Below are 47,158 nucleotides of genomic sequence, written 5' to 3' on the forward strand. Positions count from 1 at the left end.
TAAATACCTTTTACTACTTATCATTTTTTTGATACTAAATATGAAAAATTCAGGCAATCTATATCCAAAGAATTCAAAGCAAGCAGAACTTAACCGAAAGAAACAAACTCTCTTTGATCAAGGATGGAACGAATCTCCAGACATCTACATTGATAGGTTAAAGAAAATGTTGCAAGACAGTCAAAGATACATTGACAAATTACACAAAACAGTGTATGATAAGAATCAGAAAATGGAGGATATGCAAAATCACATCTATTTTCTTGAAGATGAACTGTATCATTTAACGAACCAACCTCAAGAAAACTTTGAAGGTCAAGAAGATCAAAATCAAATGTTCGAAATGCACAAGAATGATAACTATTCTGATGAACAGGGTAATTATGATATGATGCATAAAGAGGATTCACAAGATATTAAAAGAGACTTGGCTTATTAGTCATAAAATATATTTAGCAAGAAGAGGTTATTTCATTGTTATGGAATAACCTCTTTTTTTTATGTGGTGATTTTACTTAATTAGGGGAAATTTAAACTTTCAAAGAATCATCAATTTTACTGGAATGAAGAAAACTACCTTATTAATAGGTTTTCTGATGTCACTTTTTTGTCTAAGTGCATTTGCTCAAACCAAAAACATCACCCTCGAAAACATATGGTCTGAATACAAATTCTACCCTCGTTCTGTAAGTTCTGTACGTTGGATGAACGATGGCGGATTTTACTCTAGCTTAGAGAAGAATCAGATTGTGAAAAATAATGTTGCTACTGGGGAGGCGGTGGAAACTATCTTAAATGGTAATGATCTAAATATTGCTATCGCTGGCTATTCTTTTTCTGCAGATGAGTCTCAGATGTTATTAATGACGGACAGAGAAGCTATCTATAGAAGATCATTTAAGGCGGAATATTATATCTACGATTTTTCATCAAAGAAACTTTCGAAGCTTTCTGATAATGGAAAACAATCGTATGCTACCTTATCACCTGATGGTAAAAAAGTAGCTTTCGTAAGAGAAAACAACCTTTTTGTTGTGGAATTGGCCGATATGAAAGAAACGCAATTAACGAAAGATGGAAAATTCAATCATATCATCAACGGTTCTGCCGATTGGGTATATGAGGAGGAATTCTCTATGGCAAAAGCGTTTACTTGGTCGCCTGACAGTAAGAAAATTGCTTACCAAACATTTGATGAAACGGAAGTACCTGAATACAATATGCAATATTGGGGACAGTTATATCCTCAAGATTACAGATTTAAATACCCTAAAGCGGGAGAGAAAAACTCTATCGTTTCAGTATCTGTGGTGGATTTAACTTCGGGTAAGCATCAAAAAATGGATATTGGTAAAGAAACTGATATTTACATTCCTAGAATTCAGTGGACACAAGATTCAGGTATCTTATCGATGATCAGAATGAATCGTCTTCAGAATAAATTGGAAATTCTTCATGCAAGTGCTTTAACTGGTAGCAGTGAAGTCGTGCTTTCAGAAGAATCGAAAACTTACGTAGATCTTGATTACAATGATGATTTAACGTACTTAAAAGACGGTAAGCATTTTATCTACACTTCTGAGCAAAGTGGTTATAAGCATATTTACTTGTATGATATCAACGGTAAGTTGGTACGTCAGATTACAAATGGGGAGTGGGAAGTAACTTCTCTAGTAGGTATTAATGAGAATGTAAAAAAGCCGGTTATTTACTATATCTCTAACGAGGAAAATGACTTGGACCGTGACTTCTACTCTATCGACTTGTACGGTAAGAAAAAAGTAAAGCTTTCTACAAAAGCAGGTCAAACTCGAGTGAATATGAGTCATGACTTCAGTTACTATATCGCTGTTCATTCATCGGCTAATGAAGTATCTACTACTTCTCTTTTCAAAACGAAAAAGAATGAGTTGGTGAAAGTATTGGTAGACAATGCTCAGTTTAAAGGTACTATTGAAGAATATGGTTTCGTAAACAAGGAATTGTTCACTTTCAAAACAGAAGATGATGTTGAGCTTTATGGTTATATGCTAAAGCCTGCTGATTTTGATGCGGACAAGAAATATCCAGTGTTGATGTTCCAATACTCAGGTCCGGGATCTAATCAAGTAGCGAATTCTTGGGGTGGAAGTAACTATGCATGGCATCAGATGTTGACGCAAAAAGGATATATCGTTGCAGTGGTCGATCCAAGAGGAACAGGTTCAAGAGGTAGAGACTTCAAACATGTTACCTACAAACAATTGGGTAAATACGAGGCGATCGATCAAATTGCTACAGCAAAATGGTTAGGTGAGCAAAACTATGTGGATGCTTCTAGAATTGGAATCTGGGGATGGAGTTTCGGTGGATATATGTCATCGTTATGTTTATTTACTGGAGCTGATCATTTCAAAATGGCCATTGCCGTTGCACCGGTAACGAACTGGAGATATTATGACACTATTTATACGGAGCGTTTCCAAGCATTACCTCAAAACAATGCAAGTGGTTATGACGATAACTCACCTATTCATCACGTAGATAAATTGAAAGGGAAGTTCTTCTTAATCCACGGTACTGGCGATGACAACGTTCACGTACAAAACTCATTTGATTTATCAACAGCATTAATCAAAGCAAATAAGCAGTTTAGAGAATTCTATTATCCAAATAAAAACCATGGCATCTATGGAGGTAATACAAGATTGCACTTGTACACTCAGATGACAGAGTTTGTGGAGAATAATTTATAATGATAATGTCTTGCCTTAAACATCATCAATAAATTAGGGCGAGCATGAAATAAAAAACACCACTTTTAAGGTCTAAACAGACTTTGAAAGTGGTGTTTTTTTTGAAGAAAAATCGATTCAAATAGGGCGTTTGAAAAGGTAGTAAAGAGAAAATCCCTTTACTACCTCAGATGTTTTCATCAATTAAAAGTAGTTATTATCAACATCATAAATTATATACACGAGTTTACACTCAAACTATAAGTAGTCTCCACCTAATGCCATATAAAGGTTTATCCTTTGTGAAATCTTCTCATATTTTAAATTCAATTGGTTGGTTGATTCGTCAATCAATTGAAGTTGCTTCTGTAATAGGGTAAACATATTCTCGTTACCTACTTGGTATTGCTTTTCAGACAATTCGTAGGTTCTTTGCAGCTTTTCTAACGCTACATTCGATTGTTCGAAACGACCTTCTACTGCTGCTACTCCATTCAAACTTGTTTCTACTTCGCTTAAAGCATTTAAATATGATTTAGCATAGTATAAAACCGCTTGTTTTTGTTGCTCGTTTTGGATAGCAATATTGGTTTTAATGGCTCCTCCTGTAAAGATTGGAGTAACCAAACCACCACCAATACTTAAGATTGGATTCGACAAATTCCACATTCCTTGTAATGTTTTATTTGCCCCTCCAAATGTAGTATTTAGTGTAAGTGATGGCCATCTTGAAGCTTCGGCCACCTCTTTGCTGTAGAATGCTTGAGCCACTGCGAACTGAGAAATCATAATCTCAGGTCTGTTTTCCAACATACTTAATGGTAGTTCCGCCGGAATATTTGATGACAACATCATAAGGTCTTCCTCTACGGCTAACTCACCTTTAGGATAACGTCCCATCAGTAGTTCAATCGCTCTTTTTGTGTCTTGTTCTACCTGATCAAGAATCACCAAAGTTTCCTTGTATTTGGCAATTTGTGCTTCCATTTGAAGAACATCAGATTCTTTAGCCATACCTACTTTTAATCGAACTTGATTAAACTCAGACATCGACTCTGTTGTCTCAATAGCCTCTTTGATTAACTTCTTTTGCTCAGTAATATATACCGAAGTATAATATGCTCTTGCAATAGAAGCTGCCAATACTTGTTTTAACTTTTTCTGTACGTACTCCGCAGAATAGATCATTGTTTCTGCTGCCTTATTTCCATAACGCAACTTTCCCCAAAGGTCCATTTCCCAAGAAGCATTCACGATACCGTAGGAAGGACCTGCTGCATTTTGCACTGGCAAATAAGCAGCTGAAGCTCCAATTCCTACTTGCGGTTTCATTCTTGATTCAGCTAATCGAAGGCCTAAATTTGCTTGTTCAATTCTGGATGACGCGATCTGAACATCAGCATTATATTTATATGCCTCTCTAATTAGTGTATCAATATTTTCAGTCTCCCATTCTTTTACCCAATCCATTTCCATTTTTTGGGTAGAATCCATCTCTTTAAATACCCAATCATTAGGGATAGACATGTTTTCTAGGGCAGTATTGTCCTGTTTGATAGCTTCCTTAGTGGGTGCCTCTTTTAAGTTTAAACAACTACTAAGAGTAACTGATCCCACAAAGAAGAACATCAATGATTTTAATAATTTCATGATGATTGGTGGATTTTAGTGCGCTTTTAAGATCAAGTAATTTACTTTCGCAGAAATACGAATCATTACTTTACGAATGATGTAGAACGGTTGTGTCTGTGATGTATACACAGCAACTGAACCATTCGCACCCATTGGGATGTCTGCTTCCTCTGAAACAAGCTTCACTAAATACTTTCCTCTTTTCTGAACACCTTGATCGATCGTTGGCAACATACCAGAAGGAAGTAATTGACCTCTACTCGATGCCCATACAATAGATTCTACTTTTCCATTGTAGATTACACCTGGCTTAGAAGCAAACGTTAAGTCTACTTCGTTACCTTCTTCCATCTTATGCAACTCGTTCTGATCGAAAGAAGCAATGATATTCTGACGTCCTTCTACCAAAGTCATAAGGTCTGCCAATGGCAATGCCATAGCACCTTTTCTTAGCTGAAGGTTAACCACTGTAGCATCAATTGGTGCTTTTACCACTGTCTGCTCTAAATCCCATTCTGCTCTTTCCAAACGTGCAACAAGTTCTGCAACAGATACTTGCTCACCATTGTATTCCGCTTTAATTGTTGCTAAAATAGAAGCTTCCTGTGCTTTTAATTGCATTAATTGTGCTTCTAATTGCTTCACGTTGTTTTGTGCTTGTTCCAAGTCAAAACGGTTACCAGCATTCGCATCAACTAGTTCCTGGAATTGTGCTTGACGAGTTCTTGCTAATTCCAATTGCGCCTCTACTGCTTTTCTATTGGCTCTAATGGCATCAACATTTCTATATTGTACACTTACTGAAGCTCTTGCTTTCTCGATAGAAGCTTTGATACCTTCAATTTGTGCTTTAAAAGGAGCTTGTTCGATGGTGAATAAAGTATCGCCTTTAGCAATTCTGCTATTTTCTTTAACGAAAACTTCATCTACACGACCTCTAACATTCGCCTTAATTTGTACTGTTTTATTATATACCCTAACATCATCTGATGATGGCATGATGGCGTTCATCGTTAAGATTACACCTGTTACACCGATAACCGGGATTAAAAATACAATAATCTTAGATGTAGTATTCCAAGCTAAAAGTTTGAACTTGATAAAAACCAACCAAACGATTAGACCATAAACGATTAATATTAAATCTAACATGAGAAAATAAATTTAAATAGGTTTAAGTTATGCGACTTCTTTGACTTCTTCCTTAGTGTTTTTCTCACCGAAAGAAGCTTCGTCAGCTTGGAAAAATTGTAAAGGATTTGAGTAGGCCCAAACTAAAGCTAATGGCCATAGCATTCCGCCCATCACTAATGACAATAAGCACATCATATGGATAGAATCTGCTTGAGGGTGATTACGTTTTTTTGCAATCTCTTCTGGAATAATATGTATTTTCCAAAAAATCCACGCACCTATTACAGGTACAACTGTAACTACTACCCAAGCCATAATGTCTGCGAAAGAATTTACTTTCTCTGGACTAATCATAGCCATTGCGTTATTAGGTAATGTAGACAGTATTGTGAATAAAATAAAGGATAAGGTAGTTATCTTTTTCATATCAAGTGGTGTTAATTAAGTTTTTGGTAAAGCGAAAACTCTGACATTTTTGTGCTTTACAATTTCATGTAATAATCATTCAATACTTAAATTGGATGAATTAGCAATTGATTCAATACAAACATAATTGATTACATAACAATCTAATTATTCAATAAATCATTAATAGTTATGCGATTGTTCACTTGATTTTTATTAGGTTTTAGTAATGAACATTTACAAATTAAACACAATTAGTTTATTAATAGCTACTTAGTTTTTGATATCGATTCAACATATTATGCGAACAGATAAATAAAAAAGAATATTCACATAAGTAACAAAATTACACTTGTTTTACATCAAACATAATTAATATAAGTTTCTTAAACCTTCAAACACTTCAGTATAACCTCCTTTTTTAAATTGTGTTGGTGTGAGTCCAGTTTCTTTTTTGAATAGATTTGTAAAATGTGTTACAGAGTTATATCCTACTTTATTGGCAATTTCTGAGATTCCTAAATTAGTCCCTACAATTAAAGATTTTGCTTTTTGCATCCTTAAGAATTTTATATAATCGTACATAGAATATTTAAAGTAATCTTTAAACAAGTGATGCAATTTGGTTTTAGAAAACCCTATTCGCTTACATAAATCTTCTATAGATATTTCCTCTTCGAGATTGTCTTTGATGTACTGTTCCAATTCATCCAACTTCCCTTGGATCTCTTTTTTCATAGAATACTTAGCCTCTGCTCCATCAGTTAGCCTATAATAGACTTCTGACACAATCATTAAAACAACACCTTTATAAATAGGTTTTCGAAGCTCTAAAGGATAACTTCTAGACATCAACTGTTCTAAAGTTTTTTCAAAATGAACTCCATATTCCATTTTATTAAAAAATGTACGGTTTGTTTCGATGCCTATATCAAAATAAGAGTGGGATTTCAGAAAATCTTTAAAATTCCTTTTTAACCAATCAAAAGAAACATATAGTGTTAAGAAAGTGTGGTGCAAATTCGCAGGGAAATTTCCATAAATAGAGGAGTTATCAGAATAGATTAAAATATTTTTTTCATCTGATAAACTTTTATCGGGAAAATGACTCAACGTCATCCCTTCTGGATAGCCATGAAAAGCAAACTCAAAAACCATAAATTTGGCTTTCGATTTTCTTCCATGTTCTTTGAATAATACATTATGATTGAGGGTCACATCAGAATATCGAATAAATAAACCGTCTTCAATATTGATTAATTCAAACCTTGCCTTTCCCAGGTCATTATCCATGACGAGGTGTTTATCACTTTCCTCTATAAAAGGACCAATCTGAGGAGCTGCTTCTACTACCCAGTTTTCTCTATCAAATATTTCGACTATAATTTGGTCCTCTTTCATGTTTCTTAAATTGATTTCATTATCAATCTATTCAATTTAAATAAAAAAAACTCCTTTTATTAAAAAATAAAAGGAGTTTAAAATAGATGTGATAATACTATGCTAAACTGTCGCTGTTACTTCAGCCAACAAGTATTTTTTGAATTTTTTGAAATCGGCCTCTAATAAAGTCGCTTTTTTAGGACGATCGATGATCTCCTGTAACCTTTGAGGGATTTCTAGTTTTTTATTGATGACAGGCTCAACAATCTCAACAAATTTCACTGGGTGAGCTGTTGATAAGAATACACCTGCTGTTTTCTTTCCTATTTCTTCTTTATCCATATAATCCTTCAACGCTTGGTAGCCAATTGCTGAGTGAGGACAAAGAATATATTTCGTTTGATCATATACTTCTTTCATTGTATCACGAGTTTCCTCGTCAGTGAAATAAGTACCTGTTACCCTTTCTTTCAACGTTTCGAAATCGTTGTTATGCAACTCCAATAAACGTGGGAAGTTCGAAGGGTTACCTACATCCATAGCATTTGATATGGTAGCTAATGATGGACGAGGTTGGAAGATCTCAGTTCTTAAATAAACTGGAACAACTTTATTCGCATTAGTTGCCGCAATAAAGTGCTCTACCTTTAATCCCATTCTGTTGGCAATCATACCACCACACAAGTTACCGAAGTTACCTGATGGAGTACAGAAGATCACTTTTTTAAATCCTTCTCTCTTTAACTGAGCAAATGCGTTAAAGTAGTAGAATGATTGAGGAATTAAACGGCTAATATTAATAGAGTTCGCTGATGTTAAATTCAACGTCTCTGCAAGTTCTTTGTCTAGGAATGCTTCTTTTACCAATCGCTGACAGTCATCGAATGTACCTTCGATTTCTACCGCTTTGATGTTACCACCATTGGTTGTTAACTGTTGTTCTTGGATAGGACTTACTTTACCTTTAGGATAAAGAATAGTCACTTGAATTCCTTCCACCCCAAAGAAACCCTGTGCCACAGCACTACCTGTATCGCCAGAAGTGGCTACTAAAATATGTAACTTCTCACCTTTGTCTAAGAAATAAGACATTAGTCGAGCCATAAACCTTGCACCAAAATCTTTGAATGCTAGGGTTGGTCCGTGGAACAATTCAAGAGAATAAATCTGATCCACAACTTTTACGATAGGTGCATCAAAATTTACTGCATCGTCTACAATTTTACGAATTTCTTCAGACGGTACATCTTCGCTTAATAAAGCATTGGTCACTTCATAAGCAATATCTTGAAATGATAGTTTTTCGATGTTATCAAAAAACTCCTGAGGTAATTTTGCAATTTTCTCAGGCATATATAACCCGTTATCTTCAGGTAATCCTTTAAATAAGGCTTTCTTTAAGCTGGCCTCTTCGGCTTGTCGTTTAGTACTGTAATAGATCATCGTTCTCTCTTTTCGCACTCCTACAATTTTTGATTTTCAATAAGTATGTCCGGGTGTTTATTGAAAATATCTCAAGCAAAGATATGTATTTTCTAAAAAATTTCAATAAAACATGTAGTTTAATAATCATTTTACAATAAAATCACCCACATTCTTGTTATATTTTTTTTTATTTTAGTGGTTTGATACAATTTCAACATAAATTGTGATATTCCTCTAATGACTATGAAAAACATATCAACCCTAATATTTATAACTCTATTATCCTTTTTATCATTCCAAACCGAGGCAAAAAAGATTGCTTTAGTGATCGGAATAGATACTTACGTTCCTAAGGAACAGGTCAATCAAAAAATTACATGGAAGAATTTAAATGGTGCAGTGCGTGATGCAAATGCGATGGCAAATGTACTAAAGTGTAAATATCAATTTGATGAGATTCGTTTGCTAGATTCGCCTGATAAGACCACAATGCAGGAATTAAAATCATCTTTTCAATGGCTAGTGGATCAGACCAAGAACGGTGATATTGTATTCGTTTATTATGCAGGACATGGCTCACAGGTAGAAAACTCCATGCACTTTGAGGCCGATAAGATGCAAGAATGTATTGTTCCTTCGGATGCTTATAAAGGTGATCAAAATTATATTTTAGATATAGAACTTAATAAATACTTCTTGGGTATCACTAAAAAGAAAGGAAAATTAACCACCATTTTTGATAGCTGCCATAGTGGATCTGTTACTAGAGGTGCAAGTTCTGGAACATCTCCTGAACCTGTAACAAGAAGTTTGAATTATACTTTCCCCGACATCAAAACGACTGTGGAGAAAACGATTCCTCCTTCAACACAGGGTGCTTTAGTGATCTCGGCTGCACAAAATAACGAATTAGCTTCTGAGACGGTTAATCAAGAAGGTCTTCCACAAGGGGCTTTTACAGATGCTTTTCTAAAGGCGATCAATGCTTCACCTGCTCAGGAAGATGCGGCTACTTTAGAAAAAAGAATCCGTTCGCTTTTAAGGTTCAGTGGTAAAACACAGACGCCTACTTTTGAAGGTGATAAAGAACGTATGTCGAGCTCTCTTTTTGGAGAGGTAGTATCTTCTTCTGATTCTCCATTATTCTTTGTGGAGAAGATAAATGCAGCAAACGGTGAATTAAAAATATTGGGAGGAGCTGCCTTACAGTTAACCAAAGGTAGTATTTTAAGTGATGACAAAGGAAATGAAATTGAAATCACTTTACTCGATGGTATGACCAACTCTTATGGCAAAGTAGCCAAAGGCCAACTATCTGATATTAAAGAGGGTGACGCATTTGAAATTAAAACACTCATTCATAAAGGAACGGCCAACCTAAAGGTATATATTCCAGTTAGCTCTTTATCGGATGATCAATTAAAAGGTTTTTCCACTACAATTGCTTCTCTTTCTAGTGATTTTAATATGGTAAAACCATGGGATAGTCATCAGTTTACTGTGGCCTACCAAGAAAGTGAAAAGTTATGGGTCATGACTTCTCATGATGGCAACCAAAGATCGAACAAATCACTTGATAAAAAGAGCATTGAGTTAATGCTAAAAGAATTAGGAGGAACAAAAACAAGTACATTATCTGTTATTCTTCCATTATCAAAAGAGAAAAGTAATAAATTAAATGCAACATTAAAGGAGACGGCCACTCAGGTAACAAACAATGAGAATGAAGCTTTGTATAGTTTAGCCGGGATTTCACATCAAGGAAAATTGGCTTACTCCTGGGTCTTACTCTCTGCTGATGTTTCTCAGAATAATGAGTTAAGAACGCTGCCACTATATGCCGATCCTCAAATTTCAACATCATCCAACTTTATATTTAACCTAGAAAGCCAAGCACAAAAAATCGGTGCCGCTAAAAAGTGGATGACGTTAAGATCGCCAGTAAAGATGACATTCCCTTACGAACTCTGCTTGATCAATTTAGACAACAACGAAGTAATTAATGAGGGCAAAGTGTATGAAGGACAAAATATGCGTTTGGCTTTTAAAAAGGATCAAACACTTTTCCCTGCCTGGAAAAAACAAAACATGTTCCTGTATGTCTTCATCATCGATAATGCTGGAGGAATGCAGTTGGTTCTCCCTTATCAATTCTCGGACAATAAATCAGATAATATCTTAGAAGGATATGCTAAAGATGTAGTTCCTGTTAACTTAGAAGGAAACTATATCGATTTTACGGTATCCGGAACGGGAGTAGATAAAATGTTCTTACTCGCTTCCGAAGAAGCCATTCCAAATGCTGAAATGCTATTTAATGTTGACGGTGTGAGAAGTCAATCAAGAGGAGAAGCACCTAATGCACTTACTGATCTTCTTGGTAGTATCAACACCAACACAAGAGGTTTGAGTATGAAACCTAGACGTGTGGAGACGGTGTGGAGTATCAGCTCGAAGGTATTTGAGTCTTGTGAGGCACAGTAAATTTTAGGGAATAAGTAATAGGTAATAACTAATAAGAGAAGCCATTAAGTGATTTTTAGATTGCTTGATGGCTTTTTTATATGTAACAATTTTATGGTTGGTTACTTATGTTTTATTAATTAGTAACATTGTAACTTTTTTATTTAGTTTGCAGTTAAACAACTATCTATAACATTAAATAATCGAATACTATGCCTGTTTTCACAGCTACATTAAAACACTCCGGTACTACTAATGGAGTGAGATACGAAAAAGGAATGTCTGTTCAAGTGGTCTCTCAAACCACTTCCAATCCACTTACTGTAAATGGAGGAAAACCTGTCATCGACGCATTTATGCGTATGTATGGAATTGATATTAAAAAAGCGGGGTTGGTGAGCTCGGCGTATGTGGAGGTTAGATTAGGATAGTTTTCAATAACCTTTAAAAGATTAACATCATTTATTATGAATACAAAAGATACTATTTTATCAATTTCAGATAAATACGAATTAAAGAATATTACTGAAAAAATAAATAAATTTAAAGCAACAGAAGAGAATGTAAATGTTGCTTTTTTAGGTGAATTTTCATCAGGTAAAACCTCTTTAATCAACGCTTTACTTAAAAAGAAGTTTTTACCAATGTTTGACAAACCTACAACAGCTGTTATTACCGAAATTAAATCCGGAGATAAAAATAAGTTTGAAGTAGTAGCAACAGATATAGATGGTTCTGAAAATCGAAGAGAAATTTCTGTTTCAAATCTAGCAGAGGAAGTTCAAAAAGATTCAAATAACAATCGTATTGAAATTGAAATAAAAAATACAGAGTTATTAGATGAAAAAACAGTACTCATTGACACTCCTGGTGTTGCCTCTATTAATGATACACATTCAGATGTTACTTATGGGTATTTACCAACAGTTGATGTTGCTTTTGTGGTTGTGAATGTAAATATGGGCAGTATTTCAAAAGGGTTAGAGCAATTTATCAATCAATATCCTGATGATATTAAATCTAAAATCTATTTTGTGCTAACACATGTAGATACAAAATCTGAAGCACAAGTAGAAAAACTTGAAAATGAGTTTAAAACTGCTTTATCTCCAATTATTGCCAATCCTAAAATTTTCAAAGTATCTTCTAAAAAAGCAATTGAAGGGAATACAAATAATAACACCGAACTTTATCAAAGATCTGGTGTCGCTGAAATTGCAAATGTTATTTCTAATGAAATTCCACAATATAAATTAGAAGTACAAAGGAAAAAAGAAAATGAATTTTTAAAGCAATGTAATAAAGATCTGTTAGTACAACTTGAAACTATCAAAGATGGATTGTCATATAATTCCGAAGAGTATGATCAAGAAATTAAGACAATATCAGCAGAACTTGAAAAGTTACAAAGAGCGGAAAAAAGTCTAAAACAGGAATTGCAAAATACAAAAAATGATATTACTCTAAACGCTAGACGTATAGCTGCTAATATTACACCTGAAATACTCAGCCTAATGACTCAAAATGGTGATATTTCTGAAAGTATTGTCAAAATGGTGGACGGTATTCAAAGACAAATTGAATTAGGGCTAGATTCATTAGAAAAAGTGGAAAACCCTACACTTGATGAACAAATCAAGAATAGTGTATTGCAGAGTATTGAACAAGAATTTAGAGGTACTTTTGAGACTGCAAATAGTATTTCTGGTATTGCTAATATGGCATTAACAGCTTATATAGGTGGAGGTACAGGAGTTGCAGGAAATTTATTAGAAATGGGAATTGGTAAACTTTTAAATGACACTGCAGAAACGAGTAAATCTACTTCTACTACTAAATCCACGAACACCAATACTGCAAAAGGAAGTAGTTTTAAATCAATGGCAGGATCATTTATTAATCAATTAAATATAATTGGACGTGGAAAAGATTTTCTCCTAGAAAAAACGATGTCTGATAAGATTAATTTTTCTCTACAAAATAAAGCATCAGAACAAGTTAACATTGCTTTTAACTATGTTGAGAAGTCACTCTCAAAAGTATTGGATAGTGAGTATTTACAACCAATTAATGAAAAGCAAGAGGCTTTAAAAGCTATTCGAGGTCAAAGAAATAACTCTTTTGATCAAATTGATGCAAGTAAACAAGCGATTAAAAACGATATTCAACAACTTCAAGTTTTATCACTATAAACAATAGACATCATGAGTAAAAAAATAAATATAGATAAGTTTCAAAATATATTAGAAAGTTATAGTCGCTATATATTATATCCTCTACACACAAACTCTTACTACTTCATTAACAGTATTCTTCCTAATCCAGAAGAAAGGAAAGGTGAATTAGTAGAAAAAAATAATAATATAAGAGATCTTGAAAAAGAACTAACTAGCCTTGAGTCAGAAATTAAAAAAGGGAATGAACCTTTAAAACTAGGCATTGTTGGTGGTTTTTCTACTGGTAAATCGTCTTTTATTAATGCTCTTATTGGGGAAGAATTACTTGGCGTTAAATTACAGCCTGCAACAGCACAAGTAACATACCTCAAATATGGGGAAAAGTTAACCTATAAAAAAGTATTAAAGAGTGGAGAAGAAATTATAATATCTCCTGAGGTCTATCAAAATGCAAGTAATCATGCTGATAATAATGTGGCAAAAGCAGGTGATAGTGATCTTTCCCACTTTTTAATTACTTATCCTGCTCCATTTCTCAGTACCATTAATATCATTGACACTCCAGGTTTCTCTTCAGAAAGTAAAGCTGATGATGAAGTAACAAAAGGTTGGATTGATGAACTTGATGCTTTAGTGTGGCTATTTGATGCTAATAAAGTAGGAGATAAAGAAGAGGCTGATTTATTAAATCAATACCGTGATAAAAAAATCATTGGAATTATTAATAAAATTGATTCTAAACCTCCTAGTGTTCGAGAAAAAATTAAAGCTGAGGTTGAAAAAACATATGCATTTGATTCTGTATTCTTCTATTCTGCTAAAAAAACATTAGATGCTATTACAGGTGAAGTTGAACGAGATGTCCAATTAGAAGCTCTTATTGAAATTTTATTAGAAAATACCGCCTCAAAAGATGATTTACAAATAGATATTTCTGCAAAGGAAATAACTGTTCAAAAGAATGGTGATACTCTGTATAATGAAAAGAAAATTCGTGTAAAAGAAAATAAATTTAAAGAATTTGAAGATGCTTTTCAAAATAGACTTACAGATCTTAAACAAGAAGTACAAAGTATTCTTTTAGAGAACGTGGGTGAACATTACACAGAATTAAATGATTTCAAGTATGAGGTTATTGATGACCTTTCTAGAGAAGTAAATGCTTTACATAAGCAGTTTATTATTGAAGATAAGAAGTTAAGAAAAACATTTGAAGATACAGATAATAACTTAAAAGAATTTTTAGGTAACGAGTTTGATTCATGGCAAAAAGACTTTTTTAATAAACTATTTGATAAAATATTTCAAATACGAGTAGATTCAGGCATTTTTTCAAGCTCAACAATGATTGAAACAAGAACTGATGATCATGACAAAGCATATTACGACGATCTCAAACAACGTACTGAGAATCGTTTTAATAGCTTCCTAAATACAATATTAAATAATTATGGTAATACACTAAATAATCTTCAACTGGGAGATCCTAAAGAAATTTCCACTTTATTTGGAGATTCATATAATATGCTTTCTACCATTATTGAAGGTCTTGTTGAATCAACAATTGATGGTACAAAAGCTGTAATTAACTGTTTTGAAGATTATGAAACTTCTAATGCTAATGATGCTAAAGAATGGTGGACTTATAATTTAGACCTTGCAATTCCCGACGAACAATTAAGAGATTATGTAGCAGTAATTGTTAGTGATGATTTCTTTGACATTTGTCAGAAAAGAAGTAATGATTACCAACATTACATCAGCGAGTTAAAAGAAATTCAAGAACTAATTAATAACCTATAATAACAATGTCAGAATCATTATTAGCAGGCTTCCAAAAAGATAAAGAAAATCTTCAAAAGGTTTTTCGTCAAATTATAGATCAAAATATTGCTCCTTGTGAAGCACAAGGAAAAGAATATACTAAAGAATCTGTACAACAGTTAAGCGACGACCTTGATAAAGCAGAATTTACGATTAGTGTTTGTGGACAAATTAATGCAGGTAAATCTACTTTTTTAAATTATTTATTGTTTAAAGATAAGGATGTATTACCAGCTGATGATACTCCATGGACTGCAAAGTTAAGTACTATTCGATATGGAGAAAAAGATCAAGCAACAGTTACATATTATTCTGAAGAGGAATGGAATCAACTCAAAGAATTAAAATATATTGATGAGGATACAAAAGAAGAAATCTCTTTTTATGAAAAATTCTTAGTTGAAGATGTTGATGAAGCAGCTATGGAAGGCATACATCCTGAGGAACTCATTCATAAAGTATCAAAAAAACAAAAAAACATCCCATTAGATCAATTAAAGAATTACGTTACAAAAGGAGGATATTATACTCCTTTTGTACATTCTGTTGATATACAAGTGAATAATGAGATTGCAAAAGGCGTCGTATTTGTAGATACTCCGGGTCTTAATGACCGAAATGTTTTAAGGTCTAAAGTAACAGAAGATTGGATTTGTCGTTCAAGTGCAGTAATCTACTTGTTCTATACAGGGCAACCTTTAAGTAGACCTGATTATGATTTTATCGATCAACACTTACAAAGTGTTCCTTCAGAAAAGTTACTATTTGTACTTACAAAGGCTGATACAAGTGAAGATTATGATTCTGCACTTGCTTATGTAGAAAATTCTCTAAAAACAGATCCAGAGTTAGCAAAAAGAAAATTAATTTCAGATGACCGTAAAGTATATGCTGTATCTACGTTAGCAGCAATTTTAAAATATAAAGAAGAACAAGGTATTGAACTTTCTGATGATGAATACTATCATAAAGAAAGAATGGAAGAAGAAGACTTAGAAGAATTTATTGATGAAGCAGGTTATTTTCCAAAATTTGTTTCTGCTATTCAAGAGCATATTATGAGTGATAAAGGAAAATTTATCATCAATAAAGGTCAAAATGAGGCAAAACAAATTCTAAAGACAAAAGAGCTTGCCCTACAAGGTAAATGTGATGAGCTACAATCTGTTATTAATGATTTAGGGAAAACGGATGAAGAATTAATAGCGAAATTAGATGAAATTAAGACTCTTATTATAGAAAATGAGAATATTAGTAACGAATTTGGAGATAAAAAATTTGACTTACTTGGTACCTTTGAAAATGATTTATCGGAGTTAACAAATACTTTTAAGCAAAAAATTATAGAGAAATCTTATAACGAAATCAATAGTCTTAGCTCAGTCAAAGAAAAAATTACTTTAACTGGTTTCCATGTAAAGTCCGTAATTGAGGCATCTATCTATACCCTTAATAATAATATTCAACAACTTAATATTAATAATAAAGTCGATAATCTTCAGCAAGAAATTAGTTCCAAAATACGACAAATGCTCGAAGGGAATGATTTAAGTAATCGTTTATCTGTTTTTATGCCTCCTGTAGTACCTTTAAAACAGGTTTTGGATGGTTTAAATTTAGAAAAACTAGATTCCTCAACACTTAAAAGTACAGCTAGAACGAGAGAATGGTATGGAGCTATAAATGAAACACAAACGATGGCAAAAATTAAAACTGAAATTGCCCGTTCTGTAGAAGCTTGTACAAATAAGATTTCCACAAAAGTCTATGATAGTATAGAACAACGTATCAATAAATATTTTGAACAAATGGATCGTAATCTAGATAATGAATTAAAAAAATCTCAAGAACAAGTTAATAATATCCTTAACCAAGATACTAATCAGAAAATATTAGTTAATCAACATAAAGAAGAGTTAACTCATAAATTACAAGAATTAAACTCTTTTCAAGAAATAAAAAAACAAATTTCTAATCAAATATAAATATGAAGAATATGAATAATTTAATCATTTTCGGGAGCGTTTCTTTCGTGATGATCGTTGGTATTTCCAGTTACTATATATATAACACGATTAAGCAAAAAAATAACAATAATAGAAAGTCTAATTTTAAAAAGGATGTCCAAAATATTAGTGTAGAATCTATCACTAATAAATTAAATACTTACTTAGAAGAAGTGAAGCTAGATTCAAAAAAATACTTCGTAAGTAATAAATTGGTTATAGCTTTTAACAATCAGGAGTTAGATATTAATTATACCAATACAATTGAATCAAAAACAGTATATGATTTTGGTTTTACGGAGGATGAAATAAACCAAGCACTTACCTTTCTACATCAGAAGGCTAATAAAGTGGCTAATAAAAATATTAATAAACTAAAAGCACTTTCATTTTTAATTGATTACAACAAAGTCATTGGTAAAAAAGAAGGATTACAAGAAAGTAATGACACTTACAATTTAGCTAGTATGAATCAAGAAGTATTTGAACAAATTGAAAACAATTTGGAGAAAAGTATCAATAGATTAGTTGGATAATTTTAGAATCACAAGACCTTATAGAAGATCTTGTTAGAATTTCTTCTATAAGGTTTTATATTTAACCACATAAAATGAGAACATTAAAAAGTATATCTGATCGATTAAACCAAGCGAGAAATAAAACATATACACATAATACATCTTCAACTGCTAAAGAAAACACTCAAATAAATAATTCAACAGAAATGTTTTGCGGTACTTTAGAAGATGCAATTGATTTATACTATGATGATAAAATTGATGATGCTATTCACATTTTAGAGAAAATATCTAAAAATGATCCAACGTCAAAGTGTTATCATTATTTAGGATTGTGTTATTCATCCCAAAATGAATATCGAAAAGCAATAGACCACTTCAATTTATCTCTAGATATCAACCCAAATAATGTAAAGTCATTAATTGAAAAAGGTAGTATTTTATACGAACACCTTGATAAGTTTGATGAAGCTATAGATTTAGCTGACATAGCAATTTCATTAAACTCTCAAAATGCATGGGGATACTCATTGCGAGGTAAAGTTCATTATGCTAAATCAGAATTTAATAAAGCTATTAAAGATTTTACTAAAGCAATCATTCTTGATAAGGGAGAATTTGCTTGGTTTTATTATTATAGAGGAGTTAGCTATAAAGCAAATGAACAATTAAATAAGGCTAAATGTGATATAGAAAGAGCTATTCAAGTAAAGGATTCTGTTCAAAATTTTTATTATGAATTAGGTTTAATTCAAAATACTTTAGATGAGGATTTAGAAGCCATTCAATCTATTTCAAAGGCAATAGACCTTTGTGAAAATGATGTTCCTGCAAGCTATTTCGGTAACAGAGGTAGTATCTACTCTTTTTTAGGAGATTATGATAAAGCCATCGTAGATCTAGAAAAAGCCATAACATTAGATCCTAAATATGATTTTGCTTATAAAATAATAGGATATATATATATGGAATTAGAAAAGGAAGAGGAAGCACTAGATAATTATAAAAAAGCAGTAGATATAGATGTTGATTATAGCGATGCTTATGATAAAATGGCATTATGCTATTTAATACTTGATAATATGGAGATAGCAAAAGAAGCTGCAGAAGAAGCCTTAGAAATAAATCCTAATCTAATTACTTCTCTAAATATATTAGGAACATATTACCTTAACATTGAACAACAAGTTAGAGCAAAAAGATATTTCTCCAGGTCATTAGATATTGATCCTGAACATGAATATGCAATTGAACATCTTCAAAAATGTAATTAATTCCTTACTTCTAACCTTTATTATAGCTTACTACATTAAGTAGTCTTAGTGATTTAACCTACAACCTAATTACAATGAAATTTATTTATATCAGTCTTTTCATTATTCAATTACCCTATCATCACCTTAGTATGTTCAGCTATTCTGGTTGTAGTGATGTATTCTGTTGTCAAACAGATAATAAAAAGTATAAAAGAGATGATATCCTTATTATTTAGCGATCCTAAATTATTCTTTAAAAACTTTTTGAAAGCTCTTTTCTCAGAATAATACTACTTTCAAATGAAACTCCTTATCCTCCTCCCACTACTCCTCACCTCCTGCCTCAACACCTCAGACATTCAAAAAATTAATTCTGAAGTTGAACTTTTAAAAGGGCATGAAATAGTAGAGCAATTATTAGATTGTAATGATGGTGATGTAGAACAACTTGCTAGAATATTTTCAACTTCAGTACCGGTGATTCAACGGATACAAAACAAAGAATCTGAATTGACATTTTCGGCTGATCAGCAGTGGAAAGATGTACTTAAGAAAGTGAAAATTGAGGGGAGTGGAGTTTTCTACGATTTAGACCCTTATTACGAATCACGGACAAGGAAAGTACTTTATTATATCTATGAATTTTGGTGGATTTACCCTTTTTTATACCTAATTCCTCTTCTCTTTTTTAAAGAGTTTTTTACCCTAAATTTATTTGTGGGTTCTGTATTAAAGGATATAATTTTAATGATAACACTGTTATCTCTCAATTGGGTGTTCCCTTATGTGTCTCCTATTGATTTACAATCAAAGACTCATGATTTGAAAGTAGAACGCCTCCTTAAGAGATAGAAAGAAATACTAATTCCAAAGTTGATTTACTTCAGCAAGATTTAAAGCCCAGTGCTGATCATATATCTGGTCAGCATTTTCTTTTTCATTAGCAATTTCTTGTTGATGTACTTCGGCTTTTAACTCTAGGAGTTCTCCTATTTTTATTTTGGAATCTAGTCTTTTGATTAAAGCTTTTACAGCATATAGAGACATATTATGTACCACTTGTCCACCGAATTCTAACTCCAGCCATAAAACTTCTTTCTTTTCGACATCCAATACCCCAAAGAGCAATCCTTTTGTAAGGTTGTTATCATTGATCTTTACTTGTTGTTGTACATGTGCAGGGTGATAGGCCACTCCACTTTTAGTTACTTTCATTGGGTGTTTGGCATCCATCCAACCTACCATTAAGTTGGGAGATAGATTACCAGAGGAATAACTGTTACAAGTAAAATAAACGTATTTCGCTTTTAATTGCTGAAGAGTTGGAATATCTATTTCTATATATTCTGCCGTTCCAATTTGGTCTGGAATATAAATTATATCACCGCTATGTTTACACCCATCAATCACCATGTTTCCATAGTTGCAGTATTCTTGCTTATTAGAGTAGACTACAGCACAACTTAAATCCATATCCAAATGTTGAGCCGGCAACCCTTCTCCCCATTGCATAAACAAACGAATGGTATCTCCTTTCAAAGGTAACTTTACGCCTGAAGGCATGTAATTATTATCCTGAATCGTTTGACTTCTATCTCCAATGGAAATAGGTACATTATACAACTGAGGGTCAATATAAATAGATCGAGCCGTACCCACTTCCTGCTGTGATAAATGCTTTTTGATGATTTCCAGTGTAAATGATTTTATTTTCTGAACAATCTCCTCTCGCTCTACTTTTGTCAGTTGATGAATATTTTTATTCTTCATAATATGTAAATGCTTCCCTCCCAACGGCTTCACCAAACGGTCACCAGTGGGACTGAAATAATATTCAGCATACATACTCAACGTCATGATCAAACGCATAGGAACCTTAGAAGAGATCTCCTCGAAATGTTTGAGCGTATCATCTACTCCAAATCGAAAAATCAAAGAAAATAAAGACCTTGAAAAATAGCCAGGATTCGCCTTTAGCAATTCAAAAGCCTCCGGCCTTTTTTTGTACTTTAAGAAATGGTTCAATTGACCTCTCCACACCTCATAATTACTATTATAAAACGCATCTAATAATTGTGCTAACTGACCAAAATCTCTATGATTACTCCATTCTGTTAGTCGCAATGCTCTAATCACTCTTACCCACATATTTCTATTGGGGTGCATCTCTTCACATTGCTTCTCGATACTCATCGGTAATTCATTGATCCATTGTGCATATTTTCTACATTCACTTCTAGAAAAATGTAATTTGATTTTTTCTTTCTGAACCTGAACCAATTTTTTATTGATAGTAGTCCTAATATGCCACACCTGAGTATTTTCAAAATTTCTAACAATAATTGTTTTGGGTTTGATGATCTGTAAGTAACCTGTTTTTTTATACCATAAATACCTAAGAATATCCTTCGGTGATTGTAATAATTCCTTTAACTTATCATGCTCTTCATTCGTGATTAAATAGTCGATCACTAAAGCTTTATTCTCCTTAGTAATAAACTTGAGCTTTTTCGGTAAACCAAAATGGAATAGCAATGTCTTCAGGCTTTCTACTTGTGTTGCATCCAAAGGATTTTTGGACTGTAATAAACCTAAAAAATGCTTTTCTAAATCCTCTTCTGTCCACAATTCTAGTTTTCTAAAACCTATCGCGTCAGACTGTTCCAATATTAATTTCTCAAATTGAAAAGGTGTACCACAAATCGGGCAACCATTGTATTTTTCCAACTTAAAAGTACCATCAGGTATTCTATGACCACACGTTAATTGAGTACCTTTTTTCTCACCTAATAGATTAGAAAGCCATACTAATAATAATGTTTTATTTCTATCTTTAATTTCCTCAGGAATATTCCACTTCCGAATCAATGGCGTCCAGTTGGAATGTAATCGATGAATCTTCTTGAATACACTATAGACCCTTCCCAATTCCTCAGAAGGTGCCTCATTTAAAGCATCAAAAAGTGCTTTGGAAAAGGTGTAACCAATATTCTGAAGTGTTTTTAAAAAAAATAAAGTGTCATCTTTTATGGAGGGGGAATCGGAAGAAGGAAGTTTAGAATTAGACAGTACAATAGCATTATTACGAATGGCAACTTTCTGTAAATCTCTATTCATTAATTGGTAGATATTAGATAAGGGTAAGAATAAAAAGAGATAGGTGGGATTCGAACCCATCTTCGACCCAATTCTACGAAAAGGGGAAATCGAAAAATATGTCCTATTTGACGATGCGCTTAGACTCTCGCTCTATCTCTTATAAGGCAATTGATGTTGGTCCGATATTACAATTTTCATGAAGTAACCAATACTTGGCCTGTTATATGAATACAAATGTAACAATGTTTCTTATTGTTTTATTATATTTGACATTTTTTATAATTACAACAGGATTTTATTTAATCGATTTATTAGTTGAACCTCTACAAGAGTAAGTAAAGTGGTATATTATGAATAGTAAGTAGTTGAGCTTTAATCCAAAAAAAAGTCTTAGTTATTCTGTTTGCTACGTTTTGATATTATGTAATTTATCCATTATTCGATTTCAATCTCTTCATTTATCATAATCAATTAATCTTGAAATTTTTCAAACACCCCATCAATCAACCCCTTCACCTCTTCCAAAGTCTCGTACTTATACGTACTAATCTCCTTACAACCCGATATCATCGCAGAAGTTTTTTCACCCCTGTGGAAACAGTAAATCGGCTTTTTCATTTCTAAACCTCTGCCAATTTCATAGCCTACTCCTAAAGATGGAACAGTCACGTCTGCAATAATCACATCTGAGGCGATAAGCCAAGCCATATCTTGATTATGAATTTCGATATCAGTAATTGCATCTTCTTGAAGATCCATTTGTCCAATATGTTCTGTGAGCACCTCACCATAATTTTTTAAATGGGAAATGATTTCTTGATATAATTGAGCGTCTTGACGTCCTCCGCGGATAGAACCAGAGAAATATATTTTCATTTTAAAATTGAGTTTAATCTAAAGTCTAAAGCTAGATAAAAATTTGATATTCAAGATTGATCTACCTTTTTTTAACAAAGAAACCACTATCAACAATTATCGTTAATAGTGGCGTTACAATTTACATCAAAATATTATGCTAGCTTAAAGTTCTACTTGAACGTGCTGGTTATAATTGATTGCATTCATTAAAAAGAATGCCCAATTGTCTTTAGAGTACTTGATTACCGAAGCTTCATTTCCTTCGTTTAATCTTGTCACTACTGCTTGATTCATGAATATATTTTCAGGATAATTTCCTCCCGATTTTTTAAACTCTTTTTCAGAAATTTGGGCAACCTCATTGTTTGCGTTGTTCTTCACATAGTATGAATTAGGAACAAACTCCATTACAGCTCCTTTAAACTTATACCCTTTTTCCTCAATTTGAAGATGGACTTTCACTTGGGTATTTTTTCCTTTTGGATCATAAAAAACCGTCACCTCATTACTCGAATCATAATTGATGGCTTGTAATAATACAGGCTTTACTTTTTTACCTTTTGTGATGTTGATTTTCTCAAAATAAGAAACCTGAGATTTAGAAATCATCACTTTAGACAAATCCTTATCGCCTACATAACTAATTGATTGATGTTGATTGACAAGATCACTTACCTTCACATCTTTTGAAGTCCCAATAAAAACGGATTTAATATTTTCCAGCTTTAGTTTCACTTTTTGACCAGTTGCCTGATCTTTTACATGAATTTGAGTGATAATATTATCAATACTACCAGAAACAAATTTTATCTGTCCACTGACATATTCACCTTCCTCTGTAAGTACAGAAACAGGAGAGGATAACTCTATATCGTCGGTATTATTAGTGAAATGTGGCATATCCGAAGGTTTGAATGGATAAGTTGGGTTTTTCTTCGATAAATCAATTTCTACAGGAATTAGCTGAGCATAAATTGATGATGAAAAGAAGAAAATCATCACAATAGAAATAATAGTATTTAGCTTCATTTTTAGAATGTATTATAAGTTTAAGTTTTAATTAGCGTTTTACATTCTCTATTTACGTTGAAAAAACGAAGTTGTATTTCTTTATTTTTCTCCTATTGTTCCGAAAAAGAGCCAAAAAAAGTCATGAGAACGGATTCCCATGACTTCTATATTTTTGAATTAAATGGATTAATAATTTCCCCACTTAATGTACGTTTCTAAATCTTTATCGCCTCTACCCGATAAATTGACTACCACTACATCGTCCGGTTTAAAGTCCATTTTGCCTAATGCTGCAAAAGCGTGAGCAGACTCTACCGCTGGAATAATACCTTCTAATCTCGATAATTCCACTCCGGCTGTCATTGCCTCATCATCGGTAACATATTTGAATTGTGCTCTTCCAGAATCAAATAAGTGGGCGTGGATTGGTCCGATACCAGGATAATCCAAACCTGCAGAAATCGAGTAAGGTTCTACCACCTGACCATCTTCCGTCTGCATCAAAATAGTTTTTGATCCGTGTAAAACGCCTGGCGTACCTAAAGCTGTTGTCGCTGCCGACTCACCCGACTCAACACCTAACCCTGCCGCTTCTACTGCTACTAAATTCACATCCAAAGCATCTAAATAATGATAGAAAGCACCTGCAGCATTTGAGCCACCACCCACACATGCAATCACATGATCTGGGTTTTCCTTACCTTCTTTCTCTTTTAATTGCCATTTCATTTCCTCAGAAATAACCGACTGGAATTTAGCCACCATATCAGGATAAGGATGAGGTCCTACTACAGATCCAATGATGTAATGTGTATCTGTTGGGTTATTGATCCAGTGACGCATTGCTTCGTTCGTCGCATCTTTTAGTGTTTTAGAACCACTTTTTGCTGGAACAACTGTAGCTCCTAAAAGACGCATACGCTCTACGTTTGGACGCTGACGGGCGATATCAATTTCTCCCATATAAACGATACACTCCAAGTTCATCAAAGCACAAACTGTTGCTGTAGCCACACCGTGTTGGCCAGCACCTGTCTCTGCAATAATTTTCTTTTTGTTTAGTCGTTTCGCTAATAAAATCTGACCAATAGTGTTGTTCACTTTATGTGCACCTGTGTGGTTCAAATCTTCACGCTTAAGATAAATTTTCGCTCCGTATTTTTCAGATAATTTTTTCGCAAAGTATAAAGGTGTTGGACGACCTACATAGTCTTTCAATAATCCATCAAACTCTTCTTTAAACTTTGGATCGGCAATCATTGCCTCATAATTTTCTTTCAGCTCTTTAACGTTCGGATAAAGCATTTCTGGAATATATGCTCCTCCAAATTGACCGTAATAGCCATACTGATCTGGTTCTTGATAAGTCATATTTCTTTATTTATCGTTGATGGATTTCACCCACTCTGACAAGGAAGTCAATTGCTCCACATCTTTTAATGCCGGTGATATCTCAAATTTACTATTTACATCAATTCCTTTGCAAGGTAAGTGATCTAACTTTCTGATATTCTTAATATTTTCAAGCGAAAGTCCACCACTCAACAGAAAAGGTTTTGTTGAATTGTATTGTTCTAAAACTCCCCAATCAAATGTTTCTCCGGTTCCACCATGTTTAGGTGATTTCGTATCGAAAAGGAAGTAATCCACAAATGCTTCATAAGGCTTTAGTACTTCAAAATTAAACTCATCTTTAATTCCGAAAACTTTAAATACCTCAAACCCTTTTTCTTTTAATGACTGACACAACTCGGGAGTCTCTTTTCCATGCAGTTGAATGACATCAAAATGATATTTTTTAGCGAAATCAAGAATGGTTTGTTTCTCTTCATTCACAAACACTCCTACTCTTTTTGTTTGAATATCGTTCGACCATTTTTCTTCCAAGAAAGAAACGTCTTCTCTTTCTATAAACCTCGATGAAGGTGGGTACATGATAAAGCCCATATAATCAGGCTCCAATGTTAAGACATCATAAATATTCTTTTGATCTCTCATTCCACAAACCTTCCAACTGACGGTTTTGATATTTTGTTTGTCTTTGATCATGAACTAAAGTTTAACTCAATCTATCTATCACAAAACTATGTATATAAGAAAACTAATTCTCCTTTCTTTATTATTTGTTTCTCCTTTGATGGTGTTTTCTCAGCAACCTGAATTTAAATCAATCAAAACTTTTACTGAAGGAAATATTACTACATTAGTTAAAAATGCTTCTATAAATATTTCAAAAAGATTATTTGAAACTGATACAATAAGATTCAATTCAAACATGGATACTATCTTTTTCTCTTCCACTTATTTCAATAATATTTTTGTGACCTATCACCCAAATACTCGGAAAGAAAAATTTCAAATAATACCTTCTAAAAAGGCATTTTATGTAGTTGAATTAGATTCTATCATTATCGATTCTTTAACCTTAAAGGAAAACAGTAAAAAGAAACTAGAATTTTTCCCTCAATGTGAAGCTGATTCTATTAATTTCTTAATGAAAGAACAAATTATCACACTGTCTGAAAATGCTAAAATCAAATTTGAATTATTTATGGTAAAGGGAAATAAAATTCAGTATAACTTCTACACAAAAGATATTTCCATTTACATTTCAAAAGACATTCTAACAATTATCACAAACCCTGAAATTATTTCGATCCAAGGAAAAATTAAATCAAAGATCGATAAAAACGGATATCTAATTTTGAAACAAGACTGTATTTACAACAGTGAAACAAATATTCTCCGCCCCTTAAAATAATTTCAAAAAGAAGGAGGCAACTACTATCTTTGATATATGAAAAACATCAGTTTCCTTCTTCTTTTCGTTGTTTTGTTTCTTTCTGGATGCAACCGACAATTCTACGACAGAGAGCGTTCTCTCGATTATACTGCTGATAATGCATATATCGATCAGAAGAAAAACATGCTCTGTCTAAGAGGAAACGCCGTTTTTATTGGTCCTGAAATTGAAATTACTGCAGATTCCATAGACCTTCACCATCGTTCTGGTTTGGTCGTTGTTTATGGAACTGAAGATGGTCCTGCCGAAGTATATATCAAAAGTGATAACCTAAAAGTATTGGGTAGCTACCGAATGGCGGGAAGTAGAGATACCTTCTACAGACCATTTGATTATTACCCTCAGGTGAACCGACTTCGCTTTCATTCTGAAAAGAAACAGCCTTTCTTCAAGAAAACTAAAGTTGACCAATAAAGTCGATAGCCGCTTGTGCTGGATTCTCCGTTTTCATGAAATTCTCTCCTATCAAAAAGCCTTTATAACCGTACGTCTTCAGCTCTTTGATATTCTCGATATTACTGATTCCACTTTCAGATACCTTCACAAATTCGTTAGGGATTTTCTCTGCCAACGCCTTCGACGTTTCGATGCTTACCTCAAACGTTTTCAAGTTTCTGTTATTTACACCGATCAAATCCATACATGGATCAACATGGGCATTTAACTCTTCTTCGTTGTGCACTTCAAGAAGTACTTGCATACCCAAATTTCTAGCAACTGCAGCATATTGCTTACTCTCTTTTGGAGTCAAACAAGCAGCAATCAAAAGGATAAAATCTGCTCCAATCGACTTTGCCTCAATAATCTGATATTCATCAACGATGAAATCTTTACGGATAATCGGCACTGGAGAAACTGAACGAGCAGCTAACAAATCATCTACTGTTCCTCCGAAAAATTCCTGATCCGTTAAAACAGACATTGCTGACGCTCCAGCTTTGAAATACCCTTCGGCAACATCAGATACTTTGGCAGTACCGTTAATTAGTCCTTTTGAAGGAGATTGTCTTTTGAACTCAGCAATGATACCCGATTTCGTTGGACTTCCAATCCACGCTTTCGCTGATACTGGTTCTTTATCAAATAGTGGTCTTGATTGTAAATCTGCCACTGTCAAAATTTCTTTTCTTGCTGCTACCTCTATCTTTTTGTGGGCAACGATTTTATCTAAAATAGTCATTTGATATCGACCTTTTATTGTGCTATTAATTTTTTGAATGAGTTCAATGCTGCTCCCGATGCTAAGGACTCTTTCGCTTGGGCAACACCTTCAATTAATGGAAGACCTTTACCTGTGGCAATCGCTACACCTGCATTGGCTAATACCGCTTGCTTCTGAGGTTCCGTTCCTTTATTCTCCAAAATATCAGTGAAGATCTTTGCCGACTCTGCAATTGATCCACCACCAAATAAAGATTCTTTCGTCTGATAATTCAATCCTAAATCTTCTGGCTTCAGTAACTTCTCGGCATCTTTAGTAATCATCTTAAATGGAGAAGTTAGAGAGATCTCATCGTAAATATCCAACGAGTGAAGGATGGCAAATTGCTTATCAGTTTGCTGATATAAGTAACCATACAAACGAGCAATTTCTAAGCTGAATACACCTACAATTTGTTTCTTAGGGAAAGAAGGGTTTACCATTGGTCCTAACATATTGAAGAATGTTTTCACACCCAATTCTCTACGAATCGGCGCTACATTTTTCATCGCTGGGTGGAACAATGGAGCGTGAATAAAGCAAATCCCTGCCTCCTCTAAATTTCTTTTCAGTGTATCGACATCGTTGGTGAAATCGTATCCGAAATGGGCCATCAAGTTAGACGATCCACACACAGAAGAAACACCATTGTTACCATGTTTGGCCACATTTTGTCCGGCTCCTGCTACAATAAACGATGATAAAGTCGAGATGTTGAATGTATCCTGACCGTCACCACCTGTACCACACAAATCCATGGCATCGAAATCGTCTAAGTCAATTCTTAGACACAATTCCAACATGGCATCTCTAAAACCAGTAAGTTCTTCCACGGTGATGCTTCGCATAGAATACACCGTTAAAAATGCAGCAATCTGAGAAGGGTTAAACTCTCCCTGTGCCAGTTTAGTTAAGGTTTCTCTTGCCTCTACTTCCGACAAAGAACCGTACTCGAAAAGTCTGTTTAAAATCTTTTTCATAATCCTTGATTTATCCCTGTACCCAGTTTTTAAGCATTTCCATACCGTGTTCTGTCAATACCGATTCTGGATGGAATTGTACGCCTTGAACATCAAATTCTTTATGTTGAACGGCCATTACATAGCCTTTTTCGTCTCTAGCGGTTACTTGCAATGGTGTTCCTGCTAAGCTATCCGATTGAATCACCCAAGAGTGGTAATGTCCAATTTTAAATGTGTTAGGCAATCCTTGGAACAAACGAGCGTCTGGAGTCGTTACCTGTGCCGTGTCTTGAACACCATGCAATGGATAATTATTTGCTAATGATGCTCCGAAAGCTTCTCCTATAGCCTGATGCCCTAAACAAACGCCTAAAATACTTTTCGACGAGGCATATTCTTTAATCACCTGCGGCATAATGCCCGCTTCTGATGGAATACCCGGTCCAGGAGAAAGAAGGATTTTGTCGTATTTACCGACTTTCTCTAAAGTAATTTTATCGTTTCTAAATATATCTACCTCTTGCCCTAACTCTCTTAAATAATGCACCAAGTTGTACACAAACGAGTCGTAATTATCGAGCACTAATATCTTATTCTTCATCTCTTCTTTTCTTCTCTATTATAAATTCTCCGCTTTGTCCATTGCATTTCTCAGTGCTGCCAATTTGTTGTGCACCTCTTGCAATTCACTTTCCTCCGACGATTGTGCCACTACACCTGCACCCGCTCTATACGTTAACTGATTGTCCAAACTTAAGAACGAACGGATCATAATTGCGTGGTTGAAGTCGCCATCAAAACTCATAAAACCAATCGCACCACCGTAGAAACTTCTTCTCACGTTTTCATACTTGTCGATTAATTCCATGGCCTTGTATTTAGGCGATCCAGATAATGTACCTGCAGGGAAAGTATCGGCCACTACTCTCAAAGGATCTGTGCCTTCTGTAAGCTGACCATTCACTTTAGATACCAAGTGAATCAAATGAGAATAATATTGGATTTCTTTAAATACTTCTACTTCTACCTCATCTCCATTTCTACTCAAATCGTTTCTGGCTAAATCAACTAGCATGACGTGTTCTGAGTTTTCTTTTGGATCGTTGTATAACTCTTGAGCGATTTCCGCATCCTTTTTGTCATTACCCGTACGCTTAAATGTACCAGCAATTGGATGGATCGTCGCTTGCTTATCTTTTATTATAATTTGTGCCTCCGGCGATGAACCAAAGATCTTGTATGTACCGTAATCGAAATAGAATAAATAAGGTGATGGGTTAATTGATCTCAAGGCTCTATATACATTGAACTCGTCGCCTTGGAAGTTTTGTTGATAACGTCTTGATAAAACGATTTGGAAAACATCTCCTCTAAAACAGTGATCTTTTCCTTTCTTAATCACATCTAAAAATTCTTGATCAGTGAAGTTGGTCGTTTCCTCTCCCACTCTCGAGAAGTGATAAGCAGGATAGTTTTTACTTTTGATCAACGTCTTAATTTCTTCGATATTACTTTCTGATGCTTCCCCTTCAGGAATGTGCTCAAAAATATGCAGCTCATTTTTAAAGTGGTTGATCGCTATCACATATCTAAATGCTTGATATCGAATCTGAGGAATCTCTGTATCTACTTTATCCTTATCAAAAGTAATTTCCTCGAACGATTGTACCGCATCGTAAGTCATGTATCCGAATAAACCATGAGAAGCAAACTTTTGGTGTTCCTCATTTTTGTATTCAAATGACTTCGAGAATGTCGATAATGCTGCTAAAGCTTCCTCATAATTATCAAGATTTCGTTTTTGCTCCTCTTCTCCAGGATACTGAATTCTTAATTCTTTATCATTAACTGAAAACTCGGCAACAGGTTCACAACAGATAAAAGAGTAACTGTTATCAGCCCCATGGTAATCCGAACTTTCTAATAGTAAGCTATTGGCAAAACGGTCTCTCACCCTCAAGTAAATACTTACTGGAGTCACCGTATCGGCTAGTAATTCAGCGTGTGTGTTGATGAAACGGTACATGTTATTTTAATTTATTTTTTTGACTGCAAAAAGTATGAACATAAAAAAAGCTCACTGAGTGATCAGCGAGCTTTTTTTATAATATATATCTTGAAAAATATAGCTATACGCGACTGTTCACTCAATTGGAATTAACTGAGCGCCACCACCACGATAAAACGATATTTTTGATTGCATTTTTCATTATGCGATAAAAGTAGTGAGTAGAAAGTTAATTCCCAACGAATTATTGATTTTTTCGATGACATCAACAAAAAAACAATAATCACAAGTATTTTATTAACAAATATTGCTTTTTATTGAAAATTTTCAAACAAAACCAACCAATCTTTCAACGATTAATATTTGATTAACTATTTAGCTATCAAAAACTCTCTGTTATTTTGATTTGTTTAAGATTTCCACGAAAGTTATCACTATCTATTCTTCAAAGTTTATAGTATTTTTAGCCAAATATCTCACAAGTCTCAAAAGTGATCACACTAATTGAACGATCTAAGCTAATCGAATAAATGATTCAAATACATCAACTTATATATAAATATCCAAAAGGGGTTGAAATCAGTTTTCCTGATTTTGAAATTAAATCTGGAGAAGAAATTTTGATTCTTGGTGCTTCCGGATGTGGAAAAACCACTTTACTCCATGTATTGGGAGGTTTACTTCCTGCAACGTCAGGTAAAGTGATTATCAACGACACGGATATTACTCAACTTACAGGAAGTAAAGTAGATCAATTCCGCGGGAAAAATATTGGTGTGATTTTCCAGAAGCCGCATTTTGCTAGAGCATTAACAGTAAAAGAAAATTTAGCTTTTGCTCAGAAAGCTGGAGGCAAAAAAGTAGATAGTGGTAGAATCAAACATTTATTGGAAAGATTGGATATTGCCCAACATATTGATGCTAGTCCAAGTAATATGAGTGAGGGGGAAAAACAACGTCTGAGTGTCGCTATGGCACTCATCAATAAGCCTGCATTATTATTGGCTGATGAACCCACAGCGAGTTTAGACGATGAACATGCCAATGAGGTAATTCAATTATTAAGAGAAATGGCTTCTGAAGAAAATTCAGCTTTAGCGATTGTTACTCACGACAGCCGATTAAAAGAAGCCTTTGCAGAAAGAACACTTACCTTATCTAAACTTCACTAAGCCAATTATGAATATCTTTAAGTTTGCCTGGAAAAATTTATGGCATAAGCCTTTAAATACATCATTAAATCTTATCCTTTTTGCCTTTGGGGTAAGTATTATTTCTGCTTTATTACTCTCTCAAGATTATTTTGAGAAAACACTGAAGAAAAATCAAGCAGGTATTGGTATGGTTGTCGGTGCGAAAGGAAGTCCTTTACAACTTATTCTCTGTGCCATTTATCAAGTAGATACTCCTACCGGAAATATCCCTTTATCTGAAACCAAACGTTTAAAAAAACATCCTTTGGTTTCAAAAGCTATCCCTCAATCTTTAGGTGATTCTTATAAAGGCTATCGAATTGTAGGTACTACTCATGAATACCCTGAATTATATAAAGCAGAAATCGCTTCAGGAAAAATGTTTGATGAAAACAAATCATTAGAAGTAACTGTTGGATCTGCTGTGGCTAAAAAACTAGGTTTAAAACTTGGAGATGATTTTCATTCAGCTCATGGCATTGGAGAAGGTGGACACGAACACGATCATGAACATTTTGAAGTAGTCGGTATTTTAAAACCTACAGGCACAGTGATCGATCAATTGTTATTAACGAGTTTGTCTTCTATTTGGGATGTACATAAACACGAAAAACCAAGTGGAGCCAATTATGGGAATTTATCTAGTAAAAAAGAGGAACATCATCATGATGATCATGAGGAAGATAGAGAAATCACTAACCTTCTGATTAAGTTTAGAAACCCAATGGGTGCCATCACTTTACCTAGAATGGTGAATGAACAAACCTCTATGCAAGCCGCTTCTCCTGCTTATGAAACATCAAGATTATTGTCTTTATTAGATGATGCGATCAAAGCACTAAAAGCTTTAGCTGTTGCTATTATGATTGTTTCTGGCTTGAGTATTTTCATCTCGCTATATAATTCATTGAAAGAGAGAAAATACGAATTGGCCTATTTACGATCTTTAGGTACATCTCAAAGATATATTTTTAGTCTTTTATTAATAGAAGGTTTACTGTGTTCTTTCATTGGGTTTGGGATAGGAATGTTACTGAGTCATGGGAGTATTTATATAGCAGCGACGCAAATTGATACATTAGCGGCGTTAAATATTGGTGGTACATCATTTAACTCGGGAGAAATTGTTTTATTTGCAAGTACAATCGGTATTGGATTTTTAGCTTCTATACTTCCTGCACTTCAAGCAGCACGTACTAACATATCAAAAGCTTTATCAGAATAAACATGAAATATATCACTTTCGTCTTACTACTTTTTTCATTCTTGACTACTTCATATGCACAAGATGATAACAATCCTTGGAAGACTTTAAGTCATGTAGAAATGAAAACCTACATGGACGAAACCTTAGGCTTTGAGGTTTCAGAACCTATTTTCGGCCCTGAAGTAGAAATGCTAGACGGTTCATTTATCACTATATCCGGTTATATTTTACCAGTGGATAGTGAAGATGGGACAAGTATCATCTCTTTTATGCCTTTCGCTAGTTGTTTCTTTTGTGGAAATGCAGGCCCTGAAACAGTAATGGAATTGGATATTCCCAAAGTGCAAAGTCAGGTAAATAAAAAAGTGACGGTGAGAGGACAGTTAAAATTAAACAGAGATGATTTTTATAGTTTAATCTATAAACTTAAAAATACAGAACTCATCAAAGTCGAATAGTATTTGATATTCATTTATCGAATGGATATAAAAAAAGAGTTAGTTCAGTGTAATTGAGCTAACTCTTTTTTAATTATCGTAACGACTATAAAAGTCTTATTCTCTTAATTTGATTTTACCACACACAATTCAGAATCACATGAATGATCCTTTCCATGTGTTTTTTTCATATTCATAAAATGAAGTGCGATCAATGAAAATGATGCGGAGTAAGAGATGACTGCTAACCACATAGGTTCAAAACCTGCATATTTTACTAACATGGTAGTAGCATACACTAAATATGACATCCACATTCCTACTTTCATCCAACGGATACAAGATTTTCTGGAAGCAAAATAAACCGCAATACCTCCTATTAAAACCATTGAGATATCTAGAACTCCAAAAAAATCCATGGTATGCGAGTGTGCATGATCATGTCCCTCATGTGCATGAGATAAAGCAGAAGTAAAAATAATTACTCCTGAAGTAAGAATACAATGTATTAAACAAAACAAGGATCCAGTAAAGCCAATTTGATCGGCATATCTTTCTAGTCTTAATCGTAAGGAATTGATCATGATGCAAAATTATATCTCGATTCTTTTTTTTGCAAACTTGTTGCAACAAAGATGTAGTTGCATTTACAAAAATTATCCTAATTCAGCATATATCAATATTTATTTGCGAAAATATATTCCATAAAATCTCCAACATTCGTTTAAACATTAATGATTTATCATATTTTCATGTAAAAAATCAAATATTTAATGATCAAATCGTCAAGAACTTTGAATAAGTAGAACTTTTGTTCAAATTTGCAGTTAATATGTATATAGATTTATTCTAAATAACTTTTTTTTGATAATGATTGACATTGAACAACTTCGAAGCGAATTCCCAATATTGGCCACAGAGGTAAACGGTCATCCTCTTACTTATTTTGATAATGGTGCGACAAATCAAAAACCCCAATCGGTCATTGATGCGCTTTCAGGATATTATAAAGGATACAACTCTAATGTTCATAGAGGGGCACACGCACTTGCAGACAAAGCAACTCAAGCTTTTGAGCATACTCGTGAATTGCTTAAAGAGTTTGTCAATGCGCCAAAAACAGAGCAAATCATTTTCACTAAAGGAACTACAGAAGGAATCAATCTTGTAGCGAATACTTATGGTAGAGCTAATTTACAAGCAGGCGATGAAGTGATTGTTTCTACTATGGAACACCACTCCAATATTGTTCCTTGGCAGATTGTGGCCCAAGAAAAAGGGGCAACTGTTAGAAACATTCCAATTTCTGATGAAGGTGAAATTATCTTCGAGGAATTTGAAAAAATGCTTTCAGACAAAGTGAAAATCGTTTCTATCGTTCATGCATCAAATGCTTTGGGTACAGTAAATCCTGTAGAACGTATTATCGAGAAAGCCCACGAAATTGGTGCTGTAGTTTTAATCGATGGTGCACAATCTGCAGCTCACTTACCAATTGATGTTCAAGCTCTGAATTGTGATTTCTTTGTTACCTCAGCACATAAAATGTTCGGACCAACAGGTATGGGCTTTTTATATGGTAAGGAAGATATTTTAAATGATATGCCTCCTTTTATGGGCGGTGGAGAAATGATTAAAGAAGTATCTTTTGATGGTACTACATTTAATACTCTACCTTATAAATTTGAGGCAGGCACCCCAAATATTGCAGATACAGTAGCTTATGCTAAAGCTATTGAATTTATCAACAGATACGGGAAGGAAAACATTGCTGCAAGAGAAAAAGAATTGTTGGATTACGCTACAAAAAAATTGATTGAAGAAGTACCTACGGCAAAAATAATTGGTACCTCATCAAACAAAGTAAGCGTTCTATCATTTATTATAGAGAATATCCACAATTATGATATTGGGATGATGTTGGATGCTAGAGGCATTGCGGTAAGAACCGGTCATCACTGTACTCAACCTTTAATGGCTCGTTATGGCTTGGAAGGAACAGTAAGAGCATCATTCTCTGTGTATAATACCTTTGAAGAGATCGATAACTTTATCGAAGCCCTAAAAAGGATTGTAAAAATGTTTGGATAAATAGAAATAGATATAAATATGTCAGTGGCAACAAAAAGCATAGAAGAAGTACAAAACGACATCATCGATGATTTCGATTTGTTAGATGGAGATAGAGAGTCTACTATCTTTTATATCATGGAATTAGGACAAGAACTTCCTGCAATTGATGAAACACACATGGTTGACGAAAACTTAATCAAAGGGTGTCAATCGAAAGTGTGGCTAACTACCGATTTTGTAGATGGTCATGTTATTTTCAATGCAGATAGTAATACTGATATCACTAAAGGTTTAATCAGTTTACTAATTAGAGTGCTTAATGGTAGAACTCCTCTAGAAATTATGAATGCTGATTTATTCTTCTTTGAAAAAATTGGTATGAATGGAGTAATTGGCTCTCAACGTTCTAATGGCTTTGCCTCAATGATCAAACAAATGAAGTTTTATGCATTGGCTTACAGTGCGAAAAACTAATATTCAATCATGTCAGAAAATAAAAACGAATCTGTAAATACTATGAGCAATACAGATGAATTAAAAGATAATATCATTGCAGCGATCAAAACAGTGTATGATCCTGAAATCCCAGTAGATGTTTTCGAATTGGGGTTAATCTATGATATCAATATTATTCCTCCTTTAAACAAAGTGCATATTTTAATGACACTTACTACACCCTCTTGCCCTTCTGCGGAACAAATCCCTGGTGAAATTGAGCAAGTGGCAAAAGCAGTAGAAGGAGTGAGTGATGTAGAAATTGAACTTACTTTCGAGCCTCCTTACACTACAGACATGATGTCTGAAGAAGCAAAGTTGGAACTCGGCTTTTTATAGAGAATACAAACGTATAAACAATAACGGAAATTATGTATCCAGAACATTTGACTACTCCTATGAAATTGGAGTTGACTGATAATGGTTTTGCAGATCTAACATCTGCTACTGAAGTAGAAGAAACTATTGCGAAAGCAGGTACTACTTTATTGGTAATCAACTCAGTTTGTGGTTGTGCTGCAGGTACTTGTAGACCAGGCGTTTTACAATCGCTTCAACAATCAGAGGTAAAACCAACTCAATTGGCAACAGTATTTGCTGGTGTTGATGCTGAGGCAGTAGCTAAAGCTAGAGAGTTAATGTTACCTTACCCTCCATCGTCGCCAAGTATTGCGATGTTCAAAGATGGTGAGTTAGTTCACTTTATCGAAAGACACCACATCGAAGGCCGTTCTGCTGAAATGATCGCTGAACACCTTACGGCTGTTTATAAAGAATTCTGCTAGTCAGAATGAAAACAAAAAAATGCTGATCGTTAATTCGATCAGCATTTTTTTTATTTAGAGTTTCCTACGTAGGCAAACTTAAAATGTATTCTTCTGTTTTGTCGTCTTCCCTCTTTTGTAGCATTACTAACAAGTGGTTCATCCTCACCTTTACTATCTACAATAATACGATTAGGGTTTTCGATATCTTTAAAGAAAAATCCTACTGATTTTGCTCTCTCCATACCTAAATAAGTATTATAAACCGCTGGACCACTACTATCTGTATGTCCTGTAATCTTTAAAGATTTTTTCGGATTTTTCGTTAAATACTCTTTGATTTCGGATAAGATTTTATGATGTGTTGTGGAGAATTCCTTTGAATCAAATGGAAACTGAATAGTCATATCTTCTACTCGTTTCTCAAATTCCAAGTCCTCATTACTTGTGTTTTCTCCAACAATTTCTTGATGAATTTCCTCATGATCGTGTTCAGGATCATAATTTACATAACCATCCTCAGAACCACCTGTATTTTCAATGTATCTCAAGTTCACTCCTGTCTTCGCCCCTTTTACAAATTTAGAAGACAGTTGTTCTCTTTCTACACCGTGATCAACCATATAATCAATAATTGCATTAATATCAGCTAATCCTTTTTTCGATTCATCTGCAGTAATTACTAATTCTAAAACAGCACAATTTCTAAGTTCAGCCAGTAAATGATTCAATAGATCCTTATTAATATCTATCACATCATCATTACTTTCTTCGACCAACAGTTCATTATAACTTAAGTCTGCATCGTAATGTTGACAATTGGCTGCTCTTGACAATGTTTTTTGATATCCCTTGGGACGAATGATGTACTCCATACGTTCATTTTTCCAAGACTCTTCATCATCTGCTAAATAAAGAGGGAATCTAGTACCGTAACCAATATTTTGATCTACTAGGGCATCATCTGTATATCCAACAGTATGCATACCTTCTAAAGACTCCATAGATCTAGTTTTAGATTCAAATTCTAAAACAAGGTCACTTTTATCATCATTGTAATTACTATGTCCTACCACTTCTATACTCTGATCAGGGTGCTTTTCAATAAACTCTTTTAATAATTTAAGTTCTATTGCCGAGGCTGCCATATCCAATTCATTTTCTTTGAAATAGATATTGTTCAGTTCCTCTGATCTATTTTCAGCAAAAGGTTGTAAGGTATATGTTTTCGTATAGTTTACAGTTCCTGAATTATATTTACTAAAATCAATTCTTTCAGACTTCAATAGATAATTATCAGCAGTTAAGATAACTCCATAGTTTCCATAACAACGATGCATAAATTCTACAGGCGTATTGATATTAATAAAATCAAGTTCTCTTTCTATTTCCTGAGTTTTAATGTTGATCAATTTTAAATTAATTGCTGCATTTTTCTCGTCTTCTGTGGTAGCTGCAAACTTAAAGAAAACTACTTTTTGAATATTGGCTTCGTTGTTTTTCACACAATAAATATCGAATCCACCCATTCCTTCTTCTCTTACTGAAGAAAAATATGATTCTTCACCATCAGCAGACATTACATAGAAAATATCATCGCTTGGTGAGTTTACTGGATAATTTAACTGTTCTAATGTACCTAGTTCACCAGTCATTAAATCGATATCGATTTTAAATACATCAAAACCACCAATACTGTGATGCCCTTGTGAACTAAAGTATAAAGTCTTACCATTCGGATGTATATAAGGCGATTCCTCGTCTAAGTCAGAGTTAATTACTCCACCTAGGTTTTGTGCTTCAGCCCACTCACCGTTAGGTAGCTTTCTAATGATGTATAAGTCTTTTCCTCCTTGTGCTTCAGGATCTTCTCTATCACTTACGAAAATAATTGCTTTACCATCGGCAGACATACTCATGTGTGTTTCATGAGCAGTAGAATTAATCGGTGCAGAAACTGATGTTGGTTCAGACCATTTTCCATCCCTATAATTCACTTCGTAGATGTTCCCCGGATTGTTTGTACTTTTTCCGTAACTACGGTACATGAAAAGTTGATTCCCATCAGAAGACAATGCAATCGCTGCATCGTGTTCATCTGTATTGATCTCGCTAAATTCTTTTGGAGAATGCCAAAACCCATCTTCTCTTCTATCCATGTAAAATACATCTTGATATGGAAGTTGGTCATGAGGGTCTAATTCATGATGACTCGAGATATCCTGACGATGAGATGTAAAGTATAAACGAGAACCATCTACCGTAATAATTGGTGCTAAATCTGGAAGATAAGTATTGGCCAAAGAAAGATTAAGCATCAATTTATTATCTGCTTTTGCAAAAAATGCAGGTCCTCTTTTACATTGATCAATATATCTATCCAATTCCTCTTCTGTAAAAACAGTGTAACCGGCTAACTTTTTCTTCTCTTTTAAAGTTTCTTCGGTTTCCGATTGAAGAATTGCTTTGGCCTTCTCAAATTTGACTATGGCAGAATCGAACTCCATAACTAAATGGTAAGTTCTTCCCAGCCAATAATCGATTTGACGCATATCGGGTTGTAGAATATTCGCTTTTTGGAAATAAGGAAGTGCATCAACCTTATTTTTTGTAGGTGAATGAAAAGTTGCTATACCTAAATAATACCACATTAAAGCGTTATTCTGACTTGTCTTAGTAGCAACAAGCATTTCATCTTCCACAAAATGATATTCTTCAATTTTTAAATATCTTTCTGCTTCTTTGAGCGCTTTTTTGTCTTTTGAGCTAACTGTTTGCCCAATACTATGCAATGAAGTTATTATAAAAAGTAGTAATAGTAACAGTTTATTTTGGGAGTAGATCATTTTGAGAGTATCTGATTATTAAACTACTAATTTCGAAATTCTAGAGGAGTAAACGAAATTCTACGATTCTTTTTTCTACCTTCTTCCGTGTTATTGTCTGCAATTGGCTGTTTAAATCCATAAGATTTATGCGTTAATCTACTTTTTTCTATCCCCATAATGATCAATTGTTGAACCACAGCTTTAGATCTTTTTTCTCCTAAAATAGTATTAAATGCGGCTGTACCTTTGTTATCTGTATGTCCGCCTACCTCTAACAAGAGGTCCGGATATCTATCCATTACATCAAAAACTTGTTCGATTACACGAAAACTTTCCGATGTAATTACATTACTATTAAAAGCAAAATTGATCGTTCCGATAACATCCAAAACTTCACCTAAAGTAGGCTCTAATACTGGAATTGTATCTTCTACTACTACTTCTACAAAAGCTACTTCTTCTATATCTTTTGGAAGAATTACATATTCAATTCTCTGATTCTTTAGTCTACCTAATTTTGAATTATTAGAGGCAATTGGATGTTGCCAACCGAACCCTTCTACTTCTAATTTATCTACATCTACCCCTCTACTTATTAATTCTTTAGCAATTTTGTCCGCTTTATCTTGAGTATATTCCATCACACTTGCAGAGTCTTTATCCGATAAAGCTTCATGCACGTGGATACCTATTTTATATTCCTCTACATTTTTAATGAAGTTGGCTAAATCATTCAATTCTGCCTCCGATTGTTCTGTAATATTCAATTGATCATCAAAGAATATGTTATTTAACTCCTCTCTTTCTTGAGGGGCGATTCTTTTCAACTTCACAATATCATTAATTTCCAGATACTGATCGATTTCTTTGATATTGATATTCTTTGAATGAAATAAATAACCACTTTGTAGCACCCTAAATCCATAATTATGATCAGGTTCTAAATAGAATAAATATTTACCACCTTCAGCACTAGCCGTGATGATCTCTTCTTTCACATCATTTTCTACTACCGACAATCCTGCTTCCACCAAATTATTTGATGTTGCATCACGTACTTCACCTACCAAGGCAATTGACTGTACTGTTTCCGATGGAACAATGGCCATATAAATATCTTGTCCACCATAACTATCTTCTCTAATAGAAGAGAAGTAGCCTCTTTGTCCATCAGAAGAAATTGAATAAAAAACATCGTCTCCTGCAGTGTTTATAGGGTAGCCAATATTTTTTGGGGTAGACCAGGCCTTAGTACTTTCATTCCATTCCGAAGAATAAATGTCGTAACCTCCCATACCATTGTGTCCTTTAGAACTAAAGTACAATACTTTTCCACTTGGGTGAATAAACGGAGATTCCTCGTCATACTCTGTATTAATCACTGGGCCTAAATTTTCAGCCTTTCCCCAACTACCATCCTCTTCCTTATGGATAACATAAATATCTTTACCGCCGTGAGCATCTTTTTGAGATCGGTTACTAGTAAAATAAAGCGATTTACCATCGGCAGTTAGAGAGGCATGTGTTTCCCAATTATCAGAATTAATATCTTTTGATAACTCTAGTGGTCTTGACCAATCCTTTCCGTTCCACTGACTTAAATATAAATCACCTGAATGGCTTCCTGTGTTTCTATACAAAAACAAAGAATTACCTGAAGGGGAAATACCTACAGCGGCATCATGACCTTTTGTATTTACTGTTGTTCCAATATTTTTTGCTTTTTGCCAAACACCCTCTTCATCATGGTGAGCGATATAGACATCTTCATAATACAAACCATCGATCGGATCGATATCTCCCCCTTTACTATCTGGTCTTCTTGAAGTAAAGATTAATGTTTTTTCATCTGCTGAAAGCACGGGGGCGAAATCTTGATATTCGGAGTTAATATTAGGTCCCAAATTAACGATGATCATTTCTAAAGAATCATCCATTAATTCCATACTCTTTAAACATTGTTTCTTTAAAAGCTCCAGTTCTTTGGTTAGTTTTTTATCGGTTTTTGTGGTCGATAAGTAATGATCATATAAATCATATGCTTCTTTAAAACGATGATTGTATTGTAAAGAAACTGCTTTTAAACGTTTTAATTCAGGGTAAGTCTCCTCATCATTTACTTTTTCGAAATAGGCGAGTGCGTGACTTTTATTTAAAGTCTGAGAATGTATATAGACATATCCCATAAGGTAATTCCATTCAGTATCAGAAGCACCTTCATCAGCTACATGTTTAAGAACTTCTTCTGCATGATGAAATTCTTCGTATTTCATGTACTCTTTGGCATATCGAACAGCCTTTTTAAACTCAGAAGTATGTTTTACTTTTTGTCCAAAAGATAAATTGATAGAAAATAGTATGACACAGACAGTAAAAAGTGGGTGTAAATGAAGTTTCATGTTAAAAAATGTCGCTTTGTAATATATTCTTAGTTAGATAATGCAAACAATATCATACAATTATAAGTTAAAATGCAAAAAGCATTGGTCTAAACTTTGAAAATTGTAATTTTGCAAAAAATATAATCTCAGAATTTTCCGAGATCAATTCAGTACAATTTACTGAAAACATCAATTAGATAAAAACATGACGGTATTACCTTATAAAGATAGCGGAGACGGCAAAAAAGAACAGGTGGCAAATATGTTTAATAACATATCGGCGAAGTACGATTTACTTAACCGTGTTCTTAGTGGTGGAATAGATATTTATTGGAGAAAAGTAGCTATCAATAAATTAAAGAAACAACAACCAAAGACTATTTTGGATGTAGCAACAGGAACGGGTGACCTAGCATTGCAAGCATGGGCAACACTTAAACCAGAAAAAATTACTGGAGCTGATATTTCTTCAGGTATGGTAGAAGTTGGTCGTGAAAAGATTGCTAAAAAAGGTTTATCAGATGTTATTGACCTTCAAATTGGAGATTCAGAAAACTTACCTTTTGTAGATAATTCTTTTGAAGCTGTAACAGTTGCTTTTGGTGTTCGTAACTTTGAAAATTTGGAGAAAGGATTGGCAGAAATCAAGAGAGTATTAAAACCTAATGGCACATTAGTTGTACTTGAATTCTCACAACCTACAAATTTCCTATTCAAACATTTATATAGATTCTATTCTATGCGAGTATTACCTTTGATAGGAAAATTAGTTTCTAAAGATAACTCAGCCTATACTTACTTACCTGAATCTGTAGAACAATTCCCTTACGGAAAAGCTTTTACTGATATTCTAAGTAAACTAGGTTACAAATCGGCCACATGTACAACACTCACTTTTGGGATAAGTTCTATATATACAGGAACAAAATAAATTTTTTATTTTTCTCTATTTTATTGATCACATTTTGTTCAAATACATCATTTGCTCAATTAAAGAAGAAAAAACAGACGAGTAGTACCGTTTACAACCTAATGAATTTCGACAACCGAACTTTTCATTATGGTTTTCAGATAGGGTATATTTCCTCTCCGGTAGGAATGGATCCATCGAGCGATCCTTACATAATCATACCGAATGAAGATGGAACTACTAACCAATATCTTACTTACATAACTCCTCAGACGACTGCCAGTTTTTTACTTGGCTTCATCATGAACATCAAATTATCTCAAGATAATCACTGGCACTTTAGGACCTCTCCTAACGTTTCGTTTTTTTCTAGAAGATTTTCTATTGATTTATTAGACGGAGGAACACTAGATAGTAGAGATGTTGATCAGCTTCAATCGAATACCAATTTGGAGATTCCATTATTGTTGAAATATCAGTCTGATAGAAGAAAGAATCATAGAATGTATTTATTAGGAGGTATTACACCTTCATATATGGTAGCTACAAAACATGAATCATCAAGAAAAGAGTATTTTATTACTTTAAACGAGTTTAATATGTCTTTGACTTGGGGTTTTGGATTCCATATTTACAATAGTATGTTCTGCTTATCTCCAGAGATTAGAATCTCACATGGTTTAATGAACGTTGCAGCTCAACCAGAGAACTCTTTGATTATGCATACGGTCGATGCCATTAGAACACACAAAATATCGTTTGTGATCAACTTTGAAGGTTAATATCAAAAAAAGATTATATAAAAAGCCTCTACTATTAATCAGTAGGGGCTTCTTCGTCTTTACCTTTTGATGTTCCTATTTCCACACCTTCCGTAGTAATAAAGTTACTTTCATTTAATGCTCTGTCGCATATATGAATTTCAAACTTTATAGAGTCTCCTTCTGAAAATATATCTTGAATTCTTTCATCAACAAGTAGTAGTATTAAGTACCTCAACTCACCTTCTAAAGGTCTATCTCTTCCTGAATTGTTCAACAATGGGAAACGACCATTGTATGAAGTTCCATCATCAAATGTGATCATGGAAAATTCTGTTTCATCAGGACGTTTTAAAAGTATATCAACAAAATAATTGTTGTGATACTTATTTACCATAGTAGTATCAGGATTATCAGGATCGGGAATAGTTGCATCATACTTTGGATCTTGTTCATCAGAACTTAATCCTAAATCGCCATCCCCATCTCTGAAATTTAGACCTACATAAATAGAATCTTGTTTCCCAGAATCCGAATCTCCATCACCACCTGCCCTATTTTCTATCCACGCAAATTCAATCTCAGGTTCGTTTGGAAACTCAGGTTCTCCAAAACATGAACTTAACATGAGAAGTATTAACAGATAAGGTACATATTTTATTTGCTGTGTTATATATTTTAGCGAAGTCATAGACAGATGAACTTAATTTATTAGGTGGATCTACGTCACTTTTAGTAAATTCCTTTACTTTTAAGTATCAAGATAATTAAATCTAAAGTATCTCAGAATGCAATCCATAGAATTTATTGAACAATTCAAGAAAAAAATATTCACCATTAAAAGTGAAAAAGATTTTGAAGAGGCTACATTAGCTGCCTTTAGATTTCAAGCTGTTCAAAATCCTATTTATGCTGAATACTTAAAGCATTTAGGAATCTCTATTAATAATATACATAAGATTACTGAAATTCCATTTATGCCGATCGAGTTTTTTAAGACTCAAAAGGTAATTTGTGAAAATATAACGGAAGAACAAATTTTTAGAAGTAGCGGTACAACCGGAAGCGTGAAGAGTCAACACTATGTAGCCGACCTTAATCACTATAAAAAAATTACCACCACATACTTCGAGAAAATCTATGGTCCATTGGATAAAATCCATATTCTAGCCCTTTTACCAAGCTATTTAGAACGTAACGATGCCTCCTTAATTCGCATGGTTTCTGACTTTATGGAGTTTTCTACAAGTGATTCAGACTTTTATCTTGATAATTTAGAAACATTGGCTCACAAATTGCAGGATTTAAAGAATAGTGGTGAAAAAGTGATCCTATTTGGTGTGACCTTTGCTCTTCTTGATTTTGCTGAAAAACATCCCGCTGATTACTCTAATGTGATTATCATGGAAACTGGCGGAATGAAAGGTAGAAAAAAAGAATTGACAAGAAGTGAGGTACACGATCAATTAAAAAAAGCATTCAATTCAGACAAAATTCACTCAGAATATGGTATGACCGAATTGCTTTCTCAAGGATACTCTTTAGGTGACGAACAGTTTATTACTCCACCTTGGATGAGAATCTACTTCAGAGAAATTAATGATCCTTTTTCGTTAACTACCAATAAAAGAGGAGGAATTAATATTGTTGATTTAGGCAATATTGAATCTTGCTGTTTTATTGAAACAAAAGACATCGGTGCTCCAGGAAAAGACTTTAATCATTTTTATGTTTTAGGTCGCTTTGATAATACCGATATTAGAGGTTGTAATTTGATGGTACAATAAATTAATCATATGAAACGCTTTTTAATTTTCTGTTCTTGCCTAGGTTTATTTGCGCTGTCTTCGTGCAGAACATATAAGACATGTCCTACTTACGCTAAAAACGACATCAAACAAGAAATTTTAGCTTCAAAGCAAGCTGTAGATCAGACTAAAAACTAGGTTTGGCTACAAGGAAAAAAGACCCGATAGAAATTGATTTTTCTATCGGGTCTTTTTTTTAAGAGTGAAGAGCGTTTTTTAAATTAAAAATGAAAAGTTAAAAATGAAAAACGTGAAATGTTGAGGATACGAATGAAGAGTGAAGTTCCATCTAAAACAATGGCATCTAACATTTCTAGTTTGTTTTCGAAGAAATACTATTTACATCTCTGTCTCTATATAAAGGAGGTCGACCTCTCTAGTACTATCAGTTTTAGCAGAAACTCATACGTTGGATAGCAACACCCTTATGATTTTCTATATTTTTGAATATTTCTATATTTACTGTAAGCTAGACTAGATATACTGTCTAGAAATAAACTATAATAGACAAGCAAATTATTTTAATAATTATGAACGAAGAATTTGAACATGAAGCAATCTCTAACATAGTAATAATCTTTTTTTGTTCTTTTACAGGAGCAGCGTATTCTTATTTTATGGAAGAATATTTTATTGCTGAGATTCTACTGGCAACAAGCTTTATATTTTTTTGTGTAATGCTGAGTTCTTTATTTGCCAAGAACAAGAAATATATATTTGCCTTTTTAGCTGTTGCCTTTCCCTCAATTATTCTTTTTATCGGCTATTATATGAATGATAATTTTATAAGTCAAACAGATACTGAGGTATTATTTATGTTTCTATCTTTAGAATTAATACTTATCGGAACTGCTATTAAATATTATGTTGCCCCAAAAGAATAAAAATTATTCAATTCACTGTAAACAAAAAAAGGTTAGCTAACATCTCGTGTTAACTAACCTTCTATATTTAATGAATGTGGCGCCGACTTACTCTCCCGGGGGTTAACCCAGTACCATCAGCACTGTAGGGCTTAACTGCTCTGTTCGGAATGGGAAGAGGTGAACACCTACGTCATTGGCACCATCAATGTCTTAATATCATTGACTGTGAACAGTAAAAACTTTGTCGGTGTCCCCACTAAGGGGACACCAACCGAAGAAAAGCTTTCGGGCGATTAGTACTTCTCAGCTTAATCCATCTCTGAACTTACACTTGAAGCCTATCAACGTCATCATCTATAACAACCCTCATAAGGAAATCTCATCTCGAGGTGGGTTTCGCGCTTAGATGCTTTCAGCGCTTATCCGCTCCACACATAGGTACCCGGCGATGCTCCTGGCGGAACAACCGGTACGCCAGAGGTGTGTCCAACTCGGTCCTCTCGTACTAAAGTCAGAGCCTCTCAAATTTCCAACGCCCGCAACAGATAGAGACCGA

At 33.9% G+C, this 47,158-nt stretch carries 41 protein-coding genes and 2 rRNA genes (1 of these 43 only partly in view); 23 read left to right on the top strand and 20 right to left on the bottom strand.

Annotated features, from left to right (window positions below; all coding sequences use genetic code 11):
• Window positions 1-40: 40 nt before the first annotated feature.
• Complete coding sequence (locus KMW28_RS18740) at window positions 41-439, top strand: hypothetical protein (RefSeq protein ID WP_169666938.1); 399 nt, start codon at window positions 41-43, stop codon at window positions 437-439.
• A 124-nt stretch (window positions 440-563) separates the two neighbouring features.
• On the top strand, window positions 564-2,735 hold the full coding sequence (locus tag KMW28_RS18745) for a S9 family peptidase (protein WP_169666936.1): 2,172 nt from the start codon (window positions 564-566) through the stop codon (window positions 2,733-2,735).
• A 237-nt stretch (window positions 2,736-2,972) separates the two neighbouring features.
• On the opposite strand, the gene KMW28_RS18750 is transcribed toward KMW28_RS18745, so the two are convergent.
• The 5 genes from KMW28_RS18750 to thrC all read right to left on the bottom strand — a co-directional run bounded on the left by KMW28_RS18750 (window position 2,973) and on the right by thrC (window position 8,711).
• Window positions 2,973-4,364, bottom strand: a complete 1,392-nt coding sequence (locus KMW28_RS18750) for a TolC family protein (RefSeq protein ID WP_169666934.1) — start codon at window positions 4,362-4,364, stop codon at window positions 2,973-2,975.
• 15 nt (window positions 4,365-4,379) lie between these two features.
• Window positions 4,380-5,498, bottom strand: coding sequence for an HlyD family secretion protein (locus tag KMW28_RS18755; RefSeq protein ID WP_169666932.1), 1,119 nt, complete (start codon window positions 5,496-5,498; stop codon window positions 4,380-4,382).
• 27 nt (window positions 5,499-5,525) lie between these two features.
• Window positions 5,526-5,906: a DUF3302 domain-containing protein gene (locus KMW28_RS18760; protein ID WP_169666930.1), complete on the bottom strand. Its 381-nt coding sequence runs from the start codon at window positions 5,904-5,906 to the stop codon at window positions 5,526-5,528.
• 351 nt (window positions 5,907-6,257) lie between these two features.
• Window positions 6,258-7,286: a helix-turn-helix domain-containing protein gene (locus KMW28_RS18765; protein ID WP_169666928.1), complete on the bottom strand. Its 1,029-nt coding sequence runs from the start codon at window positions 7,284-7,286 to the stop codon at window positions 6,258-6,260.
• Window positions 7,287-7,388: 102 nt separating this feature from the next.
• Window positions 7,389-8,711, bottom strand: coding sequence for a threonine synthase (gene thrC, locus KMW28_RS18770; RefSeq protein ID WP_169666969.1), 1,323 nt, complete (start codon window positions 8,709-8,711; stop codon window positions 7,389-7,391).
• A gap of 225 nt (window positions 8,712-8,936) precedes the next feature.
• Here thrC and KMW28_RS18775 point away from each other — a divergent pair, with 225 nt between their 5' ends.
• The 8 genes from KMW28_RS18775 to KMW28_RS18810 all read left to right on the top strand — a co-directional run bounded on the left by KMW28_RS18775 (window position 8,937) and on the right by KMW28_RS18810 (window position 19,789).
• The gene (locus KMW28_RS18775) at window positions 8,937-11,177 is read left to right on the top strand and encodes a caspase family protein (RefSeq protein WP_169666926.1); all 2,241 of its coding nucleotides are present in this window, start codon (window positions 8,937-8,939) and stop codon (window positions 11,175-11,177) included.
• Window positions 11,178-11,368: 191 nt separating this feature from the next.
• Complete coding sequence (locus KMW28_RS18780; protein WP_169666924.1) at window positions 11,369-11,587, top strand: DUF6140 family protein; 219 nt, start codon at window positions 11,369-11,371, stop codon at window positions 11,585-11,587.
• A gap of 36 nt (window positions 11,588-11,623) precedes the next feature.
• Window positions 11,624-13,348: a dynamin family protein gene (locus tag KMW28_RS18785; protein ID WP_169666922.1), complete on the top strand. Its 1,725-nt coding sequence runs from the start codon at window positions 11,624-11,626 to the stop codon at window positions 13,346-13,348.
• Between the two features lie 12 nt (window positions 13,349-13,360).
• The gene (locus KMW28_RS18790; protein ID WP_169666920.1) at window positions 13,361-15,136 is read left to right on the top strand and encodes a dynamin family protein; all 1,776 of its coding nucleotides are present in this window, start codon (window positions 13,361-13,363) and stop codon (window positions 15,134-15,136) included.
• Window positions 15,137-15,141: 5 nt separating this feature from the next.
• Entirely contained in the window at window positions 15,142-17,142 is a 2,001-nt protein-coding gene (locus tag KMW28_RS18795) for a dynamin family protein (RefSeq protein WP_169666918.1), read from the top strand.
• Window positions 17,143-17,153: 11 nt separating this feature from the next.
• Entirely contained in the window at window positions 17,154-17,699 is a 546-nt protein-coding gene (locus KMW28_RS18800; RefSeq protein WP_169666917.1) for a hypothetical protein, read from the top strand.
• A gap of 74 nt (window positions 17,700-17,773) precedes the next feature.
• Window positions 17,774-18,955 (top strand): tetratricopeptide repeat protein, encoded by a 1,182-nt coding sequence (locus tag KMW28_RS18805; RefSeq protein ID WP_169666915.1) that lies wholly within the window; start codon window positions 17,774-17,776, stop codon window positions 18,953-18,955.
• A 282-nt stretch (window positions 18,956-19,237) separates the two neighbouring features.
• Window positions 19,238-19,789: a hypothetical protein gene (locus KMW28_RS18810; RefSeq protein ID WP_169666913.1), complete on the top strand. Its 552-nt coding sequence runs from the start codon at window positions 19,238-19,240 to the stop codon at window positions 19,787-19,789.
• Window positions 19,790-19,798: 9 nt separating this feature from the next.
• On the opposite strand, the gene KMW28_RS18815 is transcribed toward KMW28_RS18810, so the two are convergent.
• From KMW28_RS18815 to KMW28_RS18835, 5 genes are all read right to left on the bottom strand, one after another.
• Entirely contained in the window at window positions 19,799-22,054 is a 2,256-nt protein-coding gene (locus tag KMW28_RS18815; RefSeq protein ID WP_169666911.1) for a hypothetical protein, read from the bottom strand.
• A 453-nt stretch (window positions 22,055-22,507) separates the two neighbouring features.
• Complete coding sequence (locus KMW28_RS18820; RefSeq protein ID WP_169666909.1) at window positions 22,508-22,912, bottom strand: nucleoside 2-deoxyribosyltransferase; 405 nt, start codon at window positions 22,910-22,912, stop codon at window positions 22,508-22,510.
• 144 nt (window positions 22,913-23,056) lie between these two features.
• Complete coding sequence (locus tag KMW28_RS18825; protein WP_169666907.1) at window positions 23,057-23,923, bottom strand: hypothetical protein; 867 nt, start codon at window positions 23,921-23,923, stop codon at window positions 23,057-23,059.
• 168 nt (window positions 23,924-24,091) lie between these two features.
• Window positions 24,092-25,276: a tryptophan synthase subunit beta gene (trpB, locus tag KMW28_RS18830; protein WP_066211941.1), complete on the bottom strand. Its 1,185-nt coding sequence runs from the start codon at window positions 25,274-25,276 to the stop codon at window positions 24,092-24,094.
• Window positions 25,277-25,282: 6 nt separating this feature from the next.
• Entirely contained in the window at window positions 25,283-25,954 is a 672-nt protein-coding gene (locus KMW28_RS18835; protein ID WP_169666905.1) for a phosphoribosylanthranilate isomerase, read from the bottom strand.
• 37 nt (window positions 25,955-25,991) lie between these two features.
• Between KMW28_RS18835 and KMW28_RS18840 the strand changes: the two genes are divergently transcribed.
• Window positions 25,992-26,666: a hypothetical protein gene (locus KMW28_RS18840; RefSeq protein WP_169666903.1), complete on the top strand. Its 675-nt coding sequence runs from the start codon at window positions 25,992-25,994 to the stop codon at window positions 26,664-26,666.
• A gap of 36 nt (window positions 26,667-26,702) precedes the next feature.
• Window positions 26,703-27,122 carry a hypothetical protein gene (locus KMW28_RS18845; protein WP_066211938.1) on the top strand — a complete coding sequence of 140 codons (420 nt, stop codon included), beginning with the start codon at window positions 26,703-26,705 and terminating at the stop codon, window positions 27,120-27,122.
• On the opposite strand, the gene trpC is transcribed toward KMW28_RS18845, so the two are convergent.
• Genes trpC through KMW28_RS18865 form a run of 4 tightly spaced genes read right to left on the bottom strand, consistent with a single transcriptional unit; the run spans window position 27,106 to window position 30,897 of the window.
• Entirely contained in the window at window positions 27,106-27,888 is a 783-nt protein-coding gene (trpC, locus tag KMW28_RS18850) for an indole-3-glycerol phosphate synthase TrpC (RefSeq protein ID WP_169666901.1), read from the bottom strand. The genes KMW28_RS18845 and trpC overlap by 17 nt on opposite strands.
• 14 nt (window positions 27,889-27,902) lie before the next feature.
• Entirely contained in the window at window positions 27,903-28,889 is a 987-nt protein-coding gene (gene trpD, locus KMW28_RS18855; RefSeq protein ID WP_169666899.1) for an anthranilate phosphoribosyltransferase, read from the bottom strand.
• A gap of 10 nt (window positions 28,890-28,899) precedes the next feature.
• The gene (locus KMW28_RS18860; protein WP_169666897.1) at window positions 28,900-29,472 is read right to left on the bottom strand and encodes an anthranilate synthase component II; all 573 of its coding nucleotides are present in this window, start codon (window positions 29,470-29,472) and stop codon (window positions 28,900-28,902) included.
• 18 nt (window positions 29,473-29,490) lie between these two features.
• Entirely contained in the window at window positions 29,491-30,897 is a 1,407-nt protein-coding gene (locus KMW28_RS18865) for an anthranilate synthase component I family protein (RefSeq protein ID WP_169666894.1), read from the bottom strand.
• 512 nt (window positions 30,898-31,409) lie between these two features.
• Here KMW28_RS18865 and KMW28_RS18870 point away from each other — a divergent pair.
• Genes KMW28_RS18870 through KMW28_RS18880 form a run of 3 tightly spaced genes read left to right on the top strand, consistent with a single transcriptional unit; the run spans window position 31,410 to window position 33,737 of the window.
• The gene (locus KMW28_RS18870) at window positions 31,410-32,051 is read left to right on the top strand and encodes an ABC transporter ATP-binding protein (RefSeq protein ID WP_169666891.1); all 642 of its coding nucleotides are present in this window, start codon (window positions 31,410-31,412) and stop codon (window positions 32,049-32,051) included.
• Window positions 32,052-32,058: 7 nt separating this feature from the next.
• On the top strand, window positions 32,059-33,297 hold the full coding sequence (locus KMW28_RS18875) for an ABC transporter permease (RefSeq protein WP_169666889.1): 1,239 nt from the start codon (window positions 32,059-32,061) through the stop codon (window positions 33,295-33,297).
• A gap of 2 nt (window positions 33,298-33,299) precedes the next feature.
• Window positions 33,300-33,737: a hypothetical protein gene (locus tag KMW28_RS18880; protein ID WP_169666887.1), complete on the top strand. Its 438-nt coding sequence runs from the start codon at window positions 33,300-33,302 to the stop codon at window positions 33,735-33,737.
• A gap of 104 nt (window positions 33,738-33,841) precedes the next feature.
• Here KMW28_RS18880 and KMW28_RS18885 read toward each other — a convergent pair whose 3' ends face one another.
• Entirely contained in the window at window positions 33,842-34,300 is a 459-nt protein-coding gene (locus KMW28_RS18885) for a MerC domain-containing protein (protein WP_066211921.1), read from the bottom strand.
• A gap of 286 nt (window positions 34,301-34,586) precedes the next feature.
• On the opposite strand from KMW28_RS18885, the gene KMW28_RS18890 reads away from it, so the two are divergent.
• Genes KMW28_RS18890 through KMW28_RS18905 form a run of 4 tightly spaced genes read left to right on the top strand, consistent with a single transcriptional unit; the run spans window position 34,587 to window position 37,069 of the window.
• Window positions 34,587-35,807: an aminotransferase class V-fold PLP-dependent enzyme gene (locus KMW28_RS18890; protein WP_169666885.1), complete on the top strand. Its 1,221-nt coding sequence runs from the start codon at window positions 34,587-34,589 to the stop codon at window positions 35,805-35,807.
• A gap of 18 nt (window positions 35,808-35,825) precedes the next feature.
• Complete coding sequence (locus tag KMW28_RS18895; protein ID WP_169666875.1) at window positions 35,826-36,263, top strand: SufE family protein; 438 nt, start codon at window positions 35,826-35,828, stop codon at window positions 36,261-36,263.
• A gap of 9 nt (window positions 36,264-36,272) precedes the next feature.
• Window positions 36,273-36,623, top strand: a complete 351-nt coding sequence (locus KMW28_RS18900) for an iron-sulfur cluster assembly protein (RefSeq protein WP_084005956.1) — start codon at window positions 36,273-36,275, stop codon at window positions 36,621-36,623.
• A gap of 32 nt (window positions 36,624-36,655) precedes the next feature.
• Complete coding sequence (locus tag KMW28_RS18905) at window positions 36,656-37,069, top strand: BrxA/BrxB family bacilliredoxin (RefSeq protein WP_066211915.1); 414 nt, start codon at window positions 36,656-36,658, stop codon at window positions 37,067-37,069.
• A 50-nt stretch (window positions 37,070-37,119) separates the two neighbouring features.
• Here KMW28_RS18905 and KMW28_RS18910 read toward each other — a convergent pair whose 3' ends face one another.
• Both KMW28_RS18910 and KMW28_RS18915 read right to left on the bottom strand, forming a co-directional pair.
• Window positions 37,120-39,894 (bottom strand): OmpA family protein, encoded by a 2,775-nt coding sequence (locus KMW28_RS18910; RefSeq protein ID WP_169666873.1) that lies wholly within the window; start codon window positions 39,892-39,894, stop codon window positions 37,120-37,122.
• 26 nt (window positions 39,895-39,920) lie between these two features.
• Entirely contained in the window at window positions 39,921-42,275 is a 2,355-nt protein-coding gene (locus tag KMW28_RS18915) for an OmpA family protein (protein ID WP_169666871.1), read from the bottom strand.
• 187 nt (window positions 42,276-42,462) lie between these two features.
• Here KMW28_RS18915 and ubiE point away from each other — a divergent pair, with 187 nt between their 5' ends.
• Window positions 42,463-43,188: a bifunctional demethylmenaquinone methyltransferase/2-methoxy-6-polyprenyl-1,4-benzoquinol methylase UbiE gene (gene ubiE, locus KMW28_RS18920; RefSeq protein ID WP_169666868.1), complete on the top strand. Its 726-nt coding sequence runs from the start codon at window positions 42,463-42,465 to the stop codon at window positions 43,186-43,188.
• Window positions 43,137-43,949, top strand: a complete 813-nt coding sequence (gene porT, locus KMW28_RS18925; protein WP_084005954.1) for a type IX secretion/gliding motility protein PorT/SprT — start codon at window positions 43,137-43,139, stop codon at window positions 43,947-43,949. The genes ubiE and porT overlap by 52 nt, the downstream gene beginning before the upstream one ends.
• Window positions 43,950-43,983: 34 nt before the next feature.
• On the opposite strand, the gene KMW28_RS18930 is transcribed toward porT, so the two are convergent.
• Entirely contained in the window at window positions 43,984-44,556 is a 573-nt protein-coding gene (locus KMW28_RS18930) for a hypothetical protein (RefSeq protein WP_066211906.1), read from the bottom strand.
• Window positions 44,557-44,716: 160 nt separating this feature from the next.
• Here KMW28_RS18930 and KMW28_RS18935 point away from each other — a divergent pair, with 160 nt between their 5' ends.
• Complete coding sequence (locus KMW28_RS18935) at window positions 44,717-45,715, top strand: LuxE/PaaK family acyltransferase (protein WP_169666866.1); 999 nt, start codon at window positions 44,717-44,719, stop codon at window positions 45,713-45,715.
• A 551-nt stretch (window positions 45,716-46,266) separates the two neighbouring features.
• A complete protein-coding gene (locus tag KMW28_RS18940; protein ID WP_169666864.1) occupies window positions 46,267-46,620 on the top strand; it encodes a hypothetical protein in 354 nt (117 codons plus the stop codon).
• 74 nt (window positions 46,621-46,694) lie between these two features.
• On the opposite strand, the gene rrf is transcribed toward KMW28_RS18940, so the two are convergent.
• A 5S ribosomal RNA gene (gene rrf / locus KMW28_RS18945) occupies window positions 46,695-46,806 on the bottom strand.
• A 69-nt stretch (window positions 46,807-46,875) separates the two neighbouring features.
• A 23S ribosomal RNA gene (locus KMW28_RS18950) occupies window positions 46,876-47,158 on the bottom strand; it runs 2,596 nt beyond the window's last position.

This window comes from Flammeovirga yaeyamensis, assembly GCF_018736045.1.
Classification (GTDB): domain Bacteria; phylum Bacteroidota; class Bacteroidia; order Cytophagales; family Flammeovirgaceae; genus Flammeovirga; species Flammeovirga yaeyamensis.

Coding starts and splice junctions, on each gene's coding strand:
- KMW28_RS18745 (WP_169666936.1), top strand. CDS start 564: ATGAAGAAAACTACCTTATTAATAGGTTTTCTGATGTCACTTTTTTGT.
- KMW28_RS18810 (WP_169666913.1), top strand. CDS start 19,238: ATGAAACTCCTTATCCTCCTCCCACTACTCCTCACCTCCTGCCTCAAC.
- KMW28_RS18755 (WP_169666932.1), bottom strand. CDS start 5,498: ATGTTAGATTTAATATTAATCGTTTATGGTCTAATCGTTTGGTTGGTT.
- KMW28_RS18740 (WP_169666938.1), top strand. CDS start 41: ATGAAAAATTCAGGCAATCTATATCCAAAGAATTCAAAGCAAGCAGAA.
- KMW28_RS18750 (WP_169666934.1), bottom strand. CDS start 4,364: ATGAAATTATTAAAATCATTGATGTTCTTCTTTGTGGGATCAGTTACT.
- KMW28_RS18890 (WP_169666885.1), top strand. CDS start 34,587: ATGATTGACATTGAACAACTTCGAAGCGAATTCCCAATATTGGCCACA.
- ubiE (WP_169666868.1), top strand. CDS start 42,463: ATGACGGTATTACCTTATAAAGATAGCGGAGACGGCAAAAAAGAACAG.
- KMW28_RS18915 (WP_169666871.1), bottom strand. CDS start 42,275: ATGAAACTTCATTTACACCCACTTTTTACTGTCTGTGTCATACTATTT.
- KMW28_RS18875 (WP_169666889.1), top strand. CDS start 32,059: ATGAATATCTTTAAGTTTGCCTGGAAAAATTTATGGCATAAGCCTTTA.
- KMW28_RS18835 (WP_169666905.1), bottom strand. CDS start 25,954: ATGATCAAAGACAAACAAAATATCAAAACCGTCAGTTGGAAGGTTTGT.
- KMW28_RS18820 (WP_169666909.1), bottom strand. CDS start 22,912: ATGAAAATATATTTCTCTGGTTCTATCCGCGGAGGACGTCAAGACGCT.
- KMW28_RS18910 (WP_169666873.1), bottom strand. CDS start 39,894: ATGATCTACTCCCAAAATAAACTGTTACTATTACTACTTTTTATAATA.
- KMW28_RS18795 (WP_169666918.1), top strand. CDS start 15,142: ATGTCAGAATCATTATTAGCAGGCTTCCAAAAAGATAAAGAAAATCTT.
- trpC (WP_169666901.1), bottom strand. CDS start 27,888: ATGACTATTTTAGATAAAATCGTTGCCCACAAAAAGATAGAGGTAGCA.
- KMW28_RS18930 (WP_066211906.1), bottom strand. CDS start 44,556: ATGTTAAGTTCATGTTTTGGAGAACCTGAGTTTCCAAACGAACCTGAG.
- trpD (WP_169666899.1), bottom strand. CDS start 28,889: ATGAAAAAGATTTTAAACAGACTTTTCGAGTACGGTTCTTTGTCGGAA.
- KMW28_RS18905 (WP_066211915.1), top strand. CDS start 36,656: ATGTATCCAGAACATTTGACTACTCCTATGAAATTGGAGTTGACTGAT.
- KMW28_RS18825 (WP_169666907.1), bottom strand. CDS start 23,923: ATGAAGCTAAATACTATTATTTCTATTGTGATGATTTTCTTCTTTTCA.
- KMW28_RS18765 (WP_169666928.1), bottom strand. CDS start 7,286: ATGAAAGAGGACCAAATTATAGTCGAAATATTTGATAGAGAAAACTGG.
- KMW28_RS18775 (WP_169666926.1), top strand. CDS start 8,937: ATGAAAAACATATCAACCCTAATATTTATAACTCTATTATCCTTTTTA.
- KMW28_RS18895 (WP_169666875.1), top strand. CDS start 35,826: ATGTCAGTGGCAACAAAAAGCATAGAAGAAGTACAAAACGACATCATC.
- KMW28_RS18940 (WP_169666864.1), top strand. CDS start 46,267: ATGAACGAAGAATTTGAACATGAAGCAATCTCTAACATAGTAATAATC.
- KMW28_RS18840 (WP_169666903.1), top strand. CDS start 25,992: ATGTATATAAGAAAACTAATTCTCCTTTCTTTATTATTTGTTTCTCCT.
- KMW28_RS18865 (WP_169666894.1), bottom strand. CDS start 30,897: ATGTACCGTTTCATCAACACACACGCTGAATTACTAGCCGATACGGTG.
- thrC (WP_169666969.1), bottom strand. CDS start 8,711: ATGATCTATTACAGTACTAAACGACAAGCCGAAGAGGCCAGCTTAAAG.
- KMW28_RS18935 (WP_169666866.1), top strand. CDS start 44,717: ATGCAATCCATAGAATTTATTGAACAATTCAAGAAAAAAATATTCACC.
- KMW28_RS18800 (WP_169666917.1), top strand. CDS start 17,154: ATGAATAATTTAATCATTTTCGGGAGCGTTTCTTTCGTGATGATCGTT.
- KMW28_RS18845 (WP_066211938.1), top strand. CDS start 26,703: ATGAAAAACATCAGTTTCCTTCTTCTTTTCGTTGTTTTGTTTCTTTCT.
- KMW28_RS18780 (WP_169666924.1), top strand. CDS start 11,369: ATGCCTGTTTTCACAGCTACATTAAAACACTCCGGTACTACTAATGGA.
- porT (WP_084005954.1), top strand. CDS start 43,137: ATGTACAACACTCACTTTTGGGATAAGTTCTATATATACAGGAACAAA.
- KMW28_RS18790 (WP_169666920.1), top strand. CDS start 13,361: ATGAGTAAAAAAATAAATATAGATAAGTTTCAAAATATATTAGAAAGT.
- KMW28_RS18785 (WP_169666922.1), top strand. CDS start 11,624: ATGAATACAAAAGATACTATTTTATCAATTTCAGATAAATACGAATTA.
- KMW28_RS18880 (WP_169666887.1), top strand. CDS start 33,300: ATGAAATATATCACTTTCGTCTTACTACTTTTTTCATTCTTGACTACT.
- KMW28_RS18805 (WP_169666915.1), top strand. CDS start 17,774: ATGAGAACATTAAAAAGTATATCTGATCGATTAAACCAAGCGAGAAAT.
- KMW28_RS18870 (WP_169666891.1), top strand. CDS start 31,410: ATGATTCAAATACATCAACTTATATATAAATATCCAAAAGGGGTTGAA.
- KMW28_RS18760 (WP_169666930.1), bottom strand. CDS start 5,906: ATGAAAAAGATAACTACCTTATCCTTTATTTTATTCACAATACTGTCT.
- KMW28_RS18860 (WP_169666897.1), bottom strand. CDS start 29,472: ATGAAGAATAAGATATTAGTGCTCGATAATTACGACTCGTTTGTGTAC.
- KMW28_RS18815 (WP_169666911.1), bottom strand. CDS start 22,054: ATGAATAGAGATTTACAGAAAGTTGCCATTCGTAATAATGCTATTGTA.
- KMW28_RS18900 (WP_084005956.1), top strand. CDS start 36,273: ATGTCAGAAAATAAAAACGAATCTGTAAATACTATGAGCAATACAGAT.
- KMW28_RS18885 (WP_066211921.1), bottom strand. CDS start 34,300: ATGATCAATTCCTTACGATTAAGACTAGAAAGATATGCCGATCAAATT.
- trpB (WP_066211941.1), bottom strand. CDS start 25,276: ATGACTTATCAAGAACCAGATCAGTATGGCTATTACGGTCAATTTGGA.